At 35.3% G+C, this 57,671-nt stretch carries 56 protein-coding genes, 2 pseudogenes and 1 riboswitch; of the genes and pseudogenes, 19 read left to right on the top strand and 39 right to left on the bottom strand.

The genetic code is table 11. From position 1 onward, the window contains the following. Nucleotides 1-2: 2 nt before the first annotated feature. Together cydA and cydB are read left to right on the top strand one after the other, a co-directional pair. A complete protein-coding gene (gene cydA / locus BAQ49_RS04865) occupies nt 3-1,352 on the top strand; it encodes a cytochrome ubiquinol oxidase subunit I (RefSeq protein WP_071744399.1) in 1,350 nt (449 codons plus the stop codon). After that, on the top strand, nt 1,342-2,370 hold the full coding sequence (cydB, locus tag BAQ49_RS04860; protein WP_071744398.1) for a cytochrome d ubiquinol oxidase subunit II: 1,029 nt from the start codon (nt 1,342-1,344) through the stop codon (nt 2,368-2,370). Before cydA ends, cydB begins: the two co-directional genes overlap by 11 nt. A gap of 163 nt (nt 2,371-2,533) precedes the next feature. On the opposite strand, the gene BAQ49_RS04855 is transcribed toward cydB, so the two are convergent. Beyond that, entirely contained in the window at nt 2,534-2,767 is a 234-nt protein-coding gene (locus tag BAQ49_RS04855) for a spore germination protein (RefSeq protein ID WP_071744397.1), read from the bottom strand. Between the two features lie 82 nt (nt 2,768-2,849). Then, nucleotides 2,850-3,623, bottom strand: a complete 774-nt coding sequence (locus BAQ49_RS04850; RefSeq protein ID WP_071744396.1) for an S-layer homology domain-containing protein — start codon at nt 3,621-3,623, stop codon at nt 2,850-2,852. 709 nt (nt 3,624-4,332) lie between these two features. On the opposite strand from BAQ49_RS04850, the gene BAQ49_RS04845 reads away from it, so the two are divergent. After that, entirely contained in the window at nt 4,333-5,370 is a 1,038-nt protein-coding gene (locus BAQ49_RS04845) for a YdcF family protein (protein ID WP_000965210.1), read from the top strand. Between the two features lie 187 nt (nt 5,371-5,557). Then, nucleotides 5,558-6,430, top strand: a complete 873-nt coding sequence (locus BAQ49_RS04840; RefSeq protein WP_071744395.1) for a YitT family protein — start codon at nt 5,558-5,560, stop codon at nt 6,428-6,430. A gap of 243 nt (nt 6,431-6,673) precedes the next feature. Here the strand turns inward: BAQ49_RS04840 and BAQ49_RS04835 are convergent, their stop codons facing one another. The 5 genes from BAQ49_RS04835 to BAQ49_RS04815 all read right to left on the bottom strand — a co-directional run bounded on the left by BAQ49_RS04835 (nt 6,674) and on the right by BAQ49_RS04815 (nt 9,501). Continuing rightward, a complete protein-coding gene (locus tag BAQ49_RS04835) occupies nt 6,674-6,892 on the bottom strand; it encodes a hypothetical protein (RefSeq protein ID WP_071744394.1) in 219 nt (72 codons plus the stop codon). Nucleotides 6,893-6,991: 99 nt separating this feature from the next. After that, a complete protein-coding gene (locus BAQ49_RS04830) occupies nt 6,992-7,810 on the bottom strand; it encodes a DUF4247 domain-containing protein (protein WP_071744393.1) in 819 nt (272 codons plus the stop codon). Between the two features lie 13 nt (nt 7,811-7,823). Further along, nucleotides 7,824-8,330 (bottom strand): DUF4178 domain-containing protein, encoded by a 507-nt coding sequence (locus BAQ49_RS04825; protein WP_000051748.1) that lies wholly within the window; start codon nt 8,328-8,330, stop codon nt 7,824-7,826. A gap of 21 nt (nt 8,331-8,351) precedes the next feature. Beyond that, nucleotides 8,352-8,756 carry a DUF350 domain-containing protein gene (locus BAQ49_RS04820; protein ID WP_002123337.1) on the bottom strand — a complete coding sequence of 135 codons (405 nt, stop codon included), beginning with the start codon at nt 8,754-8,756 and terminating at the stop codon, nt 8,352-8,354. Between the two features lie 79 nt (nt 8,757-8,835). Further along, on the bottom strand, nt 8,836-9,501 hold the full coding sequence (locus BAQ49_RS04815; RefSeq protein ID WP_071744392.1) for a PspA/IM30 family protein: 666 nt from the start codon (nt 9,499-9,501) through the stop codon (nt 8,836-8,838). Between the two features lie 413 nt (nt 9,502-9,914). On the opposite strand from BAQ49_RS04815, the gene BAQ49_RS04810 reads away from it, so the two are divergent. Next, nucleotides 9,915-10,493 carry a lipoprotein BA_5634 family protein gene (locus BAQ49_RS04810; protein WP_071744391.1) on the top strand — a complete coding sequence of 193 codons (579 nt, stop codon included), beginning with the start codon at nt 9,915-9,917 and terminating at the stop codon, nt 10,491-10,493. A gap of 37 nt (nt 10,494-10,530) precedes the next feature. Here BAQ49_RS04810 and BAQ49_RS04805 read toward each other — a convergent pair whose 3' ends face one another. From BAQ49_RS04805 to BAQ49_RS04795, 3 genes are read right to left on the bottom strand one after another with little or no spacing between them, the layout of a single operon-like run. Then, nucleotides 10,531-10,698: a FeoB-associated Cys-rich membrane protein gene (locus tag BAQ49_RS04805; protein ID WP_046956111.1), complete on the bottom strand. Its 168-nt coding sequence runs from the start codon at nt 10,696-10,698 to the stop codon at nt 10,531-10,533. A gap of 16 nt (nt 10,699-10,714) precedes the next feature. Beyond that, on the bottom strand, nt 10,715-12,703 hold the full coding sequence (feoB, locus tag BAQ49_RS04800) for a ferrous iron transport protein B (protein ID WP_071744390.1): 1,989 nt from the start codon (nt 12,701-12,703) through the stop codon (nt 10,715-10,717). Further along, nucleotides 12,700-12,927 carry a FeoA family protein gene (locus BAQ49_RS04795; protein WP_071744389.1) on the bottom strand — a complete coding sequence of 76 codons (228 nt, stop codon included), beginning with the start codon at nt 12,925-12,927 and terminating at the stop codon, nt 12,700-12,702. Before BAQ49_RS04795 ends, feoB begins: the two co-directional genes overlap by 4 nt. A 194-nt stretch (nt 12,928-13,121) precedes the next feature. Beyond that, nucleotides 13,122-13,223: riboswitch (TPP riboswitch) on the top strand. An 86-nt stretch (nt 13,224-13,309) separates the two neighbouring features. Between BAQ49_RS04795 and thiT the strand changes: the two genes are divergently transcribed. Then, a complete protein-coding gene (gene thiT, locus BAQ49_RS04790) occupies nt 13,310-13,969 on the top strand; it encodes an energy-coupled thiamine transporter ThiT (RefSeq protein ID WP_071744388.1) in 660 nt (219 codons plus the stop codon). 219 nt (nt 13,970-14,188) lie between these two features. On the opposite strand, the gene BAQ49_RS04785 is transcribed toward thiT, so the two are convergent. From BAQ49_RS04785 to BAQ49_RS04755, 7 genes are all read right to left on the bottom strand, one after another. Next, complete coding sequence (locus tag BAQ49_RS04785) at nt 14,189-16,063, bottom strand: sensor histidine kinase (RefSeq protein ID WP_071744387.1); 1,875 nt, start codon at nt 16,061-16,063, stop codon at nt 14,189-14,191. Continuing rightward, complete coding sequence (locus BAQ49_RS04780; protein ID WP_071744386.1) at nt 16,060-16,749, bottom strand: response regulator transcription factor; 690 nt, start codon at nt 16,747-16,749, stop codon at nt 16,060-16,062. Before BAQ49_RS04780 ends, BAQ49_RS04785 begins: the two co-directional genes overlap by 4 nt. A 39-nt stretch (nt 16,750-16,788) precedes the next feature. Then, nucleotides 16,789-17,409, bottom strand: a complete 621-nt coding sequence (locus BAQ49_RS04775) for a class D sortase, LPxTATN-specific (protein ID WP_071744385.1) — start codon at nt 17,407-17,409, stop codon at nt 16,789-16,791. A gap of 89 nt (nt 17,410-17,498) precedes the next feature. Further along, entirely contained in the window at nt 17,499-17,945 is a 447-nt protein-coding gene (locus BAQ49_RS04770; protein ID WP_071744384.1) for an LPXTG cell wall anchor domain-containing protein, read from the bottom strand. A gap of 163 nt (nt 17,946-18,108) precedes the next feature. Beyond that, nucleotides 18,109-20,925 (bottom strand): S-layer homology domain-containing protein, encoded by a 2,817-nt coding sequence (locus tag BAQ49_RS04765; protein ID WP_071744468.1) that lies wholly within the window; start codon nt 20,923-20,925, stop codon nt 18,109-18,111. 158 nt (nt 20,926-21,083) lie between these two features. Then, on the bottom strand, nt 21,084-21,416 hold the full coding sequence (locus BAQ49_RS04760; protein WP_071744383.1) for a hypothetical protein: 333 nt from the start codon (nt 21,414-21,416) through the stop codon (nt 21,084-21,086). Nucleotides 21,417-21,599: 183 nt separating this feature from the next. Beyond that, nucleotides 21,600-21,815 (bottom strand): hypothetical protein, encoded by a 216-nt coding sequence (locus BAQ49_RS04755; protein WP_071744382.1) that lies wholly within the window; start codon nt 21,813-21,815, stop codon nt 21,600-21,602. A gap of 161 nt (nt 21,816-21,976) precedes the next feature. Between BAQ49_RS04755 and hpt the strand changes: the two genes are divergently transcribed. Beyond that, on the top strand, nt 21,977-22,504 hold the full coding sequence (hpt, locus tag BAQ49_RS04750) for a hypoxanthine phosphoribosyltransferase (protein ID WP_071744381.1): 528 nt from the start codon (nt 21,977-21,979) through the stop codon (nt 22,502-22,504). A gap of 229 nt (nt 22,505-22,733) precedes the next feature. Further along, nucleotides 22,734-23,636 (top strand): diacylglycerol/lipid kinase family protein, encoded by a 903-nt coding sequence (locus BAQ49_RS04745; RefSeq protein WP_071744380.1) that lies wholly within the window; start codon nt 22,734-22,736, stop codon nt 23,634-23,636. Between the two features lie 79 nt (nt 23,637-23,715). Here BAQ49_RS04745 and BAQ49_RS04740 read toward each other — a convergent pair whose 3' ends face one another. After that, a complete protein-coding gene (locus tag BAQ49_RS04740) occupies nt 23,716-24,396 on the bottom strand; it encodes a DUF7003 family protein (protein WP_071744379.1) in 681 nt (226 codons plus the stop codon). Between the two features lie 183 nt (nt 24,397-24,579). Between BAQ49_RS04740 and BAQ49_RS04735 the strand changes: the two are divergent. Further along, a pseudogene (locus BAQ49_RS04735) lies at nt 24,580-25,514 on the top strand (Rpn family recombination-promoting nuclease/putative transposase). A gap of 148 nt (nt 25,515-25,662) precedes the next feature. Here the strand turns inward: BAQ49_RS04735 and BAQ49_RS04730 are convergent. Then, the gene (locus BAQ49_RS04730) at nt 25,663-25,842 is read right to left on the bottom strand and encodes a hypothetical protein (RefSeq protein ID WP_071744378.1); all 180 of its coding nucleotides are present in this window, start codon (nt 25,840-25,842) and stop codon (nt 25,663-25,665) included. Nucleotides 25,843-26,138: 296 nt separating this feature from the next. Here BAQ49_RS04730 and BAQ49_RS04725 point away from each other — a divergent pair, with 296 nt between their 5' ends. Together BAQ49_RS04725 and BAQ49_RS04720 are read left to right on the top strand one after the other, a co-directional pair. Continuing rightward, nucleotides 26,139-26,597: a helix-turn-helix transcriptional regulator gene (locus BAQ49_RS04725; RefSeq protein ID WP_071744377.1), complete on the top strand. Its 459-nt coding sequence runs from the start codon at nt 26,139-26,141 to the stop codon at nt 26,595-26,597. 80 nt (nt 26,598-26,677) lie between these two features. Then, entirely contained in the window at nt 26,678-27,061 is a 384-nt protein-coding gene (locus BAQ49_RS04720; RefSeq protein ID WP_071744376.1) for a hypothetical protein, read from the top strand. Between the two features lie 71 nt (nt 27,062-27,132). On the opposite strand, the gene BAQ49_RS04715 is transcribed toward BAQ49_RS04720, so the two are convergent. Together BAQ49_RS04715 and BAQ49_RS04710 are read right to left on the bottom strand one after the other, a co-directional pair. Next, the gene (locus BAQ49_RS04715; RefSeq protein WP_071744375.1) at nt 27,133-27,732 is read right to left on the bottom strand and encodes a DedA family protein; all 600 of its coding nucleotides are present in this window, start codon (nt 27,730-27,732) and stop codon (nt 27,133-27,135) included. Continuing rightward, a complete protein-coding gene (locus tag BAQ49_RS04710; RefSeq protein ID WP_071744374.1) occupies nt 27,732-28,310 on the bottom strand; it encodes a class I SAM-dependent methyltransferase in 579 nt (192 codons plus the stop codon). Before BAQ49_RS04710 ends, BAQ49_RS04715 begins: the two co-directional genes overlap by 1 nt. Nucleotides 28,311-28,583: 273 nt before the next feature. On the opposite strand from BAQ49_RS04710, the gene BAQ49_RS04705 reads away from it, so the two are divergent. Further along, complete coding sequence (locus BAQ49_RS04705; protein WP_071744467.1) at nt 28,584-29,042, top strand: epimerase; 459 nt, start codon at nt 28,584-28,586, stop codon at nt 29,040-29,042. A gap of 66 nt (nt 29,043-29,108) precedes the next feature. On the opposite strand, the gene BAQ49_RS04700 is transcribed toward BAQ49_RS04705, so the two are convergent. After that, the gene (locus BAQ49_RS04700) at nt 29,109-31,058 is read right to left on the bottom strand and encodes an ABC transporter permease (protein WP_071744373.1); all 1,950 of its coding nucleotides are present in this window, start codon (nt 31,056-31,058) and stop codon (nt 29,109-29,111) included. Next, entirely contained in the window at nt 31,045-31,815 is a 771-nt protein-coding gene (locus BAQ49_RS04695) for an ABC transporter ATP-binding protein (RefSeq protein ID WP_071744372.1), read from the bottom strand. The genes BAQ49_RS04700 and BAQ49_RS04695 overlap by 14 nt, the downstream gene beginning before the upstream one ends. A 304-nt stretch (nt 31,816-32,119) precedes the next feature. Between BAQ49_RS04695 and BAQ49_RS04690 the strand changes: the two genes are divergently transcribed. Beyond that, nucleotides 32,120-32,992, top strand: coding sequence for an AraC family transcriptional regulator (locus BAQ49_RS04690; RefSeq protein ID WP_071744371.1), 873 nt, complete (start codon nt 32,120-32,122; stop codon nt 32,990-32,992). 153 nt (nt 32,993-33,145) lie between these two features. Here the strand turns inward: BAQ49_RS04690 and BAQ49_RS04685 are convergent, their stop codons facing one another. The 4 genes from BAQ49_RS04685 to BAQ49_RS04670 form a co-directional block, all read right to left on the bottom strand. After that, a complete protein-coding gene (locus tag BAQ49_RS04685) occupies nt 33,146-34,720 on the bottom strand; it encodes a putative ABC transporter permease subunit (protein ID WP_071744370.1) in 1,575 nt (524 codons plus the stop codon). Continuing rightward, nucleotides 34,710-35,426, bottom strand: coding sequence for an ABC transporter ATP-binding protein (locus tag BAQ49_RS04680; protein ID WP_071744369.1), 717 nt, complete (start codon nt 35,424-35,426; stop codon nt 34,710-34,712). The genes BAQ49_RS04685 and BAQ49_RS04680 overlap by 11 nt, the downstream gene beginning before the upstream one ends. Before the next feature lie 161 nt (nt 35,427-35,587). Continuing rightward, the gene (locus BAQ49_RS04675) at nt 35,588-36,223 is read right to left on the bottom strand and encodes an SdpI family protein (RefSeq protein WP_071744368.1); all 636 of its coding nucleotides are present in this window, start codon (nt 36,221-36,223) and stop codon (nt 35,588-35,590) included. Next, the gene (locus tag BAQ49_RS04670) at nt 36,220-36,492 is read right to left on the bottom strand and encodes an autorepressor SdpR family transcription factor (RefSeq protein ID WP_071744367.1); all 273 of its coding nucleotides are present in this window, start codon (nt 36,490-36,492) and stop codon (nt 36,220-36,222) included. Before BAQ49_RS04670 ends, BAQ49_RS04675 begins: the two co-directional genes overlap by 4 nt. 208 nt (nt 36,493-36,700) lie before the next feature. Between BAQ49_RS04670 and BAQ49_RS04665 the strand changes: the two genes are divergently transcribed. The 6 genes from BAQ49_RS04665 to BAQ49_RS04640 all read left to right on the top strand — a co-directional run bounded on the left by BAQ49_RS04665 (nt 36,701) and on the right by BAQ49_RS04640 (nt 45,269). Further along, entirely contained in the window at nt 36,701-37,396 is a 696-nt protein-coding gene (locus BAQ49_RS04665; protein WP_071744366.1) for a response regulator transcription factor, read from the top strand. Between the two features lie 2 nt (nt 37,397-37,398). Next, nucleotides 37,399-38,421, top strand: a complete 1,023-nt coding sequence (locus tag BAQ49_RS04660; protein WP_071744365.1) for a sensor histidine kinase — start codon at nt 37,399-37,401, stop codon at nt 38,419-38,421. A 94-nt stretch (nt 38,422-38,515) separates the two neighbouring features. Beyond that, complete coding sequence (locus BAQ49_RS04655; RefSeq protein WP_071744364.1) at nt 38,516-40,486, top strand: FtsX-like permease family protein; 1,971 nt, start codon at nt 38,516-38,518, stop codon at nt 40,484-40,486. Between the two features lie 79 nt (nt 40,487-40,565). Then, a complete protein-coding gene (locus tag BAQ49_RS04650; RefSeq protein WP_071744363.1) occupies nt 40,566-42,521 on the top strand; it encodes an FtsX-like permease family protein in 1,956 nt (651 codons plus the stop codon). Nucleotides 42,522-42,540: 19 nt separating this feature from the next. Then, on the top strand, nt 42,541-43,293 hold the full coding sequence (locus BAQ49_RS04645; RefSeq protein WP_000393250.1) for an ABC transporter ATP-binding protein: 753 nt from the start codon (nt 42,541-42,543) through the stop codon (nt 43,291-43,293). Beyond that, the gene (locus tag BAQ49_RS04640; RefSeq protein WP_071744362.1) at nt 43,290-45,269 is read left to right on the top strand and encodes an FtsX-like permease family protein; all 1,980 of its coding nucleotides are present in this window, start codon (nt 43,290-43,292) and stop codon (nt 45,267-45,269) included. Before BAQ49_RS04645 ends, BAQ49_RS04640 begins: the two co-directional genes overlap by 4 nt. Nucleotides 45,270-45,322: 53 nt before the next feature. Here the strand turns inward: BAQ49_RS04640 and BAQ49_RS04635 are convergent, their stop codons facing one another. From BAQ49_RS04635 to BAQ49_RS04580, 12 genes and pseudogenes are all read right to left on the bottom strand, one after another. Next, nucleotides 45,323-45,514: a YjcZ family sporulation protein gene (locus BAQ49_RS04635; protein ID WP_071744361.1), complete on the bottom strand. Its 192-nt coding sequence runs from the start codon at nt 45,512-45,514 to the stop codon at nt 45,323-45,325. Between the two features lie 179 nt (nt 45,515-45,693). Beyond that, nucleotides 45,694-47,018, bottom strand: a pseudogene (gntP, locus tag BAQ49_RS04630) (gluconate permease GntP). Between the two features lie 65 nt (nt 47,019-47,083). Continuing rightward, nucleotides 47,084-47,809, bottom strand: coding sequence for a GntR family transcriptional regulator (locus BAQ49_RS04625; protein ID WP_071744360.1), 726 nt, complete (start codon nt 47,807-47,809; stop codon nt 47,084-47,086). Next, nucleotides 47,809-48,825 carry a sugar kinase gene (locus BAQ49_RS04620; RefSeq protein ID WP_071744359.1) on the bottom strand — a complete coding sequence of 339 codons (1,017 nt, stop codon included), beginning with the start codon at nt 48,823-48,825 and terminating at the stop codon, nt 47,809-47,811. Before BAQ49_RS04620 ends, BAQ49_RS04625 begins: the two co-directional genes overlap by 1 nt. After that, complete coding sequence (dagF, locus tag BAQ49_RS04615; protein WP_071744358.1) at nt 48,818-49,573, bottom strand: 2-dehydro-3-deoxy-phosphogluconate aldolase; 756 nt, start codon at nt 49,571-49,573, stop codon at nt 48,818-48,820. Before dagF ends, BAQ49_RS04620 begins: the two co-directional genes overlap by 8 nt. Nucleotide 49,574: 1 nt before the next feature. After that, the gene (locus BAQ49_RS04610) at nt 49,575-50,678 is read right to left on the bottom strand and encodes a DgaE family pyridoxal phosphate-dependent ammonia lyase (RefSeq protein ID WP_071744357.1); all 1,104 of its coding nucleotides are present in this window, start codon (nt 50,676-50,678) and stop codon (nt 49,575-49,577) included. Further along, nucleotides 50,656-51,756: an amidohydrolase/deacetylase family metallohydrolase gene (locus BAQ49_RS04605; protein ID WP_071744356.1), complete on the bottom strand. Its 1,101-nt coding sequence runs from the start codon at nt 51,754-51,756 to the stop codon at nt 50,656-50,658. The genes BAQ49_RS04610 and BAQ49_RS04605 overlap by 23 nt, the downstream gene beginning before the upstream one ends. A gap of 233 nt (nt 51,757-51,989) precedes the next feature. Further along, entirely contained in the window at nt 51,990-52,850 is an 861-nt protein-coding gene (locus tag BAQ49_RS04600; RefSeq protein WP_071744355.1) for a M15 family metallopeptidase, read from the bottom strand. An 82-nt stretch (nt 52,851-52,932) separates the two neighbouring features. Beyond that, nucleotides 52,933-54,039 carry a HAMP domain-containing sensor histidine kinase gene (locus BAQ49_RS04595; RefSeq protein WP_071744354.1) on the bottom strand — a complete coding sequence of 369 codons (1,107 nt, stop codon included), beginning with the start codon at nt 54,037-54,039 and terminating at the stop codon, nt 52,933-52,935. Further along, nucleotides 54,032-54,730 (bottom strand): response regulator transcription factor, encoded by a 699-nt coding sequence (locus BAQ49_RS04590; RefSeq protein ID WP_071744353.1) that lies wholly within the window; start codon nt 54,728-54,730, stop codon nt 54,032-54,034. The genes BAQ49_RS04595 and BAQ49_RS04590 overlap by 8 nt, the downstream gene beginning before the upstream one ends. A gap of 232 nt (nt 54,731-54,962) precedes the next feature. Next, a complete protein-coding gene (menC, locus tag BAQ49_RS04585; protein WP_071744352.1) occupies nt 54,963-56,069 on the bottom strand; it encodes an o-succinylbenzoate synthase in 1,107 nt (368 codons plus the stop codon). Then, entirely contained in the window at nt 56,070-57,515 is a 1,446-nt protein-coding gene (locus BAQ49_RS04580) for an o-succinylbenzoate--CoA ligase (RefSeq protein ID WP_071744351.1), read from the bottom strand. Nucleotides 57,516-57,671 lie beyond the last annotated feature (156 nt).

The following is a 57,671-nucleotide window of genomic DNA, read 5'->3' as shown; positions in this document are numbered from 1 at the left end:
TTATGTCCGACGTTCTGTTACTGAGTCGTTTTCAATTTGCAATTACTATTTTTTATCACTTTTTATTTGTACCTTTGACAATCGGACTTGTTATTTTAGTGGCATGTATGGAAACTCAATACGCCCGCACATTGAATCCAACATACCGCAAAATGGCAAATTTCTGGGGTAAATTATTTACAATTAACTTCGTAATGGGGATTATAACCGGGATTACGATGGAGTTCCAATTTGGCACAAACTGGTCTGAGTACTCCAAATATATGGGAGATATTTTCGGATCACCTCTCGCAATCGAAGCACTCGTTGCCTTCTTCTTAGAATCTACTTTCATGGGAATATGGTTATTCGGGAAAGACAAAATCTCACCAAAGTTCCGTGCTTTCTGTATGTGGATGGTTGCACTTGGAACAAATATTTCCGCACTTTGGATTATTACAGCAAACGGTTTTATGCAAAATCCTGTTGGCTACGTAGTACGTAACGGCCGCGCTGAATTAAATGATTTCTGGGCTCTTGTTACAAATCCATATGCATGGAATATGTTCTTCCATACTGTAATTGGTTGTTATATTGTCGGTGCTTTCTTCGTTATGGCAATTAGTGCCTATCACTTATTACGTAAAAATGAAGTCGCTTTCTTCAAAAAATCATTTAAGTTTGGTTTAATGTTAGGCTTATTCGCCGCAACTGTTACACCTTTTATGGGACATCAATCCGGTGTGTCAGCAGCTAAGTATCAACCAGCTAAAGGAGCTGCGATGGAAGCAGTTTGGGAAACTGGAAAAGGACAAGGTTTCTCAATCATTCAAATTCCTGATGTGAAAAATGAAAAGAACTTTGAATTACTTACGATTCCAAAACTCGGAAGTTTCTTCTATACAAACTCATTTGATGGAGAAATTGTTGGTCTAAAAGATATTCCGAAAGAAGATCGTCCAAACGTTAACCTCGTGTACTATAGCTTCCGCTTAATGGTTGCACTTGGCATGTTCTTTATGGCATTAACTTGGTACGGTTTCTATTTAAACCGTAAAGGAAAACTAGAAAACTCAAAACGTTATTTAAAAATTACAATGTGGTCTGTCTTACTCCCATACATTGCAATTAACGCTGGTTGGATTGTCGCTGAAGTAGGTCGTCAACCGTGGACAGTTTATAAACTAATGCGTACAGCAGAATCTGTATCACCTATATCAGTTCCACAAATTTGGTTCTCATTAATTAGTTTAATATTGTTCTACACTTTACTTTTAATTGCAGACGTATACTTAATGCTGAAGTTCGCAAAAAAAGGACCAGCTGCATTAGAAGAACCTACTACTGAAGGAGGTACAGCTCATGTCTCATGATATGCTTGCAATCATCTGGTTCGGTTTATGGGGCGTAATTTGGACAGTTTACTTCATTCTTGATGGCTACGCACTCGGTAACGGAATGATCTTCCCATTCGTTGCGAAAGACCGACAAGAACGAAATCAATTACAAGAAGCTATCGGCCCATTCTGGGGTGGTAATGAAGTATGGTTAATTACAGCCGGTGGTGCAACATTTGCTGCCTTCCCAATCACATATGCAAATATGTTTAGTTACCTATATACACCACTATTTTTAGTATTACTTGCACTATTTGCTCGTGCTGCTGGACTTGAATTTATGCATAAAGACGATTCACCAATTTGGCAAAAAACTTGTAAATGGGCATTTACAATTGGTAGTTTCCTAATCGCCTTCTTATTCGGTGTTACATTCGCTAATCTATATTATGGACTAGAGATCGGAAAAAATGGCTATGAAGGAAATTTACTTAGCTTACTAAACCATTACGGTATTTTAGGTGGCCTTTTCTTCACCGCAATATTCGTCGTATCTGGTGCTCTTTGGGTTATGATTAAAACGACTGGTGAAGTATCTGATCGTGCTTATAAAATCGCAAGACCATTTTCAATGGCAGCTGCTATCATTTTAGCTATCTTCTATGTAGCAACTGCAAATCGCACAAACTTATTCCAAAACTTTACGGAATATCCTGTACTATTTATTCTTCCAGTACTTGCAATGTTAATGAGTGTACTCGCACTTATTATGGTGTACAAACATAAAATCGCCCTCGCATTCACATTCGTTTGCTTAACAATCGCAATGTTTATGACAACTGGCTTTGCAGGTATGTTCCCAAGAATGTTACCATCACGTATTAACGACGCATACAGCACAACGTTATACAACGCAGCAGGTAGTGAATTAAACTTGAAAATTATGTTCTTCGTTGCAATGGTCATGGTACCAATCGTTATTGGATATCAACTTTGGAGCTACAGCATATTTAAAGATAAAATTCATAAAGACTCTGCTAAAGGGTATCACTAAAATAAAAAAATACACTTCGTTTGAAGTGTATTTTTTATTTTACGTATGATTTTTGATACGATGCTACATTTCTAATCTAACAACTATGATAAAGAAGTATCACTAACAACTCCATTGTATCACAAGGCAAATACATCACTTTATGCAATTTTACATATAAAAATTATAACGTAGATTGAATTACTTGGTCATACACATCGTTATCCCTTACATCTGCCGTACTAATACCACTGAATGTTCTCACATTTAATCCGGTATTTGAAGATCCCGATCCGTTATAAGCTTTCGTTTTTTCAATCGGATGTACGTTATATTTATCACCTAAGTTAATTGTCCCGTTACAGTTCTCAATAATAACACCTTCAACAATAGCTGGCATTTTGTCACCTACTTTCATTCCGTTACTCCCATTCTATGAGAATCGCCTAAAAAAATAGCATGTGTAAATAAGAAAAAGCACTCAAGCTGAGTGCTTTTTCTTATTTACCGCTCTTATTTCTCTCACAAGCAATTCCATCACCATCACGATCTAAATGCTTACCGTAATACGGACTATCTCTTGTAATATCGTAAACCCCAGCATCATTTGCTTCTTTACAATTAGCAAAGCGCTTTGGTTCTTGATTTGCTCCTGGTCTTTCTTCAAGCGGTAATGTCGCGTTATATAAGAACTGAACGTATTGCTCACGACTTACATGCATTCTAGGTGCGAATTTACCATCACCAGTTCCAGCTGTAATATAATTTGATTTAACTGCAGTAATCGCAGGATTCGCCCATCCATTTCTATCTACATCCGGGAAATTATGATCCCCTCTTATTTGCAATTGGAACCCTTTTGTTAAAATTTGTGCCATTTCATCGCGAGTTAACGAATCTTTCGGTCTAAAGTTCCCTGTGCCATCTCCGGCAAATACACCCATCTCTGTTAAAGCAAGAATCTCTTTTTTAAACTGAGTAGAACGATCAGTAACATCTTTATACGGATTATTATACTGTTCTTTTACTGCTGGCTTTAATTGACGGAACATAAGGGCTGCAACTTGCTCACGAGTTACATCATCACCAAATCCAAAAATCCCATTTCCATATCCAGCAACAATGTTTTTATTTGCTAAGTCTATAATTGCCTTATAAGCCCAATGATTGTTTGGAACATCTTTAAACTCTATACTTGCCTGCGCCGTCCCAATTGAAGTAAATGCTGTAGTTGCAACAATTGCACCTGTTAAAAGTAATTTTTTAAATCCCATACTTAAGCCCCCTTCTCTTTTCCATAATAACTATTTAACAATATAACAAATTAAAAAAATGTAATTTGTCATATTATGTCGAACAAAAAAAGAATCCAGCAGGATTCTTTTTTGCTAAGCACGAATGACAAGTTTAGAGACAGTTGACTTTTCCAAAAATTTATTAGGGGTAATATTTTGAAAAAGAAAGCCTTTCATATTTAACTTAACACCACTGGAATATATAGTAAATTGATAATCTTTATACGGAAGATTGCTAATGTTTAGTATAGATACTTCCCACTATGTCAACAGTAAAAACTCATCTCCACTAAAAAACAAAAAGTGCCCTCAAAGAAGACACTTTTCATAAACAGACACTATAAAACAGAATTATTTATTGTTATACGATTGTTAGATACAAAAAAGTAGAGGGAAATGCTTGTACAAAATTCTGCTTTATAAAGTCTGTCTACAACTTATATTTTAATCCTCTTCATTTGAAAATAAATATAATATGCACAATTACATACAAAAAAGAAAAGACACTCTATCGAGTGCCTCTTCAACCACTTTACTTTTAATATATCGCCTTACATACATTTTAACATATGTATCTATGTAATTTATCAAGAAAATTCAAAATCCTTTTTCTTTCATTTTCACTTATGAAATCATGTAATATAAAAGATATGTCAAATTCTTATATAAGTCGAGGTGTACTATATTTATGCTGTATTTTGGAATTATTCCTCTTATATTGTTTATTATTTTTCTTATCTCGTATTTAAAAGATCCGCGAAAAATAATAAACGGCTTTTTATTTAATGCCTTTATCTGTTTTTTCCTTCTTTTTTGCGTGATCGTATCTTTGAACTCAGATAGTGCTGTCTTGCGTTACATTATATTTTTACCCTTTTTAGCACTCCTCATTATGCTTCCTTTCGGTATTATCGCTTTAATGTTTGGATTATTTCTTAATGCAAGAATTTTAATGAAGCGAGAAGGAAGACGGTTCACTAACTGTTTAACGCTCCTTGCTGCTTTAGGGATGTTATTCTTTATGTTACTCCCTATTATAAATCCAGCAAGTTTGGTCTCATCACATTTAGAGCCTATTTTTGCAGGTATTTCTCTTATAAGCGTATATTTCTTTATACACTTATCTAACTTTTTAAGTGCTTATTTTCTATACCAATTCAACAGACCAAGACGTAATCAAGATTTCATCATTGTTCTCGGTAGTGGCTTAATTAATGATAAAGTACCACCTTTACTTGCAAGCCGCATTAATAAAGCTATCGACTTTTATTGGAAACAAGCAGCTGTGAATACACCACCAACAATTATTTTCTCTGGTGGACAAGGCCCAGATGAAGGGCTTCCTGAAGCAGAAGCGATGCAAAATTATGCGGTTGAAAAAGGAATTCCTCTTGAACATACAGTGCAAGAAAATCGCTCTGTAAACACATATCAAAATATGTCGTTCTCTAAAGAAATTATGGATTCTTTAAAACCTGAAGGTAAGTATAGAAGTATTTTTACAACGAATAATTTCCACCTTTTCCGCGCTGGTATATATGCAAGGCAAGCTGGCCTGAATAGCCAAGGAATTGGATCAAAAACAGCATTTTATTACTGGCCTAATGCAATGATTCGTGAATACGTTGCGATTGTCGTAATGGGACGTAAACGTCATATGAAGTTTTGCGGAGCTATTTTAGGATTTGCTTTATTCGTGTCAGTACTTAGTTTTATATTTTCTTAATAGCATCCCATCCTTTGAAAGGATGGGATTTCTTATACTCATTTCAAAAATATTTTAAAGATAATATGGCGATAATATTCCCTGCATACATCCATTAAAGGAGAATTTTTTCAAATTAAATGTTAAAATGAAATTTAGGTGTGAATGATGTAACAAACAAGAAACTAGTTTGAAACGAGGAAATTATATGGAGAAAACTATCAAAAACAAGCCCAATAAGCTAAAAATCGCTTCAAAAGCTTTGATGATTATTATTGGGGCATTTATTACAGCGTACGGATTAGAAGCTGTCTTAATTCCAAATAACGTATCCGACGGTGGTGTAACTGGTTTAAGTATCGTTAGTTCAAGATTATTTGGATTGCCATTAGGGGCTCTAATCGCAGTTATTAACATTCCTTTCGTTTGGTTAGGATATAAGCAAATCGGTAAAAGCTTTGCAATTTATTCCATCATCGGGATTGCTTCATTAGCAATAGGTACCGTTGTCATGCACGGAATACCAACTATTATTGAAGGCGATACACTACTTGTTACAGTTGTTGGTGGTATTATTATCGGTTTCGGTATGGGACTAGCATTACGTAACGGCGGAGCATTAGATGGAATCGATATGCTAGCTGTATTACTTTCTCGCAAGTTACCTTTTGGAACGAGTGACCTTATTTTATTCTTAAACATGTTCGTGTTTATTTTCGTATCAACAGTATTCGGTCTTCAAGGAGCTATTCTTTCGGCAATTGCTTACTTTATTGCTTCGAAAGTGATTCATATCGTTGAAGTTGGTTTAAGTGGTTCGAAAACATTTAAAATTATCACAAAAGAGCCTGAATTAATGGTAGAAACAATTCGCGATCGTTTAGGCCGAAGCGCAACATACAATGAAGTTTATGGTGGTTATTCAAGAGAGCAATTTAAAGAAATTTCTTGTGTAATTAACCGTTTAGAAGAAAGTAAAATGAAAGACCTTATTAATGAAATTGATCCCAATGCCTTTATTACAGTTTATGACGTAGCAGAAGTAAAAGGTGGTAATTTCAAGAAACGTGATATTCATTAATCGTTATACAAAAAAGAGGCAGTCCCCAAATTTCGGGACTGCCTCTTTTTATTATTAAGTTGCTATCGTTGTCAGTTTTTGTCGGTAAGTCGATATATTTCAATAATCGCTGATATATTTTGAGTTGTGGTCGATATATTCTAATAATCGCTGATATATTTTGAGTTGCGATCGATATATTCTAATAATCGCTGATATATTTTGGGTTGCGGTCGATATATTCTAATAATCGCTGATATACTTTTACTCCCCCCATCTTCCCCCACTTTTAATCCATGCTACGTATTTTTGAAAGACAGGTACTTCCTGTTGAAAACGAAGCGGAATATATAGAAAGAGAGTACATGTACATAATATCCATAGAATACCTACTACAAAGTGAAATTTCATCGTTGTACTAATAAACAAACTGAGGGATAATACGAGGAACATAATCAAACTAAACCTTTTATATATAGTCATAATAATCTCCTCCTTATAACTTAATTGTACCAGCTACAAAGAATTAATTTCCATAATAAAAAAAGACCGAAAAGCAAATTCCACTTTTCGGTCTCTATACTATCTTCTCTTCGTAATCTTTCCTGAACCACCGACCCTCGTTTTCGGGGGCGATGTATTCTTTGGCGGCGTTTTAATAGATGATTTCGGCTTCACATCAGATCCACTCGAACCACCTGGATTTTTCGTGATTTTCCCTTTGCTTCCGGTAGAAGGCGGAGGTGTCGTATTACTTCCTTTTTCCGTAATACTTCCTTTATCACCTACAGATGATTTCGGATCTACATTATCTCCTCGCTTAATGATAGATCCTTTCCCTTCCTTCGTAATTAGAGGCGGGGTTTTCTTTTCTTCTTTCGTAGGTGGTCTTTCCGGGATAACCGGTTTATGATTTTGTCTGTCATTATATCCGCGATAATCACCGTATGATGATTTTCTAGAACCGAATATATCGTTTAATATACTCCCCATAATATATCCTTGTAAGAAGGATGGTTGGTAATTTTGACGGACAAATTCTTCATTACTTATTTCAATTAACGTATCAGATGGTTTCTCTTTATCCTTTTGTAAACTATACATTTTATCGGAATAAACGAGGAACATTTGATTTTCGTCTTCTTTAGATGCTTGCTTCGGTTTCCTTTCGGCTATAAGTTCCTTTGCAACTTCAGGAACTGACCGATTGGCAGCCCTATACACGTAAGATTCTTGTTTACCATCCTTTGCGACAGACTCTAGCGGATAACGGTCCTGAATTGACTTCGCCTGACCACTTTGACAGCCCGATAAAGCATAGCCGGCAATAACAAGTAATGTAACGATAGCAAGTATAGGGATCACGAACGATTTAATCATGGTAAACAATCGGTTTGACATGATTACGCCCCCCTTATGTTGCTCTTATGATTTGTACATCAGCAGGAATAATTGCTTCTCCCTCATACATCATTGTGCGACCATTTTGCCATTCAACACGTAATAATTTGCGGTTGTCAGACTGGAATTCCCATACGTACTGTTCTTCTGAAGCAGCGAATGGTGTTTTCCCCATAACAACAACACGTCCATTATATTGTTCTTCCATATGATACTCTATATCATCCATTTCAATCGTCGTCGGAATTTCATCGATTGAATCTAAGCGACCATCAATCGGTGTATACAATTTGTAATACGTATTTTCACGATCTTCAATTTTTAAATAGCGAATGTCTTTCCCATCCTGCAGCGTTAAAACAATCTCCTTACGAGAATGCATGCTTGTTTTCCCAGTTAATTCGTACATTACTAACGAAACTTCAATCATATCGCCAGGAGCCAACGTTAAAAGACTCTTTTCTGGCTTCGGCGGCTCTGGGCTTTTCATTATATTTTTAATACGTTTAAATAAGCTCACAATCTACCCCTCCTTCTCTCTTTATAAACAAGCACCTAAAATAAATGCACCAACGATATGTAATGAACCAGCTAACATCGCATGTGCTACGCTGCCTTCTTTCGTTCCTTCTTCTAAATCAAGACCTGCCATTTTTCTTAAAACAAATTCAATAAACATTTCTACAACTAATAAAATAACGAAAGAAACTGCTGAGGCAAGAAGTGCTTGCCATAAATCATTCGCTTTCGTTATTGATTGTGACAAGATGTATCCTTGAGCGAATAGCTTCATAACGAAACGTGTTGTCACAGCTGTGTTCCCATTTTTTATTTCTTTTAAATCATTGTATTTTGTAAAAATCGAATCAACCCACATAATTGCAAATAAAAGTACCGCACTCGCTCCAGTCCATACAAGCATGGCTAAAACATTCGTCCACGTCATTGCAAAACCTCCTCTAAAAGGTAATAGAAAACCGACATGAATTCTCTTCAGACATGTCGGCTTCTTTGTCTATTCTATATTATTTCTCGTACTGCTTCATAATACGAGCTAATTCATCGTCAACAGCAGAATTTTTGTTTAAGCTTGCGAATTCATCGTCTAATGACTTTTCTTTCTTGTAAATTTCACCGCTTGCTTCTGCTTCAGCCTCTAATTGAAGAGCTTTCTCTTCCATACGGCTTAAACCAGCTTTTGCTGTATTTGAGTCAAATCCAGACATCGCCTGATTAATATTCTTTTGTGCTTTCGCTGCATTTACACGTGCTACAAGTGTTTCACGTTTGTTTTTCAGCTCTGTTAATTGTTTACGCATTTCTTCTAGCTTCGCACGAAGATTATCAGCAGCAGCTTTATTTTGCTCATAGCTCGCTTTATATTCATTCATCTTTTGCTCTGCATTTTGTTTTTCTTCAAGAGCACGACGCGCAAGATCAAGATTGCTTGCTTGAACAGCCATATGAGCTTGCTCTTCACGTTTTTTCACAAGTGCTTCTTGCTCTTCAAATAATATTTTAAATTTCTTCTCAAGTGCGATTTGAGCTGCTACACTTTTCTCAGCTTCTTGTACATCCGCTTGCATATCGCGTAAATATTGATCCGTCATCTTAACTGGATCTTCAGCTTTTTCAATTAATGAATACACATTCGACATTGTTAAATCTCTTAATCGTTTAAATACAGACATCCAAATTCCTCCTATGATATACCTCATATTTCAAATTCACTACTTGGAAATTTAAAAATCTCCCTTTACAGTAAGAATATTCATTTTTATAACCTATGTGTTCATTATAACAAAACTAAGATGTCCTTACATGTTATTTCCAAAATACATACAATATAATATGACATTCTAGATAGAATATTGTATTCCTACTATATTCTTATTATTTCTTCCCACAAAAATTAACTTATTTTTACGTACTTTCACTCAATTACATAATTGTAATGTTACTGTAAGCTAACTCGATAGTTGCATCTCCATATTTCTTATACACTAATACCAGAAGCAACGAAATAACAAACATGCTTCTCATCATTTAAGGACTAATACAAAAAGTATATTTACTATAAAACATACAAAGAGGAGAAATCATCATGAAAAAATTAGTAGGAATCGGATTAGCAGCAGCAATTTCATTCGGAGCATTATCAGGTTGTTCTTTATTAGGAGAAAAAGCGAACGGCTTTGTACTGTACGGATCAGAAGAACAAGTTCAGCAAATTACAGATAAAAATAAAAAAGAAGTGAAAGAAAAAGACTTCTATAAAATGAAAATGACAACATTAGATGATAAAAAAGTTCTTGTAATGGATAAGAAAACTGGTGAAGAACTCGTAAAAAAAGAGTTACTTAGCAAAGTTGATGAAAAAGACAACACGAAACCACTTGATAAATTACCGGCTGTAACGACTGAACAAGGTGTATTATTCGCAAAAGAGAAAGTTGAAAATACTACACTTGATGGTGCGAAATTAAAATATGAAGGTAACACAATTATCGGAAGTGGCCGCGCATATACAGATATGTACGCAATTGTTGATGACGCAACTTACAGCAATGTAAAAGGTGATGAAAAATCTGTAGGCGTATTAAAGTTCGATAAAGACCCAAGTAAAGAATTCCCTGGTTACAACGGAGTAGAAGCTTCTCAACTTGTAAAAATTAAAAAATAACACAAAAAAAGCTTTGCGAAATTCGCAAAGCTTTTTTCTATTTATGAGCAATTTGCTCCATATCTGGACTACAAGTTTGCGACTGACATGACTTATTTAAAGAGCATGCTGCGCATTTTCCTTTTTTACTTCTCTTTACAAAATTCACTAGCGTATATGTTGCATAACCAAAAATGATAGCTCCAATTATAATATTAACCATCATCGTAATACATCTCCTTCTAGAATCCGAGTAAGGACCCAACTTGGTATATAATGAACGTTAATACATAAGCAACAACTAATGGATAAGCGACTGAGAAAATTGTCCATTTCATCGATCCTGTTTCGCGTCTAATAACAGCTACTGTCGCTAAGCATGGAACATATAATAAAACAAAGAACATAAATGCGTACGCTGATAAAGCAGTATAATGTGCTCCCATTACATTTCCTAGCACATCTTCTTTAACCGCATAAATAATTGCCATTGTAGAAACGACAACCTCTTTCGCTAAAAATCCTGTTAAAAGAGATGCCCCAGCTTGCCAAGTTCCAAAACCGAGCGGTGCAAATAGTGGCGCGATAAATCCACCAATCATCGCTAAGAAACTATCTCCCATATCGACACCAACTCCTGATGGGCCTGCATAGTTTAATAACCAAATAACAACCGATCCACCGAAAATGAATGTACCAGCTTTACGAACAAATCCTTTTCCTTTCTCCCATGTGCTCAGCCATAACGTTTTCGCTTGTGGCACACGGTAAGGCGGTAATTCAATTACGAAAATAGATTTTTCCGCTTTCAAAATCGTAAGAGACATAATTTTTGTAACAAGTAATGCAAGAACAATACCTGCAACGTATAAAGAGAACACAACAGTTGCCTGACTATTAGGGAAGAACACTCCCGCAAATAATGCATATACAGGTAAACGTGCTGAACAAGACATAAATGGTGTTACTAAAACTGTAAGTAAACGTTCTTTTTCTTGTTCAATCGTTCTCGCAGCCATAATACCTGGAACGTTACATCCAAAACCGATAATCATCGGAATGAACGCTTTTCCGTTTAAACCGAAAAACTCCATAATTCTATCCATAACAACTGCAATTCGCGCCATATACCCTGAGTCTTCTAATAATGAAATGAAAAAGAATAGTGCAAAGATTTGTGGCACGAATACTAATACTGCACCAACGCCCGCAATAATACCTTCTGTAACGAGTGCTTGAATAAAGTCAGAAGCCCCAACACTTGTGAGCCCAGCTGTAACCCAATCAGTAAGTTGCCCTCCAAAAAATCCATCAAGCATATCAGATAAAGGTGTACCAATCCACGTAAACGTAACCTGAAAAATAAAAAACATAACTGCTAAAAAGATTGGAAGTCCTAAAATTTTATGTGTAATTAACTTATCGATTTTTTCCGAAAAAGGAATTTCCCCTTCTTTCTCATGCTTCATAACATTTGTTTTTAACTTTTCAATATACGCTTCACGAGTCTTGTAAATATGCTCCTCTAACGTACAATCAAGTTTTTCTTCTAAGCGAGATCGAACGGCTACAAGTTCCTTATAAATTGATAGTGCTTTCATTTCTTTTTCTACTACTTCGTTATTGCTTAGAAATTGAAGGGCTAACCATCTTGGATGCTCATAATTCGCTATCTCTAAAAGAGCGATTATCTCTCCAATCCCTTCATCCACTTGTACACCATATGAAATAATGAATGGTTCTTTCTCTTTTTTGTCATTTTCTTTAAGAGTCGTAAGTAATTCTTCACAGCCTTTTCCGGTTCTTGCGATGACAGGAACGACTGTTACACCTAATATTTCTGATAATCGTTTTACATTGATAACAATTCCTCTTTGCTTCGCCACATCAACCATATTTAAACCAATTGAAACCGGCTTACCAAATTCGAGTAATTGCAAAGTTAAATGCATATTTCGCTCAAATTGCGAAGAATCCACAATATTTAACATATGATGGAATTCGTCTGTTAGTAGAAAATTCGTAACGACACCTTCATCACGTGAAACTGGATTTAAATCATAGACGCCTGGTAAATCGATTAATGTTCCTTGCTTATCTTTTAATTTACCAACCTTCTTTTCTACTGTTACACCGCTCCAGTTTCCTACATATTCATAAGAACCAGTAAGTGCATTAAATAATGATGTTTTCCCTGTATTCGGATTCCCTAGCAAAGCAACCTTATTCACGCTAATTCCACCTTTATCATTTTCGCGTCACAATGACGAATACTAATTAACTGTCCGCGACACTCCAATGTACAAGGACCTTTAAACATCGCTTTCTGTTTCAGACTAAGTTCGCTTCCTTCCGCGAGACCAAAAGCAGCCAGTCTTCTCTTTAGTAAATTATCTAACGACTGAATACTTTTTACTAACACTTTCTCACCAATTTTAATATCTACTAAGCTCATAACCTTCCCCCTCAGAAGAGAATGATAATTATTTTCAAAAAAATTATATCATACTCTATTTCATTTGGACTATATCTTTTTGCTTCATATTTATTAACATTTCAATACAATTATATTTCACTTATTGTCATACGAGGTTCATTTGCCATTCTCATCCATTTCGCTTACAATAAACAATAGCAAATAAAGAATCTCGTTATCACAGGGGGAGCCTTGCCGCTGAGAGGGAACACTTCGTTCCGACCCTTCGAACCTGTTAGTTAATGCTAACGCAGGGATTGTGCAAACGTCCGAAATACATACCTCTTTTTTATTTACGTATTTCGTATCCTCCTATGATATCTATTCTTTTTTGTGCAACTTGGATTTAGGGGGAGACAACATGCGTAACACCAATTTACAAGCGATGATCGAATCTGCTATTCTTGCAGCCTTCGCCTTGATTATCGACATTTTACCATTATCACTTAAACTTCCAACAGGCGGTTCCATCTCATTTGCTATGATTCCTATTTTTATTATCGCATACCGCTGGGGCTTCAAAATGGCTTCCTTAGGAGGCTTAATTTGGGGATTATTACAAATTGTCGTAGGTGATGCCTACATTCTAACACCAGTGCAAGCATTCATTGAGTACTTCATTGCTTTTGCCTTTATCGGCTTTGCTGGTTTATTCTATCGTCCAATTCAAAAAGCACTTGCCTCAGACAACAGTAATGCAGAGCATTCTAATTTTGGCAGTCGTAAAGATAAACCAAAACAGAACAAAGGCAAAAAAGCACTCGTTTACATTATACTTGCCACATTTGTCGGCAGCTTTGCACGTTATTTCTGTCACTTTATTGCTGGCATTATTTTCTTTGGTCAATATGCACCTAAAGGACAATCGGCTGTCTTATATTCATTAATTGTAAACGGCAGTACAATGATTGGTTCTTTCATACTATGTACTGTATTACTAATTCTTTTATTTACAACTTCACCACGCTTATTCAAAAGCATCGGTGCTTATCAGATGAATACAGAAAAGAAGAGCGCTTAATTAGCGCTCTTTTTTTCTCAAAATTCTCAATGAGTAATATCAATAATAAATACGATAAATGCACAAAAGAAAATAAATACCATCACACCTAGTAAATTGCTATTCACGGCTAATCTACTCCTTACATAACCTCATTTTCTATCCAAAGTATACTGCTCCAAAATAAAGATTAGGTAAAGATAATATGAAGTTAAATTAAAAAAGCGTAACATGTATTGTCTACGCTTTTTTCGGTAAATAGAAGTAAAATAACACACCATCTTCTGTATTCTTTACCCCATATTCAGCATCGTGCAGTTCTAAAATATTCTTTGAAATTGCAAGCCCAAGCCCTGTCCCACCTTGTGAACGCTGGCGAGCTGCATCCACTCTATAAAAACGATCCCAAATTTTATCTAATTGCTCTTCTTCAATGTGAGTACCTTTATTTTCGATACATATTTTTATACGATCCTTCCCGTCTATTGTGGAAATAATAATATCTTCTTTATTTGGTGTATAACGTATGGCATTCGTAATGAAGTTCACGATGACTTGTTCAATCCGGCCTTGATTTGCCATCACTTCAAATGGACCTATATTTTTATGAACACGAAGTTCTTTTTTCCCTATTTCTACAGAAAGATGTTCACATATATCTTCAATTACTGTATCGATATAAAATGAATCTATTTTCATTTTATATGTGCCTGACTCAAATTTAGCTAACTCCAGCATATCCAAAATTAATGTATCCATTTTGTCTACTTCTCGTTCCATCGCTTGAAAATAGTACTCTTTTTTATGCTCCGCTACTCCATCTTTTAAAATAGAAATACAGCTTTTCATAATACTCAGCGGTGTTTTTAGTTCATGCGAAACACCAGAAATAAATTCTTTCCGCGTATTTTCTAATTTTCTTTCCTTTTCAATATCTTGTTCTAGCTGCCCAATATGCGAATGGAGTTTATCGGATAATACATTAATATTTTTCGATAAATCCCCAATTTCATCTTTTGAAGTAATCGGTATTTTTTCTGTAAAATCTAAATGCGCTATTTTCTTCGTCGTATCATTTATTTTTAATAACGGTTTTGCAATTTGTTTTGAATAATAAAACGAAGCTAAAAAAATAAGAACGACTACAAATGCAATGATATAGATGTAATAATCTTGCACCATTTGTACAGCTTCATCTACGGGCTGTAAAGAAGCCATCGCATAAATATATGTTACTGATCCGTCTTTTTCTTTTATTGGTTTCATTAATAATTTATATTTTATATCATTCTTTTCATAGTCCATTGTCTTTGTTGAATACTCTATTTGATTACTCTCTTTTAGTACTACATCCGTTTGAAATTCTTTTATACTGTCCAAAAATAAAGTGTTTTTATAAATTGGATTTACGGGGCCTTTTACATCAGGGAATTGTACTTTCGTAATTTTCCCTGCTAGATTAAAGTCCGAATTTTGAGCCGCCCTCTTCTGTTCCTCAGCACTCATAACTCCAGCAACTTTGTTTCTTTCCATAGCGCTAGAATCTTGAGCAACTTTTGGCCTTCCATCACTCATCTGAATTTCTTTTGCAGCTATTTTTTTACCTAACGATTTATTCAGCCAACTCAAATTTAAATCTTCTATATGTACATAACATGTGATAAAACTATCGTCTCGTTTTAGCCCATAAAAATACACTGAGCGTCCTTCTAACTTAGGTAGTGTCCCACCTTCAATTTCATCTATACTCATGAGAAAGTACAAAGGCATCTTGATTACCTTTTTTCCAAACTCCTTTTCCGCCCTACGTTCCAAAGTAACCTCTACATAAAAATCATCCACATGTTTTAAATTCCCATTCTGATCCAATGTCGTAATCCACGTATTATTTTCTCTTAAAAAGTCTTGCTCCAGCTTCTGAATCCCTTCTGCACTTCCTGCATAGTTCAAATAATTCTTTTCGAAGGAATTTAAATTCACTTTAATATCTTCCACTTTTCGATTCGCATAATATTGTTTAAAAAATATCGTTTGTCCAATAAATATCGTCGCTAAAATTAACATACATAATGCTGTTGTGAGGGTAAATAGTTTTAGTACAATCCCTTTTCTCATACATTCCCCTCAAATTTATAACCTGTTCGTACTACAGTTGTAATGTACTTTGCTTTCTCTCCTAATTTATTTCTTAAATTACGAATATGACTATTAACCGTTCGATCGTCACCAGCAAATTCATATCCCCAAATTCTTGAAATCAATTGCTCCCGTGTTAAAACAATCCCTTGATTTTTCATAAAATACGCTAATATTTCAAATTCTGTATGTGTTAAATTAATGTCTGTTCTATCTACCGTAACAGTGCGCGACGGAAAATGAACGTGAATACCGTGGATTGATAATGTATCATCTTCATTCTCTAAAAGTTGCTTTGTCACTTTTCTACTTTCTAACAATCTTTTCGCTCTTGCTAATAAAATTGGTGGACTATACGGCTTCGTCACATAGTCATCCGCTCCAAGTTCAAATCCAAGTAGCGTATCATCTTCATCTACACGTGCCGTTAGCATAATAATAGGAACCTCGGATGTCTTACGGATTCTTCGGCAAACGGACCACCCATCGAGTTCCGGCAACATAATATCTAAAATAACTAAATCAACCTCTTCTTCTTCAAATACAAGTAAAGCTTCTTTCCCATCCCTTGCTTCAAACACTACATATTGTTCACTCAAAAAATAGTCCTTTAATATTTCACGTAATATATCTTCATCTTCAACAATTAAAATGTTTTTTGACATAACTTATGTATCCCCCTCTCGCCTTCAGAAACTATAATTTTATTTTGAATAGCTAGCAGTTAACTTCGCCTCGATAATATATCTATCTGGTGCATCTCCTATATAATCAAATGGATAGCAAGTCGTCAGTGTTAATATTGGTTCTCCTTTTTTTATAATAACAGTACGATCATCCGCATGGGTGATCCATGTCTTTTGAATTTCATATGTGTAAGTTCTATTATCATACTCTACAATAAGGGTATCCTTTTCTTTTAACTCTCCTACATCGGTAAAAACAGTATCTCGGTGCCCACTCAGTACAGTATGCCCCCCTCCAGATGGTGTTGTCGTTACATCACTAACGAACATACCAACTCCTTTTTTCAAAGTTGTATCATTCGCCTCCCAATATACAGAAAACTTCTTCTTTATTTTCGGTATATTTAACACCGCTACCTTTTCTCCTTCTTTATGCTCTGTTTGAGAAGAAGGTACTTTGGAAGTTACAGGCGTTTCATGAGAAAGGTGAGTATCTTGTATATTTTTAAGGCTCTTTATTTCCTCATTCGTTAATTCTTGCGCAGCGCTTTTTCCTTTATACCATTCCACAGCGTAATACGATCCCATGAATAGCCCTATGGCCATCAATATGATACCAATATAATTGAGTAACTTCATGCTTCATCCCTCCATGCAAAAAATGGTAGGAATAACCTACCATTTTTAATATATGAAATTATCCCATTCTTTATAGGAAAATATTTTATTTACGCCTTAACTTTATTACGACGATTCAAACCAAATAATGTCCCTATCCCTACAAGACATGCGCTTAATGCCATCATTGCTACATTATTAGATGCTGTATTTGGTAATTTTTCACCTTGTACAACTGGCTTCGCTACTTCTTTTTTTGCCGCATCATTTTTTGGTTGTACTTGTGCTTCTTCTTTTTTCCTTACTTCATTCTTTTGTTGCTCTTTTATCGCTTCTTCTTTTTTAGCCATATCACTTTTTTCTTGTACTTGTGCCGCTTGCTTTTTCTCTTCTTGACTTTTTTGCTGTTCCTTAATCGCTGCTTCTTTTTTCGCTTTATCTTGTTGCAGTTGCGCTGATTCTTCCTTTGTTACTGTTCCAGTATCCGCACTTGCTACTGAAGAATATCCTACTGTTAAAAGTGCCATTGCACAGATTGGTAATAGTTTCTTTTTCATTTTATTTCTCTCCTTTTATACGTTTTACATCACTTCGCATCGGATGTATCACTAGAATAAACAACAGATATAAATATAAGATGCAGATGAAATATATTTCGTTTAAAGATTTCATTGTAGAAAAAAAGGTTATCCGAAATAATCTTCGGATAACCTTTTTTATTTAATCTACACTTAAAGCCTTCTTGCCCATTTGATTATAAATACTTGCAAAGTGGCTCTTACTCACTTTAACATTTTTCGTTCCATAAAATGGGTCATTATAATACACATAATTATCATCGACACCTGTTAAAACGACCGCATGAGTATTCATTCGCCCATAAATTGTTTTTCCGCCTGGTGTTTTCCATGTTGTAATTGGTCTTGGATTATTTAGTGCTACAGTTACCCAAGTAACAACTGGTTTCCCATTTCGCACATAATTTTCCAGTACTGAAAAATCATTTCCTGTTAAGTTCGTTCCTCTTGCATATTTATCTAACAATCTTTTTAATGGTTCTGGATTAATAGAATATCCTGGCGTATTTCCTGTCACATCACCTACAAATCCTACATCTGGATCTCCCCAAATTTGTGATGATGTTTTATAGTTCTTTAATTTCGTTTGATCAAAAGGCATTTCAAAAGCAAATGCTACTTTATTTAATGAACGACCAATTTGATGTTCCACAAGCATTTGTAAAGAGACTACTTCACAGCCATTGTGTAATTCTGGGAATTGATAAATTGATGGTACGTTCAATATCACTTGACTACGATTAACATTGCCTTCATTAACCCATTTCAAACCATTATTAGTTTGTATCTGAATCCAACCGCCTTCTCCTTCGCCATAAACTTCTACTGTTTGGGGAGAATATTTCCCTGATACACGCGATACAAAACTAGGGCTGTCATATGCAAAAAATACTTTAGATAAATACTTTGTCTCCTTTTTCGTGTCCAACCATTGGTATCCTGCATATGTACTTATTCGAAGCCACGTTCCTCTTTCTTCTACAACAGTTACTGTTTGTGGTCCATAATACGCTAAAATTTTCGCAGAGCGTGACGGAGCATCATAAGTAGTAAAGTCTCTATCAATCTGTACTTTCTTTTCAGTTAGACATACCCATTTATAGCCTAAACTAGTATGAATTTTAATCCAATCGCCTTCTCTTTCTTCAACAACCGTCACTTCTTGCGGAGTATACTCGCCTGAAATACCCGACGATAATGACGATTCATTATATGTAACGAAGTTTTTCGTTATATTTACTTTCTTCTCAGCTAAGTACACCCACTTAAAACCCAGATCCGTATGAATTTTTATCCATCCACCGTCTCTTTCTTCATACACCTTTACTTCTTGTGATGCATACTCATTTGAAATACCTGATGATAATGATGGCTCGTTATACGTAAAGAAACTTTTCGTTATATTTACTTTCTTCTCAGTTAAGCACACCCACTTAAAACCCAGATCCGTATGAATTTTTATCCATCCACCGTCTCTTTCTTCATACACCTTTACTTCTTGTGATGCATACTCATTTGAAATACCTGATGATAATGATGGCCCATTATACGTAAAGAAACTTTTCGTTATATTTACCTTTTTCACTTTTACTTCGCTATCTTTAGATTGATCCGTTACCGCAACAAGTCGCGCTGCCTCAGCACGTGTTATCGATTTGTCAGGTTGCCACTGTTTTCCATCGATACCACTTGATATACCTAATTCTACTAAAATATTAATGAATTTCTCACCCCAATGATCTTTCACATCATTAAATAATGTCGGTAATTCTCCATTAACTTTCGAATCTAATTGATATGCTTGTACAAGCATTGTTGCCATTGCCGCTCTTGTCATTTGACCGTACGGATTAAATTTCCCGTTTCCTTCACCTTTAATAACGCCTGCTTTTTCCACCGCTGCAATGTAGGAAGATGCCCAATTATCTTTCGAATCTATAAAGGTCGGCTTGTCCCCTTCTTTAACTTCTAATCCTAAAACTTTAGCCATAATTGTAGCCGCTTCAGCCCTACTCAATACGTTATTCGGTGAAAATGTTCCATCCGGCATTCCTGTAATTACTTTTTTATTCACTAAATAATTAACCGACTCTTCCGCCCACCCTGGAACATCAGGGAATGATTGTGGCGCTGCTTGTAAATTACTTACTGCCCGTTTTAATTCTACTTCTCTTTTTTCCTGTTCTTCCTTTTGCTTTAATTCAAGTTCTTGTTTTTCTTGCTCTTCTTTTTGCTTTAATTCAAGCTCTTGTTTTTCTTGCTCTTCTTTTTGCTTTAATTCAAGTTCTTGTTTTTCTTGTTCTTCTTTTTGCTTTAATTCAAGTTCTTGTTTTTCTTGCTCTTCTTTTTGCTTTAACTCTATTTGTTGCTGCTCCAATTGTTGCTGCGTTATTCTTAATTCTTCTTGCTGTTTCTTTAATTCCTCTCTCTTTTGTTTCTCTTTTAATTCAGGACTTGTTTCTTCTTGATTATTCTTTTCGTTTTCTTCTAATCGACTCTTCTCTTCAAGCTCTTTCTTCCTTTTTTGTTCCTCTAATTCATTCAAGTTTGTCTCTTCTTGGTTATTCTTTTCTTGTACTTCTAACGGATTCTTCTTTTCAAGTTCTTCTTGCTGTTTCTTTAATTCATCTAATTTTTGCTGAACTTCTTCTAATTTTTCTTTATCTTCACTATCTTGTTTTAGTAATTCTTCTTTTTTCTGTTTTAATTCGTCAACTTTATCAAATAACTCTTCCTGCTGTTTCAAAATATCTTTTCTTTTTTCTAATTCCATTTGTTTCTCTTTTATAGCATTAAATTGTTTTTGCAATTCACTCTGTCTATTACTATGTATACTCTGTAAAGCTTCTATATTATTTCTTGTATTATTTTCAATTTCCGCTAGTGAACTAGAAGGAAACGCTAATAGATTTGTTGTCAATAAACTGGCTACTGCAATTACACTATATTTTTTCATCATACACACCTTTTCTAATTTTACTTCAATTCTATTTCCTACCATATATAAATGTAAGATTCCTCCATAATCATAGCAAATCTTTTCTACGCTAAGGGACTTTTCGTAAAAATAAAAAAAGCATCGTATAATACAATGCTTTTTTTGATGTGTCTCGATATTTATTTGTTACTTTCGCGTGATTGAGAAGTAGAAAGGGCCGGAGTGATAACTAATTGTCTCGGCTCAGTTTTCTTTAAGTGATTTTTGACGTTACACTTACGACGTTGAACAACCCACGCTTTAATAGGATTTGTCAAAATAATCTTTTGCTCTTCGTTAGGGGCCTCTTCTTCCAACCTACAACTTTCGCTCCATTTATTCCATTTCATTGTAAGTTTAGAAGAAGAATGATCGTCTTCTCGATCAAACAAGTGCAAAAAATCCATTTCGCCAGCTAGCATTACGGTGTTGCTAGTTGCTAAAAAAGAAAAGGTCGTCCAACGTTTCTCCATGCCCTCCTACTCCTTTTTCACATATAGAGTGCCTAAAACTTAATTTACCTAAAATATGCTTGCCTTTTACCTTACACTTATAGTTTATCCAAAACACTACTATGCAACTATCGATTTGCCTTACAACTACCTTACATTTTTGTAAGAAACAAAAAACCTTCACTCTCTATACGTGAAGGTTTCTCATTTCTCATCTATATGACCTTTCATATGATCGACTCCAGCTTCTTGTAGCTGTGACATCATACCGTGGGAAATTGCGCCTAATACTAAAGTCATTCCAATTAGTGAAATCCGAATCGCTGGTACATCAATTATGTAAGCCAACATACCAAGAACAATTGTTAAAAGTAATGCTTTTATAAATGTTGCACTTGTATACTCTTTCTTTTTCATCATAATCACCCTTTGTGGAAGCGTTTTCTTAATGTAATCAGTATATCATATCATCTGATTATTTTGTGGGGATTTCTGTAAAAACCTTATATCTTCTTTGACTTTTTTCTTTCTATCCTTTACAGTCGAAATGTTCGCAAGTTTTACACTGTAGGAGGATTCAAATGAAAATTGAAATAAAAGACACTTTAATTTCTGAAGAACAATTACAAGAAAAAGTAAAAGAACTAGCGCTTCAAATCGAACGTGATTTTGAAGGAGAAGAAATCGTTGTAATCGCTGTATTAAAAGGATCTTTCGTATTCGCTGCTGATTTAATTCGTCATATTAAAAACGAAGTAACTATCGACTTTATCTCTGCATCTAGCTACGGAAATCAAACAGAAACAACTGGAAAAGTAAAACTATTAAAAGATATCGATGTAAACATTACTGGAAAAAACGTAATTGTCGTAGAAGACATTATCGATTCTGGTTTAACACTTCACTTCTTAAAAGATCACTTCTTTATGCATAAACCAAAAGCATTGAAATTCTGTACGTTACTTGATAAACCTCAGCGCCGTAAAGTGGACTTAAAAGCTGAATATGTTGGCTTCCAAATTCCAGACGAATTTATCGTTGGCTACGGTATCGACTGCGCAGAAAAATATCGTAACTTACCATTTATCGCTTCAGTTGTAACGGAATAATATAATAAAATAAAGTGAAACTTTAATCAGTGGGTTTTTTTCTCCCACTGATTATTAGTTGAACCAATCGGGCTTTTACGGGCAGTTAATCTCCCACCTGACTTCCTCGTATTCGGCGAAATTTGAGGTGGGAGTCTTACTGCCCGTTAAGCGGGGTAAACTTCCATCAATTACTGATGGAAGTTTATTTTCTATCACGATTCGTAAAAGACAAAGGGAGAGAATAAAAATGACAAAGACAAAATTTGAAAAAGTACTCCTCATCGTAAATCCAAAAGCTGGACAAGGCGACTTACATACAAATTTGGCGAAAATCGTACCACCTCTTGCGGCAACTTTTCCTGACTTACATATCCTCCATACGAAAAAGCAAGGTGATGCAACAAAATATTGCCAGGAGTTTGCTAGTAAAGTAGATTTAATTATCGTCTTTGGTGGTGATGGAACTGTATTTGAATGCACAAACGGCTTAGCCCCTCTTGAAACTAGACCTACACTTGCAATCATTCCAGGAGGAACTTGCAACGACTTCTCTCGCACACTTGGTGTTCCGCAAAATATTGCAGAAGCAGCGAAACTCATTACAAGAGGACATGTAAAACCAATTGATGTCGCGAAAGCAAACGGACAACACTTCTTAAACTTCTGGGGCATTGGACTCGTATCTGAAGTATCAAACAATATCGATGCGGAAGAGAAAGCAAAGCTTGGTAAAATTGGTTACTACTTAAGCACCATTCGAACTGTCAAAAACGCTGAAACATTCCCAGTAAAAATAACTTACGACGGACAAGTATATGAAGACGAAGCTGTCCTTGTTATGGTTGGAAACGGTGAATATCTCGGGGGTATCCCATCCTTTATTCCGAACGTAAAATGTGACGACGGAACACTTGATATTTTCGTAGTCAAATCAACAGGCATTCAAGCCTTTAAAGATTATATCGGAAAGAAACTATTTGAAGACTCAAATGAAAATGACATTTTCCACGTAAAAGCGAAATCCATTCATATCGAAACGAAAGAAGAAAAAGAAGTAGATACAGATGGAGAAAGCTCGCTTCATACACCGTGTCATATTGAATTGTTACAAGGGCACTTTACAATGATTTATAATCCTGCGGTTGTGTAATACAAAAAGACGAGCTAAAGTTTTAACATTTTAACTCGTCTTTTTTATTAGAAAGGCATTTTGATCCACTCTTTAATTTCTAATATAGGTTTTCTTGATCAAACTCCATCCAATTTTTCCAATGTGTATTAGCATTCTTATTTACAATAACACTTGGATCTTTCTTCTCTATTGCAGCGGCTACTGATTGGAAGAATTCATTTTCACTTACTTTCTCTTCTTCAACATGTTGCCACTCTTCCGTTTCATAAGCTACTTCCCAATCACCTTTTAAACCGAACTCTTCTAAAATTTCTTCTTTATCCCACCATAATAACTTTCTAGCTTCGTCATTAGTAGCAAGCATACGCATGAAATATGTTGGATAAGACTCTTTCGTTTTCACTTCTATTCCATTATTCGCATAATCTTCTTCTGTAAATTGATATTCAAAATGATGATCGCGAATTTTTAAACTACCGTTATGAATATCCGGTATAAATTCACCTTCATCATCAAATAATTCATAATCTCCATCTTTTACTTGCAAAATACCGTCATCACCAATTGAATGATTCATTCTATCACCATATACTTGGATATCATTAAATACACCTAATGAACCTACACCGACAACTTGAAACACCATTAACCAATCCTTATCATCTTTAAAGAGAAGAGAGAATTTCACTTGTGAAATATCCATATATTCATTATCAAAGGCAGGAAATTCATACTTACTTTGCTTTTTATCTAATAGCTTTAAAATATCTTCTTGCATATGTATCACCTTTTTCTCAATATAAACATGTTTTAATTTCACTAGAGTATAACATGGATATACTTGCCTGTGACATTCCAATAATACTACTAAAAAATAAAAGAATAGCCTGTTTGCATGCCCTAGTTATTTTTATGTACAATAAAAGAAAGAAGCAACCTGATACAAGGGAGAGAAAAAACTGTGTTCAACCAACAGTTAGTTAATTTACGCATTGATTTTGCATTTAAACAATTGTTTGGTACGAATGGTAGTGAGGATATTCTAATCGCTTTTTTAAACGCGATGTTACAAGAATCTTTAGAGTCACCCATCGCTTCTCTACAACTAGAAGATCCACATGTACATCGGGAATATGAAGAGGATAAGTTATCTATTTTAGACATTTCAGCGACATTAAACACAGGAACAAGAGTAAATGTAGAAATACAGCTCAATAATAATCACGATATGATGAAACGCAGTTTATATTATTGGGGAAAATTATACACATCTCAGTTACAAAAAGGCATGCCATACAGTGCACTTCGTAAAACCATCACCATTAATTTATTGAACTTCCTAATGTTTTTAGATCACAAAGAATTTCATACAACGGGCACATTATGGAATACACAACAACAGAAACTCTTGAGTGATGACATTGAGATTCACATTGTAGAAATTCCAAAATTAATAGAACAATGGCATGAAGAAAAAGTAAATCCGTGGAAAGATCCATTTGTTCGTTGGCTTTTATTGCTTTCAGCAAATGAGGATGAGCAATTAACTAAAACATTGGAGGATATTGCTATGAACCAAGATCCTATTTTACAAAAAGCGATAAATAAATGGGAGCGTATGAGTCAAGATTCTTCTTTCCGCCAAGCCTATGACGCAAGGGAGAAAGTTTTAATGGATGAAGCAGCAAAATTCGCCCACGCAGAGACAGAAGGAATAAAAAGAGGAATGGAACAAGGAATTGAACAAGGGATTGAACAAGGGATAAAAAAGGGGTTCAACAAGGAAAAATTCAAATGATTAAAAGCATGTATGATCTTGGTATACCACTTGAAACGATTGCTAAGGCAAGTAAATTAAGTGTGTATGAGATTGAGCATATTTTAGAACATAAATAGTAATAAAAAAGAGCTTGAATTGTTTCAAGCTCTTTTTTATTAACCTCTTAGCATACTCCTCATTATTTGAAATATCACTAAGATTTTCCAACGGTTTCTTCAAAAGAAAAATCCAGCACCATACAAAGTGGTTCGGAGCTTACTTGAACTAAAATATTAAATTACATTTCGAACAAAAAGGAGCTGCATTCCTTCTTCTAATTTTCTTATCACACTTTGGACAATATACATATCGTTCTTCTATCTTTTCTCGCTCTATCATATGTAAAGATACTATTCTCATACTACACATGATTCCAATTAAAATAAGGCTAACAATGAGTAGCATAACTTCCGCCCCCTCTCTCTATATTTTACCATAAAACAACAAATTCAATTCTCTCATTAAGAATCGAATTCATACTTACAATCCTAACTTTGTCTTCGTCCGTCAGGAGTCATATCTATCATTACTTGCATTTTATCATGTAAAAACTTTCCCTTTGTAAGCATATGCTAGTAGGAACCTTTTAGTAATTTACCTACTTCATTAATAGTTGCTTCTTTTTCCTTATCATCCCTATCGTTTTGACAAAATTACACTTATAGTGTAATTTTACACTATAATAAAAAAGGAGCTGTATGATGAATAAACAAGAATTTATTGAACTAGTCAATTCAAAATTAAAACTCATCCGTGTTGAAAATGATTTATCACAAGATAAAATGTCAGAAATTATTGGTTTATCGAAGAAAACATTAGTGGAAATTGAAAAAGGAAGACGCACTCTAACATGGGCAGGCGCAGTTTGTGTCGTAACACTCTTTGAACAGAGCAATACAGTCCAGATGACATTCGGGGATGATGTGAATGAAATTATAAAAACAATCGCTTTTGCACATTACAATACGAACTTCCCGAAGACTTTAGGAGGAAAAGTATGGTGGCGACAAATAAAAGAGTTAAATGGTTATCAAATACAGCAAAATATATTATCTCAACATTATCGAATTTTAGATAAAGAAGATCGCAGAATATGCCATTCATTCGAATTGGATGAAATTGAAAAGCGATTTATGGAAATGGCAAAAACATCTCAATAAAGTGAAACTTTAATCAGTGGGGATTTTACTGTCCACTGTCCGTTAATGCGGGATAAAATAAATTCCGGAGTGTAATTCAAATGAAGAAACAGATAAATATCACTATTTTAAATACGTTAATCATTAGCACCTTAGTATTAAATTTATTTATTTTCACATCGAGAATGAGCTTTTTACCTTGGTATATTGAAGATGGATGGGGATATTTAGGATTATTATTTACATTCTTTATTTTCTTACTTTGCTTCTTTCAATCTTCGAAGCTTCATAAAGATGGAAAGTTAACTACGCTACAAAAGTTCATTCCACTTGCTTCTGCCGCTCTTTCAATCTTTGTTCTTATCACTCCATCAAGTGATTTTATGACTATATTAGCTAATCTGATCAATACAATCATATTAACAATTTATATAACTGTATTTCAGACAAATCCTAATGTAAGTGATAAGAAGCTAGTACATTAAAAGGGAGAGTTATTCTACAAAATAACTCTCCCTTTTATACTACTCTCAATAAGTGTAAACCTTCATTCTATTTACTTACTCATCACCGTACTTCTTCTTTGCTTATACAAATAAGCACCACTCGCAACAACAAAAACAATTCCACCAAAATACACGCCATACTCTATTGCGATTGCTACAATCCTGTTAATGTGTTGTCCAAATAAAGAACCGAGCACAAAATAAACGAGTGTCCAAACAAATCCTGTCGTATAGGAATACAAAGCATACACCTTAAATGACATGTTATTCATTCCAACTAAATACGGCACAATATGTCTTACAACAGGTATGAAATAACTTGTAACTAACGCATAATGACCATACTTCTCTACCATCTCTTGCGATTTAACAACATATTTTGCTTTTTTCTTTTTCATTAGCTTATCAAGTACTTTCGTACCAAATATTTTCCCTAATATATAACCTAACGATAGCCCAGATACGACACCTAAATATGTTAATAAAAATGCTGGAATGACACTTAATATACCTAGTGAAGAGACAAAACCACCACTCATAACAATCATTTCATCTGGAATTGGCATACCGATAATACCTAACCATAAACAGAAAAATAATGCCCAATAACCGTACTGCTCAATATAGGATAATAATTCATGTAATTCCATTATGCATACGCTCTCCTTAGTTCTTTTTTGCAACTAAAGACGTAGGCTGGCGGAAAATTGAGCCATACTTTTTCTAGTGTAATTTCGGGGAAGAAATGCTGTATAAATCCTTTTTTCACAAGTGAATATTGAAATGTAATAAATTCACCATTCTCATGTATCGCTTCCATCGCATTGTTTAAAATGCGCTTTGAAACTTCTTCTGGTAAAGAAGTGAAAGGCAACCCTGATAAAATGTAATCAATACATTCTATATTGAGCTCTTCCATATACTTCTTTATATTTTCAGCTGAACCGTGTACAACAATGACGTTCTGCTCATCTTTAAATTTTCTCTTTAGCTCTTTGCAAAACACTTCATTAATTTCAATAAGAAGAAATATTGTTTCCTTCTTTTTTCTCTTCATAATCTCTTTCGTAAAAACCCCTGTACCAGGCCCTAACTCTACAATACATTTCGCTTTATTAAAATCAATTACATCTACCATTTTCGTTGCTAATATTTTTGAACTTGGCGCAATTGCACCAGTATGTTTCGGATGTTTAATAAATTCATGTAAGAATGTTATGAGTTGCATATAAATCTCTCCTCATTCGTTCGATAGTTTTTAACTTGTGTCTAAGTATAACTATCGTTTCTTAACAAAAATTGAGGAAGTTTCTTAAGATTTTATTAAGATAAAGGGAAACTTTAATGAAAAATGACTCAAACATATGCGAATAAAACATCTCACTTATTTATCATAAAGAATAATGATCCTACTCAGATTTTGTATAGCACAGCTATTATTTCTATGTTAGAATCCTCTAAGATATTTGGAATTAGTATCAAAATCATTTTTGGAGGCTTTATGAATAATCAAAACGATAACAAATCAAATGCATTGTTTGCAGTTATACAAATAGTGCTACCACTTTTATTACCCATTCTTCTCCCTACATTTGTAATAGTGGGAATGAAAAAATGGATGCCAGATGAAATTCAATATCCAAGCATAATATCATTGCTCACATTATGCATTGGATTTTTTATAGTTGGAATCCTCTTCTCTCTTGTTTTGCGTTTATGTAAATTATCTGAGGAAAAATTAAAGGAATTAGGTTTTTTAGGATTTACACTTTCGGCTGTTAGTACATTTCTAACTTTTTATGTAGGTTACTTTTGGCTAGCAAACCTTAACTTCACATCAGTTGAACTATCACCTCATGCCGTATTAGTTTTCGCAATAGCATGTACATTGCTATTGGAAAGTATCTTTAAAGTAATGGACATGTTTGATAATTCAAATGAAAATCAAGCTAACCTATAGATAAAAAAAGCATTCGACTAACATACTAGTCGAATGCTTTTTTACTAAGATTAAACAACTCCCCTATTATTTCGCACTCACAATCTTATAATAAGAACGAACTGTTAAGAAGTAATATCCAATATAAATAGCGCCGTATACTCCAATACTAATTAGAAGCGGGATCATAATTTCAAATGGTAATATATTTGCTAATCCTTTTAGTGCAAATAAGCTGTGTAAAATACCGATTACTAACGGAATAGCGAAGATAAAGCTCACTTGTTTTGCGATAGCTTTCTTCATCTCTTGCTTCGTTACACCAACTTTATGAAGGACAACGTAACGATCACGATCGGCACTAGCTTCTGTTAACTGCTTGAAGTAAATAATTGAGCCTGTCGCTAATAGGAAGACTAATCCTAAAAATAGTCCGATGAACATCATTAAACCTGTCGTTTCCAGTCCCATTTGGAATCCTGTATAGAAATCGTTAAATGGTTTTAAAACTTCTGATTCACCAGCTGGCATAATGCTTGTTAATTTCGCTGTTAACTCTTTACTATTTCGCTCACCTTTTACATCAATATTTTTTACAGTGCGCGTTTCGTATGCTTGTTTCGCTTGCTCATATGTTTTATCCGGAACAATTACAAACAGTTCATTTAAGTTTGTAATACTTCTATTATTTACACCTTTAATTGTTAGCTCTTTCGATTCATTTCCAACAGGAAATACAGCTGTATTTCCTGTATAAAGAGGACCAAAATCAAGCTTTTCAACATATAGGCTATCATATATAAAAGCTTCATTCGCACTTAAATTTACAGGTTCTACATCTAAGTGTTTCGCAAGTGTATTAAAGCTTGATTGTGAAATAAGCTGGTACTGATTCGTAATATTATAGTGTGTGTTCAGAACTTGATCCGCTCTTTCACCTTTAAATGTTCCTTTCACAGGAATCATTTCAATTTCTGATTCATATGTCACTGGATGATTATTCTTCTCTCCAGCAAGTATTTCATTTACTTTGTTATCTAATGCTTCATCTTTTTTCTCATAAGAATAACTATACGGCGCAGCCACTTTTGATTGCGTGAATGTATTGTAATACATCGTAACTGACGTACCAACCGCTGTTAATGTCACTGCACTTAAAATAGCAATTGTCGCTAGTGACTTTGCATTTCCTTTAATACGATATAGTAACTGCGATGTCGTTACCATATTCATACCGTTATAAAACGCTGACTTATTATTTCTTGCACGTTTCAATACAAACACTGTGAAGAACATGAACAATAAATAAGTCCCTGCTACTGTCGCTAATAAAATGTATAATGCAACGACCATAAAGTCTGCATACATAACTGCTTTCATGTACATTAATGCTAAGAAATAACCTGAACCGATTAAGAACACTGAAATTAATGCCATAATAACTGAGCCTTTTGGCATTGCTTCTCCTTCGCGCTCTGCACGGAAAAGTTCAATTAACTTAAAGCGATAAATTAAACGATATCCTTGAAGTGATGTATATAAAATAATCACAAAGAAAATAATTGCTGTATCAATAATCGCAGCCATCGGTACTTCAAAATGAACATTTAAGTTTAGTCCCATCATACTTACTAATAACTCAAGGAATAATTTTGAAAGAACGCTACCGATTGCAATCCCGATAATTAAAGACATTAATCCCATTAACATATTTTCATAAAAGAGCATTTTACCAATTTGTCTTTTACGAATACCTAGTAAAGAATATAATCCAACTTCTTTTTTACGTTTACGTGTAAAGAATCCGTTCGAATATATAATGAACACTGCTACGAAAATGATAAGCATCACACTGGAAACTTGGAACGCTCCACTAATTTTTTTAGAAGCTTCTGCTGCTTTTTCCATTTGTGAATTGTATTGCAGTGCTTTAAATGTAAAGTAAATGACGATACTAAAAATCATAGATGCAAAATATACAAAGTAGTCTTTAAAGTTCCGCTGTATGTTGCGGAGGGCAATGCTAGATAAGGTCATCAGCCATACCTCCAGAAATAGAAGACATTACATCCACGACTTGTTGGAAGAATTGTTTACGCGTTAATTCCCCGCGATGTAATTCTTTATATAATTCACCATCTTTAATGAAAATAACTCGTTTACAGTAACTTGCCGCAAATGCATCGTGCGTTACCATTAAAATTGTTGAGTTATCATATTCATTTAATGATTTCATACTTTCTAATAAATCTGTTGCTGATTTAGAATCGAGTGCTCCAGTTGGCTCGTCCCCAAAAATCATACTCGGATTTGTAACAATCGCACGCGATGCCGCACAACGCTGTTTCTGTCCACCAGATACTTGATATGGGAACTGACTTAAAATATGATCGATACCGAACTTTTTCGCAATTTCAAGAACACGTCGATCAATTTCATTTGCCTTTACTTTCGATAAAGCAAGAGGTAACGCAATATTCTCTTTCACTGTTAACGTATCTAATAAGTTATAATCTTGGAAAATGAAACCTAAATGATCGCGGCGGAATAACGCCAGCTTATCATCATTCATCTTCACGATATCTTTTCCATCAATTAAAATCTCACCGTTCGTCGCATTATCAATTGTAGAAAGAACATTTAATAGTGTCGTCTTACCAGAACCAGAAGGTCCCATAATTCCAACGAACTCGCCTTCTTTTACTTGTAAGTTAATACCTTTTAACGCTTCAAATTTATTTCCACCCGTGTCATATACTTTTTTAATATTTTTTGCTTCTAACACTGTTTTCATTCCGACATCCCTCATTTCTTCTATTCTCTATTTTCACTATATACATTCTCTACTCTTGCCACTATCGATGTTTCTTACACAAACATGACAGTTATGTAAGGCATATAAGTAAAGACATAAAAATTTAACCTAATGAATGAAAGTACTTTGTTACTATAGCATTGGGATATCATACCATCCATTCATTCTCCTTACAGGAACATTACAATTTTGTAAGGTAAAAAATGTACCTACAAAGTTGTGCACGAAATGTCGGATGAAGCTATTTCTTTCCTGCTATTCTAATTGCAAAGGAGGTCATTTAATGGATTCACTAAAAAATATGAATGCAGCAATGCAATATATTGAAGACAACCTGACAGATGAAATTGATTTTAAAGAAGTTGCAAGGCTAGCTCTCTGCTCCGAGTATCACTTTAAAAGGATGTTTTCATTTCTAGCTGGCATATCGCTGTCAGATTATATTCGCTGTAGACGTCTTACTCTCGCTGCCTTTGAACTCAAAAACAGCAATATAAAAGTCATTGATGTTGCTATAAAATATGGCTACAATTCACCAGATTCATTTGCACGTGCATTTCAAAATTTGCATGGCATAACGCCTTCAGAAGCTCGAAGTACTAGTCATTCTTTGAAAGCTTATTCACCAATGACCTTCCAATTATCTATTCAAGGAGGAAATGAAATGAACTATCGAATTGAAGAAAAAGACTCATTTCGAATTATAGGTATTACAAAACGAGTACCAATCATTTTCAATGGTGTAAATGAAGAAATTGCTACTATGTGGAAAAGTTTAAACCCACAGTCCATTCAAACATTAAAGATGCTTTCAAATGTGGAACCAAATGGAATCATTAGTGCTTCTACTAACTTTTCTGAAGGAAGAATGGAGGAAAAAGGAGAACTCGATCACTATATTGGAGTAGCCACAACAAAGGATTGTCCAGAGCAATTTAAACAACTCGAAGTTGCCGCTTCAACGTGGGCTATATTTGAAGCTGTCGGTCCATTTCCTGATGCACTGCAAAATGTGTGGGGACGTATTTATTCCGAATGGTTTCCTTCTTCGAACTATGAACTAGCGGAAGGACCGGAAATATTGTGGAATGAAAGTAAAGAGATGTCCTCACCGAATTTCAGAGGCGAAATATGGGTACCTGTTTTAAAAAAGTAATATAAGGGTCTAAACCTTTTCAAAATAAAGAAGCTGCTCTTCCTCTTTAAAGGAAAAGCAGCTTCTTATTTTATCCCGCTATTTGCGGGCAGTAAACGTACGATTGGTGAGGGCTGATAATCAGTGGGGGATGCCCGCCCACTGATTAAAGTTTCACTTTATACTTCTTCTCGACTCGTTCTTATACAAGAAAATAGTAATAATCGTAAGCACTATAACAACTAAAAAAGTAAATGCTCTGTAGTTCGAGATCGCAGCCGTACCGATTAACAAAGCAGGTATAACAGCCACAATTAAGCCACCAAACATACCAACAAATGATCCTACACTTTGTTTTACTACTTGGGTTTCTGATACCCAATCATAATACCCAAATCGATTATTAATAAAAATCCCCCATACTGCCGAAAATAATGAATATGCTAGCGGTGTTATTACGATTAAAAGAGAACTCCAAACATCTAGTTTTAATCCTATTATCAGTAATACGGCACTAATAAGTGATGCAGGTATACTTAATGAAAGATTCATAAGTATTTTACTGTCATAAATCACCTTTGGCGCTATAGGCAATGACTTAATAATCCATACATTTTTTCCTTCTAAAGACAATGACACACATGTTGTACACGTCATCGAAATCGCTGCTGCAATAGCAAATGGCGCAATCTTTTGCAACAGTAGCTCAACTCCAGGATACGCTATTAATTGACTTGGCCCTACTACAACTATAGCCAGCGAGAAAGCTATCGCCATCACGACTCCCATTCCACTATTTATGACATACACTGTAGAAGAGAAGAAACGTTTCAGTTCTTTTTTATACAATGCGACCAATACACTTTCTTTTCTCATACTATTAATCTCATAATTTGAAAGCATATGATAAGTGGAAATCCCTGTGTTTATTTGCTTATATTTTAACGAAAGTATTTTTATAAAAAGATAATACCAAGTAACCGATATTCCAACGAATAGGATGAAAGCTACAATATCAGCATGAACAATTGCCTTTTGAAACATGTTAGCTAGTGGATACACTTTCGTTAATTGCTCCGAGACAATTGCACCAATTCCGTTCATATCAGTAAGGCTATATTGAGCATTTCCGTTTTTTAGCATAAATAAACCAAATGTAATAATTACTATAAAACTTAAAATCGTAGTTATTTTATTCGCATTTTTAAATTTAGAAGCAATTGCTGTAATCGCAGCTCCAAAGATCGCTGCAATTGTTGTTGGAATTAAAGACGCTATAAACATACTGATGAACCACATAAAGTAAAAAGAAACTGATGAATTCCCATGTATGCCATACACAACTCCCATCGGTAGCATGATTATGATTGAAAAGATCGTATTCAGCAAGTATAAATACAAAAATCTACTTGCAATAACAGTACTTACACGAATCGGCAATGACATTAAAAAGTCGTAATCCTTAAAAGCAAAAATTTCTCCATTTGCCTTAAATATAGTGAAAAACAACGTTAATACACTACTAATAACTAGTGCATAAACGGGAATAATTTCACTCATTCCTAGTTTCACCAATCCATATGCCGAGGTTCCGCAATATAACATTAGCATGACACCAACTAGGGCAATAGATGCTGTCAGCAAAATCTTATTCTGCCTCTTTTTCTTATCTTTTTCGTATTTAAAAGTATTTAAACCGAGCTGCGTTATCAAACGGATTTTCAAAAGCCCTAAACTATTAGTATTCATTAGCAAGCTCCTTCATAAAGAGCTCTTCCAATGAGCCTTCCTTTATTAAAGAATTCACTTCCCCTGAAAGTGCTAATTTCCCTCTATTAATCATCGCTATTTTATTACATAACTTCTCCGCTACATCTAAAACGTGCGTAGAAAAGAAAATCGCACTTCCCTTTTCACAAAGCTCTTTCATAATACCTTTCAATACTACGGCTGCCTTTGGATCAAGACCAACGAAAGGTTCATCTAAAACTAATAATTTCGGTTTATGTAAAACCGCCGATATAATCGCTACTTTTTGTTTCATACCGTGTGAATAAGAAGATATTAAGTCTCCTAAGTAAGGTGTAATCTCAAAGGCATCCCCATACTTCTGTATCTGTTCTTCCCGATCCTTCGCAGACACTTTAAACACATCCGCAACAAAATTCAAATATTGAATTCCTGTTAATTGCTCATATAAATCTGGATTATCAGGAATATACGCCATTACTCTCTTACATGCAATTGGATCCTTTTTTACTGAATGTCCATCAACAAAAATTTCCCCTTCTTCAAAATCTATAACTCCTACTAACGACTTAATTGTTGTACTTTTCCCCGCACCGTTATGCCCGATAAATCCAAAGATGTCCCCTGCTTTAACAGTAATATTTAAATGATCTACCGCTTTCTTACCACCTTTGTATGTCTTGCTAAAATTTATAATTTCTAACATGTGATTTCCCCCAAACCATATTTTTTAACTGAATTTTCAGATCTAAAAGTAAAAAATTTACTCAGCGAGCCTTTTCGTTATCCCCACTGAGTATTAGAACCCCTCAACACATAGAAACTATAAATATAAAATTTAACTAGTACCGTTCAATCCCTTATTACTCACAATTGCATTTCTTTTTTATATAAAACGTAAGAATATAAATTCGTTATGATGACAGCAACTACTATAAGCCCGAGCATCATATAAGATCTCCAATCAGCCGGAGCGAAAACACTTATAATCATAATCAGTCCTAAAGCTACAAATACTTTCCCGCTAAATCGATGTGTCTTTCTCCATACTTCTTCATTACTCAATGTCCAAGGATTACGCATCCCAACGAAAAAGTTAGGCTTACACTGTGGTAAATAATTACCCATCACTACAAATAAAACACCAACTAATAATTCTGGAACTCGATTAATGAATAAATTATATCCTAGTCCACTTGTAATAATATCTATATTTCCTACAAATAGTAGCAAGAGTATCCCGTTATTCATCATCATAAAAGCTTTAGAAAATTTCTCGTAATTTGCTTTTCTTGGATCAATCTTTGGTATCACATTTAGAAATACATATAACGCAATCATAATTCCAACCATAGAAATCATTCCGTAAAGTTTAGAAGAATAACCATCTACCTTACCGCCACTCCAATGTGTCGCGATTGTATCCGGCAAATGTGGCCAAGCAAACGCCCATGCGATACAGGTTATAAGAATTAATATAATTGCAAAAAGATGCTTTCTCATTTCCCTTCATCCCCCTTATTCGTAAACGTAAACACCCAGGTCAATAAATCTTGAAAGACAGTTGTGTTTAAAGAGTACATAACGAATTGCCCTCTTTTTTCATCTTGGATAAGTTCAGCATTTTTAAGCGCATTTAAGTGGTGTGAAATACTTGGCTTTGTCATATTGAACTGTTTAGCAATTTCGCCAGCTGTTAAATCGCCTTCTTTTAATAAATCTAAAATTTTTCGCCTTGTTGGATCTGCTAATGCTTTGAATGCTTGATTCAATGTCTTTCTTCCTTTCACTAATTAGACATTTAGATATTTATCTAAATATTAAATCGAAAACCGTCAATTGTCAATTATATCCATAGCCCTTTTTACTTTTTCCACTTTTGACCTATACTGTTTACTAGCTTATATTTCAACATAATGAAAAGACTTGAAACACATGATACACTATAGCTACAATTGTTTTTTTAGGAGGAATATACATATGTATAAAATTTTAATCGTTGAAGACGATCCAAATATTTCATCATTACTGCAATCTCACATTCAAAAATACGGTTACGACGCTGTTGTTACTGAAAACTTTGATGATATTATGGAATCGTTTAACGCAGTGAAACCACATCTTGTTTTACTTGATGTAAACTTACCGAAATTCGATGGTTTCTACTGGTGCCGTCAAATTCGTCATGAATCTACTTGTCCGATTATTTTCATTTCGGCACGTGCTGGTGAAATGGAACAAATTATGGCGATTGAAAGTGGCGCGGATGATTACATTACGAAACCGTTCCACTATGACGTTGTAATGGCGAAAATTAAAGGTCAATTACGCCGTATTTACGGTGATTATGCCCCAAATATTTCTGAACGTATCGTTGAAGTAGAAGGACTAAAATTATTCCCGGAACGTCCAGAAATTCATTTTGGATCTGAGCAAGTTCTTTTAACGAAGAAAGAAGCTATTTTAGCAGAAATGCTATTATCTAAATTCCCTCGTACAGCAAGCCGTGAAGATTTATTAGCTGCCCTTTGGGATGATGAGAGCTTCGTTGAAGAAAATACATTAAACGTAAACATTACGCGTCTTCGTAAAAAGTTTAATGAGCTTGGTATAGAGAACTCTATTGAAACAGTACGTGGACTTGGGTATCGTTTTAACGCAACTTGGAGTGAATAAGCATGAAGCTATTTTTACGTGATCATTTTGCATTTTTTCTACTATATGTATTAAATTTCGGAATTATTTTCGTTCTCTATGATGCAGTAGACGGATTTCAAAACAATAAGTTTTACTTCATCGTTTTAAGTCTATACTTATTCATCTGTTTCCTCGCTTATCGTTACGTTCGAAATCGTAGAATGTACCATAGATTAAGTGAGCAACCAGAGAAAATGGAAGATGCGTTTATTGAAAGGGCGACTGCTCCGATGCCTCACGGTGTAAATGAACTCGTGCGCACGCAATATCGTCTATTCCAAAAAGAACTACAATCGTATGAAGTAAAACAACAAGAACATCAATTATTCATTAACCATTGGGTACATCAAATGAAGACGCCTGTATCTGTTATGCAGCTTATGGTGCTCGAAATGGAAGATGAACATTTGATTCCGAAATTCAAAAAAGAATTAGAACGATTAAATCAAGGACTCGATATGGCTTTATACATGGCAAGGTTAAATAACTTCCATGAAGATTTCCATGTTGAGACGATTTCATTAAAGGATACGGTAACAAAAAATATTAACGGATTAAAAGAACTATTCATTCGAAACGGAGTCTTCCCTGTTTTAGAGGTTCATTCTGATTTAAAAGTTGCTTCTGATGCGAAATGGTTAAAGTTCATCATTTATCAGTTAATGACAAATGCAGTTCGTTACTCCGGTGAACGTGGAAAGAAAGTGTTCTTATCCGCTTACCGAAACGGAAAAGATATTATTTTAGAAGTTCGCGATGAAGGTGTTGGTATTCCGCAAGAAGATATTCGAAGAGTATTTGAACCGTTTTACACTGGGAAAAACGGTCGCGCATTCGGAGAATCTACTGGTATGGGACTTTATATTGTAAGTAAAATTTGTGATTATTTAGGTCACTCTGTCAAACTAGATTCTGAAGTTGGTAAAGGAACGACGATTAAAATCATCTTCCACAACGCTGCAAATAATCAAGCAGAAACTGAGGAGAAGGTGACCGAAGCATGATCGTAACATATGCTAGCAAAATGTATGAGAACTTACTCTCATACATTTTTTGCAATAAGACTACATATTTGCCTTCTAGCGGGAGGTACATATTATGACATTTTGGCAGTTTGCCTTTAAAAATGTAACACGTAATGCCAGAGCTTATTTTGCTTATTTCGTAAGCAGTTCCTTTTCCATTGCTGTTTTCTTTTCGTTCGCTGTTTATTTGTTTCATCCAAAATTACAAAATCCCACTATGATCTCTGAAATTTCAGGATTAATGATTTTTTCAGAAGTTGTTATTGTTTTGTTCTCGTTCTTTTTTCTACTCTATTCAATCGGATCGTTTTTAAAAGTTCGTAAAAAACAATTTGGTATTTTAACTATTTTAGGTATATCAAAAAAACAATTACACCGACTCGTTTTCACTGAAAATATGTTAATTGGTATTTTATCTATCTTTTTCGGTATGCAGTTTGGACTTGTCTTTTCGCAGTTTTTCTTATTAGTAACAGCGAAAATTACACATCTACCAGGGATATATTTATATCCCCCTACGAATGCTTTCATTTTAACAACGATTGTGTTTCTTGGTCTCTTTATTGCTGTATCTTCATTTACACCCATGCTAATTCGTACGAAAAAGACGGTAAACCTATTAAAAACTAATAGTGGGAAACAAAAGGAAAGAAAACCATCCATATTTATCTCTCTATTTGGTGTTATCTGTTTATTAGGTGGTTATATTTTAGCTGCAAACCCTAAATATTTCTTCTCAATAAACACGCAAGTAGGCGTTATCTATATGGTTTCAAGTGTTTTTGTGATTCCAACACTTGTTACAATTGGGACATATTTTTTCTTTTCTCAAATTAGTTTCTTACTTATTTATATTTTAAAGAAAAGAAGAAAGTTTTATATGAAACGAATTAATATGCTTTGGATTTCGGATTTAGTAAGTCGTATTCGAACGAATATCAATATGCTTTTTATTGTAGCGATGCTTTCTACAATTGCTTTCACAATGATTACGTTCCTATATGGATTCGGAAAGTTTACAAAGCTAGATGTTACGAGAAGTTCACCTTTTCCATTTTCTTATTTTTCATATGACGCAAATCCTTTTACTAACGAGCATTTAACTTGGCTTGAGCAGCAGTTACAAAAAGAAAATTTCTCTTATAAAAAGATCAAAGCTGATTTATATGAAACACCACTGAAAGAAGATGAAGGTATAACGACTTACAATGACATCTATGCAATGAAACAAAGTGACTATAATAAACTCGCAGCTGCCCTGCGAATAAAACAACTATTCATGAGCGATAACGAAGCATATGTCTTAAGCGATGGCGCTTATTTCACCTTATTCAGCCAATTTGAGCCAAGCTTCAATAGAAAATCCATTACACTTTCTAGCACAAATACGATATTACAAGTAAAGGGCTATGAACAAGCAGGGGCCATTCCCTCTAACTTTTCATATCAAACTTTAATTTTACCTGATGTTGTTGTAAACAACTTACCAAGTACAACAAAGCGTGTATCAGCGTACAATTATAACGTACAAAACTGGGAAAAGACGTATGAAATTGCTAATGATTTTATGAAAAAAATACAAAAAGATCGAGAGGCATTCCAATACGAAGACCCCCTTATACGCTCCTATGAATCAGCAGACTCATTATATAGAATCACATCAGGAAGTGCTGCATACTTCCTAATCGGGACATTCTTAGGTGTCATTTTCTTTATTGGAGCAGGTAGCGTTCTTTATTTCAGAATGTATACGGATTTAACGAACGAACAAGAAAAATATGTAGCAATTTCAAAAATTGGTGTAACAGATGCAGAGATGAAAAAATCTGCAACCATTCAACTTAGCATTTTATTTTTCGTTCCGTACGTTATGGCGTCCATTCATACAATGTTTGCAACAAAAATGCTTCAAGATGTAATTGATTTATCACTATTCAAAGAAATTTCAGCCGTTCTTATTATTTTTGGCGTAGTTGAAGTCATCTTTTTCTTATTCATTCGCTCCTTTTACATGCAAAAGTTATCAGAGTATACGAATGGTTAAGTTTTATAAATACATTAGTACAGGAAAAGGGTATCTCTTATAGCCTTTTCCTCTTCACTCTATTAGGAGGTTTAGGTGAATGACATTTTGGCAGTTTGCCTTTAAAAACGTGACACGAAACGCCAGAGCTTATTTCGCCTATTTTGTAAGCAGTGCGTTCTCCATTGCAATCTTTTTCTCATTTGCAGTTTATTTATTTCATCCTAAACTGCATATGACAGATGTGAATTATTCTCTGAACATATTAATGACAATTTCAGAAGTTGTCATTGTGTTCTTTTCATTTTTCTTTTTACTGTATTCAATCGGGACGTTTTTAAAAGTACGAAAAAAACAGTTCGGGATTTTAACAGTACTTGGCATATCTCAAAAACAATTAAAACGACTCATATTTATAGAAAATATGTTAATTGGTGTTCTTTCTATATTTTTTGGCATTCAACTTGGAGTTGTCTTTTCACAGTTCTTTTTATTAGTTACCGCCAAAATTACACACGTACCTGGTTTATATTTATATGGGCCTACAAGTGCTATCGTTTTAACTATCATCATCTTTCTCGGGCTCTTCATTCTCGTATCATCTTTTACACCGATGCTCATTCGTACGAGAAAAGCCGTACGTCTTTTAAAAGAAGGAACACAACAAAAAGAAAGAAAAGCATCCGTACTCGTCTCTCTATTTGGTGCGGCATGTTTAATAACTGGATATGTATTAGAATCCAATCCATTATATTTTATGTCGTTAGGCGATATAATTGGGCTTGTATATGTCGTCTCTAGTATATTTGTCATTCCATCGCTTATTGCAGCTGGAACATACTTTTTCTTTTCACAAATTAGTTTTTTACTTATTCGTATTTTAAAAACGCGAAGAACGTTTTATATGAAACGAATTAATATGCTTTGGATCTCTGATCTAGCATCGCGCATTCGTACAAATATTAATATGCTCTTTATAGTAGCGATGCTATCGACGCTCGCTTTTACAATGATTACATTCTTATATGGATTCGGAAAGTTTACAAAGTTTGATGAAATTAGGGAAAATCCTTTCCCGTTTACGTATTTATCACATACTGAAAATACATTAGCTGATGAACATTTAAACTGGTTAGAGCAGAAATTTAATGAAGAGCACTTTACTTACACAAAATTTAAAACGGATATATATGAAGTATCTTCAGCTGAAGATAACACGCAGCTCTATTACGCAATTAAACAAAGTGACTATAATGTACTTGCTAAGGCATTAAATTGGGAAAAACTCACGGTGAATAAGAATGAATCTTATGTCCTAATTAAAGATTTAGATGCTCAAGTCGTTGGAACACTACATGATAGAGAAAAGAAAAGTACTCTTACACTTGCTCAAAATTCTTTACATTTGCAAGTAAAAGAATATAAAAGTTATAATCCATTTCCAAATAGTTTAATACGAAAGTTGCTCATTTTATCTGATAAAAATGTAGAAGCCTTATCAACCGTTTCCAAACAAATGAGTGTATATAACTTTAAAGTTACAGATTGGGAAAAAGCACATAATATCGGTTCATCGTTTATAACAAAAATCGATAACGACAATGCAGCAATTCAAGCAGAGCATCCACCGTTCCATGCAAGTGAAGCGAGCCATTCTCTATACACAACAAAACTAAATGTCGCCTCATTCTTCTTAATTGGTACTTTCTTAGGTGTTATTTTCTTTATCGGTGCTGGCAGTGTTCTTTATTTCCGAATGTATACAGATTTAACAAATGAGCAAGAAAAATATATAACGATTACGAAAATTGGCTTAACTGAAACTGAAATGAAACGTTCAGCGACAATTCAGCTTGCCATCTTATTCTTCGTGCCTTACATTATGGCATCTATCCATACGATGTTTGCGACAAAGATGCTACAAGAAGTTTTACATCTCTCGTTCTTCGCTGAGATTACAGTCGTACTGTTGATTTTTGGAACAGTTGAAATTTTATTTTTCCTTTTAATTCGTTCCTTTTATATGCAAAAATTATCACAACATATTAAGTTTTAAAAATAGAAAGGTGATTATTATGGAAGAAGTATTACACATAAAAAACGTCTCAAAGGTGTATGAGGGGAAAGTCCCCCATACCGCTTTAAAAAATATAAATTTACACGTAGATAAAGGTGAATTCGTTGCGATCATGGGGCCGTCCGGTAGCGGTAAATCTACATTTTTAAACGTTATTTCTACAATTGATTCTCCCACTTCTGGTGATGTCGTTATTAACGGAAAAAAACCGCACACATTTCGTAGAGAAAAGTTAGCTATTTTCCGCCGCCAAGAGTTAGGATTTGTTTTCCAAAACTTTAACCTACTAGATACACTGACAATCGGTGAAAATATCGTACTACCTTTAACGTTAGATAATGTTCCATTAAAAGAAATGGACGAAAAGCTTGATAACATTTCAAAAAAGCTTGGAATTGATCACATTTTGGACAAGCGTATTTTTGAAGTTTCTGGAGGACAAGCACAGCGTACCGCAGTAGCACGTGCTGTTATTCATCATCCTTCACTTCTACTTGCCGATGAACCAACAGGAAACTTAGATTCAAAAGCGGCAATTGATGTAATGGAGCTATTTACGAAATTGAACAAAGAAGAGGATGCAACAATTTTAATGGTTACCCACGATCCGTTTGCAGCAAGTTATTGTAACCGTGTTATTTTCATTAAAGATGGCGAGCTTTACAATGAACTGCACCGCGGATTGTACCGTGAAAAATTCTATCAAGAAATATTAGATGTTCTAGCATTACTAGGAGGAAGACGTGGATGACATTTTGGCAATTTGCATTTAAAAATGTCTCGCGTAATTCGAAAGCATATTTCGCTTACTTTGTAAGTAGTGCGTTTTCTATCATGGTTTTCTTTTCATTTACTGTATACGCGTATCATCCGCGGTTACAAATTATGAATAAATTGCAGGAACAAGATCCTCTCATGAACTTAGCTGGCATGGCACAGTTTGTTATCGTTTTGTTCTCGTTTTTCTTTCTCTTATATTCTATCGGGACATTTTTAAATGTACGGAAACAGCAATTTGGTGTTTTAACTGTTCTCGGTATATCTCAAAAACAATTAAAACGTCTTTTGTTTACTGAAAATATGATCATTGGAGTACTCGCTATCTTTGCAGGTATTCAAGGCGGGCTTGTGTTTTCTAACTTTTTCTTACTCGTTACTTCTAAATTAACAAATGCTAACGGCCTCTATTTATATTGGCCAACAGAAGCAATTATCGTTACAACGGTAACGTTTATCATTTTATTTTTCATCGTTTCTACGTTTACACCGATGTTCATTCGTACTCGGAAAACAACACAGCACATTAAGGGGACAAAAAAAGGAGACAAAGAAAAGAAACCATCTATACTTATTTCGATATTTGCTTTAATTTGCTTAACATTATGTTATTATATCGCCGGTTATCCGCAAGGCTACGTAACAGAAAAAAATGCACAAAATGGATCGGTATACCTTATCATGTTATCTATTTTGCCACTCGTAATAGTCGGAACATATTTATTCTTTTCACAGACGTTTCTCCTCTTTATCTTTATCTTAAAAAAACGGAGAAAGTTTTATATGAAACAAATAAACATGTTATGGATTTCAGATTTAGCTAGCCGTACACGTAGTAATATTAATGTGCTCTTTATCGTTTCTATGTTGTCAGCACTTGCATTTACAATTATTACTGGGTTATTTGCTGCTAATAATAATACGAAAGCATCGACATTAGAACGATATCCTTTCCCCTTCACATATACGTCCGAGGGTGAAAATCCATTTGAACAAAAGCACACTGCTACAATTGAAACGGAGCTTACAAATGCTAATTTTCAATACAATAAGCATAAGACTACAATGTTGAAAGATACAGCTTTAAAAGAAGACGTTACTCTTATGAAAATGAGTGACTATAACACACTTGCGAAACAATTAAAGAGGCCGGAAATAACTCTTGATTCTACACAAGTTTATATTATTTCTCGGTACTCACCAGAACTCTTAAATCTTGTATCAAATCCATTTGCAAAACAAAATACAGTTACACTCGGATCAAACAAAAAGGAATTTCATATTAAAGGATTTATTAATAAAGGAATCGAACCAGCCTTTGCATTCCCACATATAATTGTTGTACAAGATTATGTATTTGATGATATGATTCCTCATATTGAAACGACTATAGTGTATAACTACTTCGTTGAGAACTGGGAAGATGCAATTGTTCCGACGAAAAATATTTCAAAACATATTGGGAATGATGCGCATAGCTTCTATGAGGCAAATAAAAATATAGAATCGGCTCCTAACACCCCATTTAATATTCATACAGCTACTGATTATCTAAACTATAGTAAAGGAAATTCAATCGCTACTTTCTTTATTTGGACATTTCTTGGCTTTATGTTCTTTATCGGGGCAGCTAGTGTTTTATACTTCCGTATGTATAATGACTTAACGACTGAAAAACAAAAGTACATTACAATTACAAAACTCGGCTTAACAGAATCAGAAATGTTTCGTTCTGCAACGATTCAATTAGGGATTTTATTTTTCATTCCTTATATCGTTGCTGGTATTCATACAATATTTGCGATTAAGTTTTTACAAAGCATGTTTTCTTTCTCTTTATTAAAAGAATTAGTGATTATACTTACTTTGTTCGGGATTATCGAGATTATTTTCTTCTTCTTAATCCGTTCTCTTTACACCAATAAATTATCACAGCATATTAAAACATGAATAAAATGGCCTTGTGCAATACGCACAAGGCCATTTTCAATAGTTTTTAATAATTAGCAGCAATATCCACCATAGCCGCCGCCATATCCACCATAACCGCCGTAACCACAACCACCGCCACCACCGAAGCAGCTAGCACCGATAATGATTAATAAAATAAACAATACGATTAGAAGCGCAAAGCCACCTCCGTGGCCACGTCTACGGTCGCAATCATCATGTCTGTGTTCACACTTTTCGCTCATTACTCTATTCCTCCTTTAGTATCATTCATAACAAGATCGTCTTGCTCTAAATGAGGGGATTCCATTTATATTATGTTTTCAGGGCAAATCGGAAGCTTGGCCTTCCTAAAAACGGGCTTGTTTCATGAAAAGAGCCCCAACACAAAAAGAGGATACCTTTAAATAGGCACCCCCTTCTTTTAAACAAACATATTAAGTAAAAGCGCAAAGCCGAATGCAATAAATGATAACAATGTCTCGAGTACCGTCCACGTTTTAAAAGTTTCTTTTACTGTCAAACCTAAATACTCTTTTACAAGCCAGAACCCTGCATCATTTACGTGAGAAAACATTAATGAACCTGCACCCGTTGCAATAACAAGCAACTCCAAATTCACACCAGACATGTGCTGAATAACTGGTGAAACAATTCCTGCTGCTGTCGTTAATGCTACTGTAGCTGAACCTGTTGCAATTCGAATTAATCCAGCTACCATGAAAGCTAATACAATTGGTGATAACGATATATGTTCTGCCATTTGCGCAATCGCCGTTCCAACGCCGCTTTCAATTAATATTTGTTTAAATCCACCTCCTGCACCGATAATTAAAATAATGGAACCGACTGGTAATAAACTTTCATCCGTTAATTTTTTAATCATCTTTTTATTAATTCCTTGTTTTATGCCAAGCAAATAAAATGCTGCGAAACATGAAATAAGTAAAGCAATTACTGGACTTCCTATAAACACGAAAAATTCAGTTATTTTTTCGGTAATGAAATATACGGTGCAACTACTGATAAAATCATCAATACAACTGGTAATAAAATAATAAAGAATGAAACTTTACGACTCGGTAAATCTGTTGAAACAGTCGTAACTCGAACAAGCTCCGGTTCATTTTCAGGTATAACCCTTTTATGTACCCACTTTGCAAATACAGGCCCTGCAATAATTGCTGTTGGTAATGCGATAATTAATGAATACAATAGTACCTTTCCTAAGTTTGCATTATAAATACCAATTGCTGTCATCGCACCTGGATGCGGAGGCACTAGCCCATGTACAATCGATAATCCCGCAATAACAGGTAACGCAATTAACAATATATTTTGCTTTGTTGTTTTTCGAATGGAGATAACGAGCGGTAATAAGATGACGATCCCTACTTCAAAAAACACTGGAATCCCGATTACAAATCCAGCAAATAACATCGCCCAAGGTAATTTTTTCACCCCGAAGAATCGAATGAAGAAATCTGCTACTTGCATGCCAGCCCCTGAATCAGACATCATTTTACCCAAAATCGTACCGAGAGCTAAAATACCGACTAAATGCCCTAGTACACTTCCAACACCAGTTTCATAGGCAGTAACAATTTTGGTCAAGTTCAATCCAGACATGATAGCTAAAAATAGGCTAGCAACCGTTAAACTAATAAACGCATGCCATTTCCACCACGATACTCCTAAAATAACAATCGCGATTGCAAGTAACGTGACGATTAATAAGTATATATCCATATCCCATTCCCCTTCGATATGAAAATTTTTTACAAAAAAAGAGGGAATTAGTCCCTCTTCACTTTTTACACATCATAATTAACTACATAATGCTGCATTTCCGTATTGTAGTAGCCTTCACTATATTCAATTACCTCGCCTACTTCATCGTAAGAATAACGCATACGTTTTAATAATGCTGTCTCTTCTTTTTCCCCTAACGCTTCCGCAACGAAACTAGGTGCAGCCCCAACAGCAAATTCATCTCTGAAATTTTCTAAATGTATACCTTGTTCCTCGACTAAATCGTAAAGCGATTGTAAATCAAAGTCCGATAAGTCTGTACTTGCCATTCGCGCTGAAAAATAGTGCGTATAATGAATATACGGAGCATCATTTAAAGAGTATAGACGCTCGATTCTGAAACTCTCTTTGCCAAATAAACGAAATGGCACTGTCCCTTCTTCATTATGGACTACTTCTGCCTTTAGCAATTTCTTTTGTACTTTATAGCCTTCTTCCACTAACACTTCTGTAAATTTTTTACCTTTTGAAAGTTTTGTCGCAGAAGTATTACGAATGACTTTCGTTCCTTTACCACTTTTCTTTTCTAAATATCCTTCTTGAGCTAGTTCTTTAATTGCGTTTCGTACTGTAATTTTACTCACTTTGAACTCTTCTTCTAATTGTGGTTCAGAAGGAATATTCGTATGAATGGCATATACACCATGTAATATTCGATCGCGAATAATATTTTTTATTTGCAAATATAATGGTCCTTTTTTCCTCGTTACGTTCACTGTTACACCCACTACCTTTCTACATCACCTACTGATGCCGTCATTGCCCGAAGTATATCTTTCTCTGATGACATTGGCGTATCACCGACGATTATATGTGCAAGCATTCCAGCTGCTGACGCAAATGAAACAGCTTTCTCTGGTGCAAACTCTTCTATCTCGCCATGAATAATCCCGCTCGTATAAGCATCTCCAGCACCTATTCTATAATATACAGAAAACGTAAGGGTTTTTGCAAAAGTGAACGCACCATCTTTACATATAAATCCGCGAAGCGAGTGTGTATTATCGCTATTAATAGAGCGATGTGTACCAGCAATTGTAGCGATATAATACGTTTCAGCTACTTTTGGAATAAGATCAACAAGTTGTGCTTCCCGCTCCGTTTCTTCGGTTTTCATTCCTAAAACAAACATCGCATCTTTTTCGTTCATCATAACGATATCAGCAAGAGCCAGCATTTCTTCATAATGCGGTTTCGCCTGCTCATATCCGTCTTCTCCCCAAAGAGATGGACGATAATTGCAATCAAAAACGACAGTGCCTCCGTTTTCTTTAACTGCTTTCGCTAAAGATTTCATATGATGGCGCACAGTATCATTCATCGCAAGTGTAATCCCGCAAAAATGAACGATATCAATTTCCTTTGCGATTTCTTCAAATTGATACATTTCTTCACATGCCGTATTGAAGCTACTTTCTAATCGATTCGAATATGTAACGCGGCTTGCACGTGCTCCAAATCCATTTTCTAAAAAGTACATGCCGACATATTTACCGCCTCTTGAAACAAGCGAGGTTTGCACACCTAACTTTTGAATGTACGATAATGCCGCATCTCCAACCGAATTTTCCGGTAAAGTTGAAATAAGAAGCCCTTCATGCCCTAGATGAGAAAGCGCGGCTGCAACGTTCACACCTGTACCAGAAAATGAGTAATTTAATGTGTTAGCTTGCGACAACAACTCATATCCTGGCACTTGCAGGCGCATCATTACTTCACCGAATGCCGCGATTTTCTTACGCATATTGATCAACTAACTTCTTCACTACTGCTAATAATTCACGAACATCTTCTGTTTTCGTATTGCCAGTCTCTTTATCAATAATAGAAGAGTACACGTGCGGGATAACTTGCTCTACGTTTGCTTCAAGCGCAATACGTACAATTGTTTCAAAGTTTTCTTTATCAATTCCGCCTGTTGGCTCTAATGCAAATCCTTCTTCCGCACATGCTTTCGCAACTGCACGATATTCTTCTTCATGAGCTAAACCTTTCATTGGGAAGTATTTCAATGAATTTCCGCCCATATCACGTACAAGTGCGATCGCTGTTTTAATTGGAACGATTGCTTTTTCTTCTCCAGCCGCACTAATTGGACCAGTAGAAATATTTACGTACCCTACTTTTCCTGTTAGCGATACTAAACTATTAATCCAGCTATCTTTTCCGCCAAGATTTGCACGTGTCGCTCCAACTGAAGGGAACACTTGGTTAATATGGCTACCAGGATAATGCTTCGCAATTTCAGCTACAACTGCCGCTTGGCGATTATCTCCTGCTCCTAGTCCGATTGATACAGCGTCATCAATTTCTTTTCCATATGCCTTCATCGCTGTAACTGCTTCTTCCACTGTTGGGTAGTCTTTTGATAACACTCCTACTACTACATACCCTTCCGCTGCTTCAAAAATATCTTTCGCATTTTGGATATTGTTCGCTAATACATTTAATGCTACGCGGCCTTTATAAAAACGTTTTTGAATGTTTGTCATTTTAGTTTCCCCCTACAATTCCTCTCATTTTTTCTTCAATTACATGTATGTCATCACCTTGAAGTGGACGTGGATCAATATCAAAGAATCCTTGTCTTACGCCGTAATCACGTGTGTAAATGGCAATTTCCCCTTCGCGTAATGCATTTACAACGTCTTTTGCTGATTTATTTAACTCATTCTCGTTAATGTGAATACGTGCTCTAAAGATTGCTCTTCCCGCTTCATCTTGAACGATTGTTACATTTACACCGTTTAATTCTTTTAGCGGTATAAGTACTTGTAACAATTCTTTTTCTTGCTGGCTCTTATCTTCCTTTACTCCGTACTCATCAAGTGCTTGAAGTAAGCCGAACGTTGTTTCTTTCCCAACTTTCATACTTCTCCCGATGCAATGTAATTGCACTTTCAGCCACTCAATATATTTTCGTTTCCCGCCAACAATACCAGAAGTAGGCCCTTCAATCGCCTTTGAACCACTATAAATGGCAAGGTCTGAATACTTCACATATTTTTGAATATCTTCTTCAGCTGCCGCATCGACGATAAGTGGGATGTTATTTCGCTGCGCTACTTCCCATGCTTCTTCAACAGAAATCATATTTTTTTGCACTGCGTGATGTGATTTCACATAAAGAATCGCTGCTGTATTTTCACCAATCGCATCTTCAATATGCTCTGCTTTCCCTTCATTTGCATAACCAACTTCAACGAGTTTTCCTCCACCTAAGTAAATCATCGTTTCAACAGGAGCACCGTATTGAACGTTATGACCTTTTAACATAATCACTTCGTTTTTCGCGATGACCTCTTGATGAAGTCTTTCACTTTTACGTCGATTTCCTTCTGTAACGATAGCAGCGATAGAAAGCGCAATTCCACTCGATGCTGAATTCACAACAACCGCTGCCTCTGAATCTAGAATTCTCGCAATATGGTCTCCTGCTTTATCTACTAAATCAGCAATTTCCACATAATTTTGTCCACCATGCTTCATCGCATCCATAACTGTATTTGCCGGAGCAGATACACCTAAAATACTCATTCTACCGCTCGCATTAATCACTCTTTTTAATCCGTACTTAGCATTCAATGAATGACCCATTGATTACAACCCCTTTCGTATCAATCCTTCTTTCAGCAATGCGCTGATCCCCTTCTGAATCAATTAACGTAACCTTCTCATCTTTCACCGTAAATAAAGTTAAATTTGCAATATCTCCTTCTTGAATACGGCCAAGCTCTGGTTTTTTCAGCCACTCTGCCGCATGTTTCGTCACCGCATCAATTACTTCTTCTAGCGGATAACCTAAGTAAAGGAATTTCGAAAGAACGTGAGCCATACTATACACTGGACCGTGTATACGATTCTTCCGGTAAATATCTGTACTAATTGTATTAAAGGCAATATCGTGATGCTTCGCTGCTTCTGCTACTTTAAAAGAAAAACTAGCATTACCGTGACCAACATCTAAATGTACGCCGCGATTCACTGCATCTAGTAACACAGGTAGCGGTTTGCCTTCTTCATCAAATAAATTATTTTCTTTCCCGTTTAAGTAATGTGTAATCACATCATCTTTTTCTAAAAGAGGTACAACTTCCTCTATGCGAGGAGGTGCTGAACCGATATGTACCATAATCGGCAATGATGTTTCACGAGATAAAGAGCGTGCAACATGAAGCGGTTCAATTCCACTATCACAAACGACACTTTTACTCATTCTCGCCTTTAATCCGACGATTATATCTTTATACTTTTCTACTGCTTCTATTACTTTCTCTTTATCTATCCATTCCATATTGGATAGTTCATCAATTCGTTTCAAACCGATGCGAGAAATATTTAAAAAGGCAAATAAATTCGTTTTCGCCTGCTCTCTACTTTTTACTAAATCTGCAATGCGATCAGCTCCGCAGCTACCCGCATCAACAATTGTCGTTACCCCTTGCTTAACGCCAATTTCATCCACCTCATCGCCGTACGGATCAAACTCTGGAAAAGCGTGAACGTGTAAATCAATCCAGCCACTCGATACGTAAGTACCAGGGTAATCAAGAACCTTTCCACCCTCGCCAGCACCAGCTTTCGTCACCTGTGCGATTTTATTATTTTCAACTACAATGTCAATCTCTTCCCCGTTCACACGTTTCACATTACGTAGTACGAATCGTTCTGTCATTGTACTTCCACCCTTTTCTATAAGAAGCCATAAGAATACGCTTACATTAATGTTTCATTTTACATCTCTTTCACACGTTTAGCGTAACACAAAAAAAGGGAGAAATAAATATAACGTTATAATGTTTAATTATAAATAAAAAAGGGCTCCCAAAAATATTGATAGTACGGCAAAGAACGGCAATTCCCTCTTTATATAATAAAAGACTGTCCCACATGGCACAGCCTTTTTCTCTATTCCTGAGCCGTCACAATAACCCCATCCATATTGTTCCCGGAAATTTCATACTGCTTATTTACCGGAACATTCACTTTCATATTCCCCGAAACTTTATAATAAGAAACAGTATATTTCTTACCTTCTACTTCAGTTGAAATCTCTTTTTCCTCTTTTAAAAACTCTAAATATTCCTCTAGTGTAAAATTCTTTTTTTGCATAATTGCGCTATGAGGTAGGCCGACATAACGGATGTGCCATGGCTCATATTGAATTCCAGTAATGTTACTTTTATTTTTCGGATAACGTAAAACAAATCCGTGCTTCCATACATTCTCTTCAATCCATTTTCCTTCAGGCGCTTTCTCCATTTTCTTTTGAGTAGACCCAACGTCCAGTGATAAGCCTAAATTATGCTCACTGTATCCTGCTGGAAGCGCATAATCAGATCCCATTTTTTCATATAGCTGTCTTTGCTCTTGGAAATCTCGATAACCACTACTAATCAAAAAATGGTTAACACTTTCCTTTCCAGCCGCATCGACAACGTTCAAAAACTTTTTCACAACATCCTTTGATAAACGAAGATTTCTATCAAATATTACATAGCCTCTCACTAATTCACTATTATGATTTAAATTTATAATATCAGACCTAATACTATCTTTTTTAACTGGGTAATCTTTGTTAACTAATAATAAATCGCCCTTATAAATTTGTTCCTTCGTAATCTCTTTCCTCTCGGTGTTTGCCGCCTTTACTAGCTCATCTTTCCCGACAATTTTAACGTCGATTTCCTTTTGAAATAATGGTGATATATAAAAGCCTACACAGACTGTACATAATAAAAAAAGAGAAATAAATACCCACTTTTTCATTTCTAGTTCCTCCTTAACGTAACTTACGTATAGAATAGAAAAAACTATTAAAATAAAAAGTGGGGTAAAGTTTAAATTTTTATTAAATTGTTAAATTCTCGTCTTTTGGCAATCGCACTTCAAATATTGTTCTAACTACATTACTTTCAGCCGAAATCTTCCCATCATGTTGTTCAACAATATTTTTCGCAATAAATAGCCCAAGGCCTGTACCACCTTGCTGCTCTGATCTTGCCTTATCACCTGTATAAAACATATCAAAAAGATACGGTAAATCTTCTTCTGGAATGCTATCTCCGTAATTAATAACTTGTACGACAACTTCTTCATTATCGATATACCCATTCAGATCAACAAATTGCCCATCATATCCGTATCGAACAGCATTTGTTAACAAGTTTTCAAATACTCTAGCTAACAATTTTCCATCACCGTTAATCGGTAAATGAGGATCAACATGCAATCTTGCTTCTAAATGATGTTTCTCTAATAGCGGATACAATTCCTCATCTAGCTGTATAAGCAACTCACTTATATCAATCGGCTTTTTATTTAGTTGTAACATGCCATAATTCATACGTGTAATTTCAAATAATTCATCAATTAAGCTTTCAAGCCTTTGCGATTTCGTAAAAGCAATCGTGGAAAAGTGTTTAATTTGTTCCTTCGTCAAATTCTCATCTTTAAGAATTAAATCTAAATATCCTAACACTGATGTTAACGGCGTTCTTAAATCGTGAGCTAAGTTAACAATAAGCTGATCCTTACTACTTTCCGCGAAGTCTCCTCGTTCCACTGCTTCCTTTAATTTCTCACTCGCTACATTAATTTCGCTTGCGATATATCCAAACTCATCATTTGATGAAATGCGCACTTGATTTGTAAAATCTCCGTTCGCCAAATGATGAATCCCGTTTGAAATCTCATCAAAATACTTTAAATACGGTCTAGTAAGGAAGAAGAAAAACATAATGGACAGAGGGATAAAAATAATTAAAAAGAAATTAACGTCCCCAATTTGTCTTACCACGGAACGAAATTGAGCTAAAGGATCTTCATAACGAACGACTAATTTATAATAAATCCTTAATCCTTCATAAATGAAATATGTTACGCCACCGGCTAATATCATACTTAACGCAAATAGCATAACCATCTTCGAGCGAAAACTTCTCATCTTTTTAGCCATTGAAAGTATACCCTACTCCCCACACTGTTTTTATTAATTTATCTTTTCTTTTATCTTCTCCAAGTTTTTTTCGTAAAGTACGGATATGTACCATAACTGTATTTCCACCTTCATAATAATCATCCGCCCATACTTGCTGAAAGATATTTTCCACATTGTACACTTTCTTCGGATGGCTCGCTAATAAATATAAAATATCAAACTCTTTCGGTGTTAATTCAACTTGTTCTCCGTACACATTCACTGTTCTTCGCTCCGGATCAATAACGACTCCGCCTACCTCTAAAGCAGATTTATTCTCCGCTACTTTTGGCTGATTTAACGTAAGAAACCGGCGTAATTGTGCATTTACACGTGCAACTAATTCAATCGGTGTAAAAGGTTTCGTCATATAATCATCTGCACCTAATACAAGACCTGTCACCTTATCAAAATCAGACGTTTTCGCACTTAAGAAAATGATTGGCATATGGTGCTTCGCACGAATTTGGCGCGTCACTTCATAACCATCCATCTTCGGCATCATAATATCTAAAACCACTAAATCGATTGGCTGCGTTTCAATAATATGAATTGCCTCTTCTCCATCAGCTGCTTTCACGACGTGGTAATCTTCTTTTTCTAAATGTATCTCAATTAAATCAGCAATTTCTGCCTCATCATCAGCTATTAAAATTGAAATGCGCTTCATTTTACTCCCCCTTTTATACGCTAGATTGTAAACTAGTCTATCCAATTTGTACAATACGAAAAGGCTACTCGTTAAAGTAACCTTGGTAAATAAAATTATATCAGCGATTTTCCAAATATATCGACCACTACTTGAATTATATCGGCGATTTTTCAATTATATCGACCGTAACTCGAATTATATCAGCGATTATTGAAATATATCGACTTACCGACAATTAACGACAAAATCCCTACCGCTCCAAAACAATCCGCTGTTTCGTAATTTCCGCCAATCTCCCGCGATCCACCTCATACTCAGCATCAATGCTTTGCGGTACAATCACTTTCCCATCTTTAAGCATCACTTCCGGCGAAATAATATCCTTCTCCCAATGTCGACTAGAAGCTGATATATCACCAGGAATCGTAAAGTTCGGCAATGAAGCAAGCGCAACATTTTGCGCTCGTGAAATCCCCATCTCTACCATACCACCGCACCAAACAGGGATATTATGCTCCATACAATAATTATGAATTTGAACCGATTCTGTTAATCCGCCCACTCGCCCTGGTTTAATGTTAACGATTTGGCAACTGCCAAGTGTAATCGCAACGCGCGCGTCTTCTAAACTATGGATGCTTTCGTCTAAGCAAATTGGCGTTTCAATTTTCTTTTGCAGCTGTGCATGATCAAGAAAATCGTAATCCGCTAGCGGTTGTTCAATCATCATCAGCCTGAATTCATCTAATCGTTTCAGTTTCTCTGCATCCGCTAATGTATACGCAGAATTCGCATCAGCCATTAACGGGATGTACGGAAACTCTTTACGAATTTCTTTTAATAACTCGTAGTCATGTTCTGGCTTTATTTTCACTTTAAAACGCTCGTATCCTTCTTCCGCGTACTTCTCGATTTGTTTTAACATAATCGGAATCGTATTAATTCCGATTACAACACCGACTTCAATTTCAGACTTAGTTCCGCCAAGTAATATCGCTAGCGATTTCTTTTGACGCTTCGCATATAAATCCCAAACAGCCCCTTCAATTCCCGCCTTTGCCATTCGGTTTCTTTTTATATGTTGAAATAGACCCGGTACCTCATTCGGATGAGAAATTTCAGCCTTTAATAAATCAGGTAATAAAAAGTCTTGCAGTACATGCAGTGCTGTCTTCACCGTTTCTTCCGTATACCACGGTTCAGAAAAAGCAACGACTTCACCAAATCCAATGTGTCCGTCCGTATCTTCTAATTCAATGACGATACTCTCACGCTTTTCATAAGTTCCATAGCTTGCAGCAAACGGGATTACGAGTGGCATTTCCGTTATATGAAGTGTCGCTTTTTTTATTTCCACTTACATCTCCTCCACTAATTGTCTTAACTCTCGTCTTAACAATTTCTTCGAAGCATTTCGTGGTAATTCCTCTAAGAAACACACTTTCTTCGGCACTTTATATTTCGCTAATTTCTCCTCGCAAAAATGAAGAATTTCTTCTTCTGTTACCGCCCCGCTTTTTACAACAAAAGCAGCCGGTACTTGTCCCCATTTATCGTCAGTCATACCGACAACACCTGCTTCCGCTACCATCGGATGAGAAAGCAACACCTCTTCAATTTGGGCCGGATATATATTTTCCCCACCAGAAATAATTAAATCACTGCGGCGATCTAATACGTATAAAAATCCTTCTTCGTCTAAATAACCGAGGTCACCAGTATGAAGCCAGCCATTTTGAATTGTCTCGCGCGTCGCATCTTCACGATTAAAATAGCCACCTGTTACGTTTGGTCCTTTTACTACGATTTCGCCTTCCGCATGTGGCGGCACTACGACGCCATCTTTTTCAATACGGAGTTGGCACTGGAATAAAGGTTTCCCAGCTGATCCTACTTTCGTTAACATGTAATCTGCGGATAACGTACAAATTTGCGACGACGTTTCTGTCATTCCGTACGTTTGATACACAGGAATTCCTTTATCTACACACGTTTCTAATAACGGTTTCGGCGCTGGTCCTCCGCCAAGTAACATGCATCGTAAAGAAGATGGATATGTTCCTTCTCCAAGTCTCTCTAATAAATCTGTTAACATTTTAGAAACGACAGAAATAATCGTAACACCTCTCGTTTGAAGTGCTTCATGAATAAAATTAGCATCATATTTCGGAACGAGTAAAATGCGCATACCATACATAATATTTTTCATCAAAAGAGATAGTCCGCCAACATGGAACATCGGCATACAAGCTAACCAGCAATCATCATCACGAAGCCCTAAGTTAAGCGAAGAACCGACTGCACTTGCCCAGTGATTGCCGTACGTTAAAATAACGCCTTTCGGTTTCCCTGTCGTCCCAGACGTATAAATAATTGTCATCGCTTCTTCTAAAGAGAATTCTTCTTGTATAGAGGCTTCTGCCTTTGGCCCATTCATCACTTCAGCGAACGAATAGACAGGAACACCCTTAGCCTCAAAATCTTGATCCGTCACTAAACAAACAACTTCAGCATCATCCATTTGCCAAAGTAGCTCTTCTCTTGAAAGACGCGTATTTAAAAGCACAGCTACTGCACCTACGTAAGATAGGGCGTGAATAACTGAAATCATCTCCATACCATTTTTCATCAGAACAGCCACCTTTTGTCCCTGCTTCACTCTAACATGTGAAAGCTGTTCACAAACAGATACTACTTTTTCATGCAGCTGCATGAAAGTAACTTTCTCTTCCTCTATTTCAATTGCAGTACGATCAGGTGTTAAAAATGCACGTTGCATTAACCAATTCGGCATCGTCTCCATCATTCATTCTCCTTTCATGAAAGAAAGAGACTTGATATGACATCAAGTCTCTTAGTTGTTTTGTTTCCGGTTTGATCTTATCTAGCTGCAGCGACTAGAATGTCCGGTGGCTTCACTTCTTCCTACGAGGCAAAAAGCGCCTCTCTGTCAGAAGCT

Origin of the sequence: Bacillus proteolyticus (genome assembly GCF_001884065.1) — a bacterium.
GTDB classification, from domain to species: Bacteria; Bacillota; Bacilli; order Bacillales; family Bacillaceae_G; genus Bacillus_A; species Bacillus_A proteolyticus.
Note: the sequence above shows the minus strand (reverse complement) of the source record. Positions and strands in the feature narration are given on the sequence as shown.

Coding starts and splice junctions, on each gene's coding strand:
- BAQ49_RS04835 (WP_071744394.1), bottom strand. CDS start 6,892: ATGACTATATATAAAAGGTTTAGTTTGATTATGTTCCTCGTATTATCC.
- BAQ49_RS04805 (WP_046956111.1), bottom strand. CDS start 10,698: ATGATGGTTAATATTATAATTGGAGCTATCATTTTTGGTTATGCAACA.
- BAQ49_RS04765 (WP_071744468.1), bottom strand. CDS start 20,925: ATGATGAAAAAATATAGTGTAATTGCAGTAGCCAGTTTATTGACAACA.
- cydB (WP_071744398.1), top strand. CDS start 1,342: ATGTCTCATGATATGCTTGCAATCATCTGGTTCGGTTTATGGGGCGTA.
- BAQ49_RS04695 (WP_071744372.1), bottom strand. CDS start 31,815: ATGAAAACAGTGTTAGAAGCAAAAAATATTAAAAAAGTATATGACACG.
- BAQ49_RS04580 (WP_071744351.1), bottom strand. CDS start 57,515: ATGGAGACGATGCCGAATTGGTTAATGCAACGTGCATTTTTAACACCT.
- BAQ49_RS04665 (WP_071744366.1), top strand. CDS start 36,701: ATGTATAAAATTTTAATCGTTGAAGACGATCCAAATATTTCATCATTA.
- BAQ49_RS04725 (WP_071744377.1), top strand. CDS start 26,139: ATGAATAAACAAGAATTTATTGAACTAGTCAATTCAAAATTAAAACTC.
- BAQ49_RS04690 (WP_071744371.1), top strand. CDS start 32,120: ATGGATTCACTAAAAAATATGAATGCAGCAATGCAATATATTGAAGAC.
- BAQ49_RS04685 (WP_071744370.1), bottom strand. CDS start 34,720: ATGAATACTAATAGTTTAGGGCTTTTGAAAATCCGTTTGATAACGCAG.
- BAQ49_RS04830 (WP_071744393.1), bottom strand. CDS start 7,810: ATGTCAAACCGATTGTTTACCATGATTAAATCGTTCGTGATCCCTATA.
- BAQ49_RS04780 (WP_071744386.1), bottom strand. CDS start 16,749: ATGTCAAAAAACATTTTAATTGTTGAAGATGAAGATATATTACGTGAA.
- BAQ49_RS04635 (WP_071744361.1), bottom strand. CDS start 45,514: ATGAGCGAAAAGTGTGAACACAGACATGATGATTGCGACCGTAGACGT.
- BAQ49_RS04785 (WP_071744387.1), bottom strand. CDS start 16,063: ATGAGAAAAGGGATTGTACTAAAACTATTTACCCTCACAACAGCATTA.
- BAQ49_RS04640 (WP_071744362.1), top strand. CDS start 43,290: ATGACATTTTGGCAATTTGCATTTAAAAATGTCTCGCGTAATTCGAAA.
- thiT (WP_071744388.1), top strand. CDS start 13,310: ATGCGTAACACCAATTTACAAGCGATGATCGAATCTGCTATTCTTGCA.
- BAQ49_RS04855 (WP_071744397.1), bottom strand. CDS start 2,767: ATGAAAGTAGGTGACAAAATGCCAGCTATTGTTGAAGGTGTTATTATT.
- BAQ49_RS04620 (WP_071744359.1), bottom strand. CDS start 48,825: ATGCGTAAGAAAATCGCGGCATTCGGTGAAGTAATGATGCGCCTGCAA.
- BAQ49_RS04700 (WP_071744373.1), bottom strand. CDS start 31,058: ATGACCTTATCTAGCATTGCCCTCCGCAACATACAGCGGAACTTTAAA.
- BAQ49_RS04720 (WP_071744376.1), top strand. CDS start 26,678: ATGAAGAAACAGATAAATATCACTATTTTAAATACGTTAATCATTAGC.
- BAQ49_RS04605 (WP_071744356.1), bottom strand. CDS start 51,756: ATGACAGAACGATTCGTACTACGTAATGTGAAACGTGTGAACGGGGAA.
- BAQ49_RS04680 (WP_071744369.1), bottom strand. CDS start 35,426: ATGTTAGAAATTATAAATTTTAGCAAGACATACAAAGGTGGTAAGAAA.
- BAQ49_RS04590 (WP_071744353.1), bottom strand. CDS start 54,730: ATGAAGCGCATTTCAATTTTAATAGCTGATGATGAGGCAGAAATTGCT.
- BAQ49_RS04755 (WP_071744382.1), bottom strand. CDS start 21,815: ATGATGAAAAAGAAAGAGTATACAAGTGCAACATTTATAAAAGCATTA.
- BAQ49_RS04820 (WP_002123337.1), bottom strand. CDS start 8,756: ATGACGTGGACGAATGTTTTAGCCATGCTTGTATGGACTGGAGCGAGT.
- BAQ49_RS04650 (WP_071744363.1), top strand. CDS start 40,566: ATGACATTTTGGCAGTTTGCCTTTAAAAACGTGACACGAAACGCCAGA.
- dagF (WP_071744358.1), bottom strand. CDS start 49,573: ATGACAAACATTCAAAAACGTTTTTATAAAGGCCGCGTAGCATTAAAT.
- BAQ49_RS04660 (WP_071744365.1), top strand. CDS start 37,399: ATGAAGCTATTTTTACGTGATCATTTTGCATTTTTTCTACTATATGTA.
- BAQ49_RS04840 (WP_071744395.1), top strand. CDS start 5,558: ATGGAGAAAACTATCAAAAACAAGCCCAATAAGCTAAAAATCGCTTCA.
- BAQ49_RS04600 (WP_071744355.1), bottom strand. CDS start 52,850: ATGAAAAAGTGGGTATTTATTTCTCTTTTTTTATTATGTACAGTCTGT.
- BAQ49_RS04715 (WP_071744375.1), bottom strand. CDS start 27,732: ATGGAATTACATGAATTATTATCCTATATTGAGCAGTACGGTTATTGG.
- BAQ49_RS04675 (WP_071744368.1), bottom strand. CDS start 36,223: ATGAGAAAGCATCTTTTTGCAATTATATTAATTCTTATAACCTGTATC.
- BAQ49_RS04815 (WP_071744392.1), bottom strand. CDS start 9,501: ATGTCTGTATTTAAACGATTAAGAGATTTAACAATGTCGAATGTGTAT.
- BAQ49_RS04845 (WP_000965210.1), top strand. CDS start 4,333: ATGCTGTATTTTGGAATTATTCCTCTTATATTGTTTATTATTTTTCTT.
- BAQ49_RS04795 (WP_071744389.1), bottom strand. CDS start 12,927: ATGAGCTTAGTAGATATTAAAATTGGTGAGAAAGTGTTAGTAAAAAGT.
- BAQ49_RS04730 (WP_071744378.1), bottom strand. CDS start 25,842: ATGCTACTCATTGTTAGCCTTATTTTAATTGGAATCATGTGTAGTATG.
- BAQ49_RS04775 (WP_071744385.1), bottom strand. CDS start 17,409: ATGAAGTTACTCAATTATATTGGTATCATATTGATGGCCATAGGGCTA.
- hpt (WP_071744381.1), top strand. CDS start 21,977: ATGAAAATTGAAATAAAAGACACTTTAATTTCTGAAGAACAATTACAA.
- BAQ49_RS04850 (WP_071744396.1), bottom strand. CDS start 3,623: ATGGGATTTAAAAAATTACTTTTAACAGGTGCAATTGTTGCAACTACA.
- BAQ49_RS04810 (WP_071744391.1), top strand. CDS start 9,915: ATGAAAAAATTAGTAGGAATCGGATTAGCAGCAGCAATTTCATTCGGA.
- BAQ49_RS04645 (WP_000393250.1), top strand. CDS start 42,541: ATGGAAGAAGTATTACACATAAAAAACGTCTCAAAGGTGTATGAGGGG.
- BAQ49_RS04655 (WP_071744364.1), top strand. CDS start 38,516: ATGACATTTTGGCAGTTTGCCTTTAAAAATGTAACACGTAATGCCAGA.
- BAQ49_RS04760 (WP_071744383.1), bottom strand. CDS start 21,416: ATGGAGAAACGTTGGACGACCTTTTCTTTTTTAGCAACTAGCAACACC.
- BAQ49_RS04705 (WP_071744467.1), top strand. CDS start 28,584: ATGAATAATCAAAACGATAACAAATCAAATGCATTGTTTGCAGTTATA.
- BAQ49_RS04610 (WP_071744357.1), bottom strand. CDS start 50,678: ATGGGTCATTCATTGAATGCTAAGTACGGATTAAAAAGAGTGATTAAT.
- cydA (WP_071744399.1), top strand. CDS start 3: ATGTCCGACGTTCTGTTACTGAGTCGTTTTCAATTTGCAATTACTATT.
- BAQ49_RS04710 (WP_071744374.1), bottom strand. CDS start 28,310: ATGCAACTCATAACATTCTTACATGAATTTATTAAACATCCGAAACAT.
- BAQ49_RS04770 (WP_071744384.1), bottom strand. CDS start 17,945: ATGAAAAAGAAACTATTACCAATCTGTGCAATGGCACTTTTAACAGTA.
- BAQ49_RS04745 (WP_071744380.1), top strand. CDS start 22,734: ATGACAAAGACAAAATTTGAAAAAGTACTCCTCATCGTAAATCCAAAA.
- BAQ49_RS04740 (WP_071744379.1), bottom strand. CDS start 24,396: ATGCAAGAAGATATTTTAAAGCTATTAGATAAAAAGCAAAGTAAGTAT.
- BAQ49_RS04595 (WP_071744354.1), bottom strand. CDS start 54,039: ATGGCTAAAAAGATGAGAAGTTTTCGCTCGAAGATGGTTATGCTATTT.